Annotated in this window: 48 protein-coding genes (2 of these 48 only partly in view); 10 read left to right on the forward strand and 38 right to left on the reverse strand. The window is 70.8% G+C overall.

The window, feature by feature from the left end:
* A protein-coding gene (locus tag IE274_RS06340; RefSeq protein ID WP_372447092.1) for an FtsX-like permease family protein crosses the window boundary here: on the forward strand, positions 1-1,074 show its 3' portion. Its footprint begins 1,356 nt before the window's first position; only the last 1,074 of its 2,430 coding nucleotides appear in the window; the start codon falls outside the window, past its left edge; its stop codon occupies positions 1,072-1,074.
* Between the two features lie 71 nt (positions 1,075-1,145).
* Here the strand turns inward: IE274_RS06340 and IE274_RS06345 are convergent, their stop codons facing one another.
* Positions 1,146-2,084 carry a LysR substrate-binding domain-containing protein gene (locus IE274_RS06345; RefSeq protein WP_190114565.1) on the reverse strand — a complete coding sequence of 313 codons (939 nt, stop codon included), beginning with the start codon at positions 2,082-2,084 and terminating at the stop codon, positions 1,146-1,148.
* 128 nt (positions 2,085-2,212) lie between these two features.
* Here IE274_RS06345 and IE274_RS06350 point away from each other — a divergent pair, with 128 nt between their 5' ends.
* The gene (locus IE274_RS06350) at positions 2,213-2,767 is read left to right on the forward strand and encodes a peroxiredoxin (RefSeq protein WP_164321132.1); all 555 of its coding nucleotides are present in this window, start codon (positions 2,213-2,215) and stop codon (positions 2,765-2,767) included.
* 16 nt (positions 2,768-2,783) lie between these two features.
* Positions 2,784-3,317: an alkyl hydroperoxide reductase gene (locus tag IE274_RS06355; protein ID WP_190114566.1), complete on the forward strand. Its 534-nt coding sequence runs from the start codon at positions 2,784-2,786 to the stop codon at positions 3,315-3,317.
* Between the two features lie 590 nt (positions 3,318-3,907).
* On the opposite strand, the gene IE274_RS06360 is transcribed toward IE274_RS06355, so the two are convergent.
* The 4 genes from IE274_RS06360 to IE274_RS06375 all read right to left on the reverse strand — a co-directional run bounded on the left by IE274_RS06360 (position 3,908) and on the right by IE274_RS06375 (position 9,191).
* On the reverse strand, positions 3,908-5,443 hold the full coding sequence (locus tag IE274_RS06360) for an AI-2E family transporter (RefSeq protein ID WP_190114567.1): 1,536 nt from the start codon (positions 5,441-5,443) through the stop codon (positions 3,908-3,910).
* Positions 5,444-5,620: 177 nt separating this feature from the next.
* Entirely contained in the window at positions 5,621-6,358 is a 738-nt protein-coding gene (locus IE274_RS06365) for an aggregation-promoting factor C-terminal-like domain-containing protein (RefSeq protein ID WP_482716767.1), read from the reverse strand.
* 451 nt (positions 6,359-6,809) lie between these two features.
* On the reverse strand, positions 6,810-8,132 hold the full coding sequence (phoH2, locus tag IE274_RS06370; RefSeq protein WP_190114569.1) for an RNA 5'-3' helicase PhoH2: 1,323 nt from the start codon (positions 8,130-8,132) through the stop codon (positions 6,810-6,812).
* Between the two features lie 297 nt (positions 8,133-8,429).
* Positions 8,430-9,191: an isoprenyl transferase gene (locus IE274_RS06375; protein ID WP_190114570.1), complete on the reverse strand. Its 762-nt coding sequence runs from the start codon at positions 9,189-9,191 to the stop codon at positions 8,430-8,432.
* A 210-nt stretch (positions 9,192-9,401) separates the two neighbouring features.
* Here IE274_RS06375 and mgrA point away from each other — a divergent pair, with 210 nt between their 5' ends.
* Positions 9,402-10,439 carry an L-glyceraldehyde 3-phosphate reductase gene (mgrA, locus tag IE274_RS06380; RefSeq protein WP_190114571.1) on the forward strand — a complete coding sequence of 346 codons (1,038 nt, stop codon included), beginning with the start codon at positions 9,402-9,404 and terminating at the stop codon, positions 10,437-10,439.
* Between the two features lie 709 nt (positions 10,440-11,148).
* Here the strand turns inward: mgrA and IE274_RS06385 are convergent.
* The 12 genes from IE274_RS06385 to IE274_RS06435 all read right to left on the reverse strand — a co-directional run bounded on the left by IE274_RS06385 (position 11,149) and on the right by IE274_RS06435 (position 25,072).
* Positions 11,149-11,613 carry a winged helix-turn-helix transcriptional regulator gene (locus tag IE274_RS06385; RefSeq protein WP_229909260.1) on the reverse strand — a complete coding sequence of 155 codons (465 nt, stop codon included), beginning with the start codon at positions 11,611-11,613 and terminating at the stop codon, positions 11,149-11,151.
* 143 nt (positions 11,614-11,756) lie between these two features.
* Positions 11,757-12,527, reverse strand: coding sequence for a class I SAM-dependent methyltransferase (locus IE274_RS06390; RefSeq protein WP_190114572.1), 771 nt, complete (start codon positions 12,525-12,527; stop codon positions 11,757-11,759).
* A 33-nt stretch (positions 12,528-12,560) separates the two neighbouring features.
* Positions 12,561-13,976 carry a DUF6177 family protein gene (locus IE274_RS06395; RefSeq protein ID WP_190114573.1) on the reverse strand — a complete coding sequence of 472 codons (1,416 nt, stop codon included), beginning with the start codon at positions 13,974-13,976 and terminating at the stop codon, positions 12,561-12,563.
* Positions 13,973-18,094 carry a type VII secretion protein EccCa gene (eccCa, locus tag IE274_RS06400; RefSeq protein ID WP_190114574.1) on the reverse strand — a complete coding sequence of 1,374 codons (4,122 nt, stop codon included), beginning with the start codon at positions 18,092-18,094 and terminating at the stop codon, positions 13,973-13,975. The genes IE274_RS06395 and eccCa overlap by 4 nt, the downstream gene beginning before the upstream one ends.
* A gap of 19 nt (positions 18,095-18,113) precedes the next feature.
* The gene (locus IE274_RS06405; RefSeq protein WP_190114575.1) at positions 18,114-19,340 is read right to left on the reverse strand and encodes a CpaE/TadZ family protein; all 1,227 of its coding nucleotides are present in this window, start codon (positions 19,338-19,340) and stop codon (positions 18,114-18,116) included.
* A gap of 14 nt (positions 19,341-19,354) precedes the next feature.
* Positions 19,355-20,704 carry a type VII secretion integral membrane protein EccD gene (gene eccD / locus IE274_RS06410; protein ID WP_190114576.1) on the reverse strand — a complete coding sequence of 450 codons (1,350 nt, stop codon included), beginning with the start codon at positions 20,702-20,704 and terminating at the stop codon, positions 19,355-19,357.
* 31 nt (positions 20,705-20,735) lie between these two features.
* The gene (locus IE274_RS39285; protein WP_229909261.1) at positions 20,736-21,032 is read right to left on the reverse strand and encodes a hypothetical protein; all 297 of its coding nucleotides are present in this window, start codon (positions 21,030-21,032) and stop codon (positions 20,736-20,738) included.
* A gap of 144 nt (positions 21,033-21,176) precedes the next feature.
* Positions 21,177-21,551, reverse strand: a complete 375-nt coding sequence (locus IE274_RS06415) for a toxin-antitoxin system YwqK family antitoxin (protein ID WP_229909263.1) — start codon at positions 21,549-21,551, stop codon at positions 21,177-21,179.
* The gene (locus IE274_RS06420; protein WP_190114577.1) at positions 21,548-23,884 is read right to left on the reverse strand and encodes a YwqJ-related putative deaminase; all 2,337 of its coding nucleotides are present in this window, start codon (positions 23,882-23,884) and stop codon (positions 21,548-21,550) included. Before IE274_RS06420 ends, IE274_RS06415 begins: the two co-directional genes overlap by 4 nt.
* Positions 23,881-24,279 (reverse strand): DUF6507 family protein, encoded by a 399-nt coding sequence (locus IE274_RS06425; RefSeq protein ID WP_233103167.1) that lies wholly within the window; start codon positions 24,277-24,279, stop codon positions 23,881-23,883. The genes IE274_RS06420 and IE274_RS06425 overlap by 4 nt, the downstream gene beginning before the upstream one ends.
* 77 nt (positions 24,280-24,356) lie before the next feature.
* Positions 24,357-24,668, reverse strand: coding sequence for a pore-forming ESAT-6 family protein (locus IE274_RS06430; protein WP_190114579.1), 312 nt, complete (start codon positions 24,666-24,668; stop codon positions 24,357-24,359).
* A 74-nt stretch (positions 24,669-24,742) separates the two neighbouring features.
* Positions 24,743-25,072, reverse strand: coding sequence for a hypothetical protein (locus IE274_RS06435; RefSeq protein ID WP_190114580.1), 330 nt, complete (start codon positions 25,070-25,072; stop codon positions 24,743-24,745).
* Positions 25,073-25,614: 542 nt separating this feature from the next.
* On the opposite strand from IE274_RS06435, the gene IE274_RS06440 reads away from it, so the two are divergent.
* Positions 25,615-26,409, forward strand: coding sequence for an SAM-dependent methyltransferase (locus IE274_RS06440; RefSeq protein WP_190114581.1), 795 nt, complete (start codon positions 25,615-25,617; stop codon positions 26,407-26,409).
* Positions 26,410-26,454: 45 nt separating this feature from the next.
* On the opposite strand, the gene IE274_RS06445 is transcribed toward IE274_RS06440, so the two are convergent.
* From IE274_RS06445 to IE274_RS06460, 4 genes are all read right to left on the reverse strand, one after another.
* Positions 26,455-27,105, reverse strand: coding sequence for an OmpA family protein (locus IE274_RS06445; protein ID WP_190114582.1), 651 nt, complete (start codon positions 27,103-27,105; stop codon positions 26,455-26,457).
* A 3-nt stretch (positions 27,106-27,108) separates the two neighbouring features.
* Positions 27,109-27,714 (reverse strand): hypothetical protein, encoded by a 606-nt coding sequence (locus IE274_RS06450; RefSeq protein WP_190114583.1) that lies wholly within the window; start codon positions 27,712-27,714, stop codon positions 27,109-27,111.
* 32 nt (positions 27,715-27,746) lie between these two features.
* Positions 27,747-28,301 carry a pilus assembly protein TadG-related protein gene (locus IE274_RS06455; RefSeq protein ID WP_229909265.1) on the reverse strand — a complete coding sequence of 185 codons (555 nt, stop codon included), beginning with the start codon at positions 28,299-28,301 and terminating at the stop codon, positions 27,747-27,749.
* A gap of 62 nt (positions 28,302-28,363) precedes the next feature.
* Positions 28,364-28,648, reverse strand: a complete 285-nt coding sequence (locus IE274_RS06460; RefSeq protein ID WP_190114781.1) for a hypothetical protein — start codon at positions 28,646-28,648, stop codon at positions 28,364-28,366.
* Between the two features lie 412 nt (positions 28,649-29,060).
* Here IE274_RS06460 and IE274_RS06465 point away from each other — a divergent pair, with 412 nt between their 5' ends.
* Positions 29,061-29,561, forward strand: a complete 501-nt coding sequence (locus tag IE274_RS06465) for a hypothetical protein (RefSeq protein WP_190114584.1) — start codon at positions 29,061-29,063, stop codon at positions 29,559-29,561.
* A gap of 6 nt (positions 29,562-29,567) precedes the next feature.
* Here the strand turns inward: IE274_RS06465 and IE274_RS06470 are convergent, their stop codons facing one another.
* The 7 genes from IE274_RS06470 to IE274_RS06500 form a co-directional block, all read right to left on the reverse strand.
* A complete protein-coding gene (locus IE274_RS06470; protein ID WP_190114585.1) occupies positions 29,568-30,458 on the reverse strand; it encodes a DUF5936 domain-containing protein in 891 nt (296 codons plus the stop codon).
* Positions 30,459-30,498: 40 nt separating this feature from the next.
* Positions 30,499-31,446 (reverse strand): type II secretion system F family protein, encoded by a 948-nt coding sequence (locus IE274_RS06475; protein WP_190114586.1) that lies wholly within the window; start codon positions 31,444-31,446, stop codon positions 30,499-30,501.
* A 73-nt stretch (positions 31,447-31,519) separates the two neighbouring features.
* Positions 31,520-32,860 carry a TadA family conjugal transfer-associated ATPase gene (locus IE274_RS06480; protein ID WP_190114587.1) on the reverse strand — a complete coding sequence of 447 codons (1,341 nt, stop codon included), beginning with the start codon at positions 32,858-32,860 and terminating at the stop codon, positions 31,520-31,522.
* On the reverse strand, positions 32,857-33,201 hold the full coding sequence (locus IE274_RS06485; protein ID WP_190114588.1) for a TadE/TadG family type IV pilus assembly protein: 345 nt from the start codon (positions 33,199-33,201) through the stop codon (positions 32,857-32,859). Before IE274_RS06485 ends, IE274_RS06480 begins: the two co-directional genes overlap by 4 nt.
* 206 nt (positions 33,202-33,407) lie before the next feature.
* Complete coding sequence (locus IE274_RS06490) at positions 33,408-35,084, reverse strand: CpaE/TadZ family protein (protein ID WP_190114589.1); 1,677 nt, start codon at positions 35,082-35,084, stop codon at positions 33,408-33,410.
* A gap of 66 nt (positions 35,085-35,150) precedes the next feature.
* Positions 35,151-35,861 carry a Flp pilus assembly protein CpaB gene (gene cpaB, locus IE274_RS06495; protein ID WP_190114590.1) on the reverse strand — a complete coding sequence of 237 codons (711 nt, stop codon included), beginning with the start codon at positions 35,859-35,861 and terminating at the stop codon, positions 35,151-35,153.
* Between the two features lie 106 nt (positions 35,862-35,967).
* Positions 35,968-36,861, reverse strand: a complete 894-nt coding sequence (locus IE274_RS06500) for a hypothetical protein (protein ID WP_190114591.1) — start codon at positions 36,859-36,861, stop codon at positions 35,968-35,970.
* A 372-nt stretch (positions 36,862-37,233) separates the two neighbouring features.
* Here IE274_RS06500 and IE274_RS06505 point away from each other — a divergent pair, with 372 nt between their 5' ends.
* The gene (locus tag IE274_RS06505) at positions 37,234-38,289 is read left to right on the forward strand and encodes a chitinase (RefSeq protein WP_190114592.1); all 1,056 of its coding nucleotides are present in this window, start codon (positions 37,234-37,236) and stop codon (positions 38,287-38,289) included.
* Between the two features lie 84 nt (positions 38,290-38,373).
* On the opposite strand, the gene IE274_RS06510 is transcribed toward IE274_RS06505, so the two are convergent.
* On the reverse strand, positions 38,374-39,702 hold the full coding sequence (locus tag IE274_RS06510; protein ID WP_190114593.1) for an Nramp family divalent metal transporter: 1,329 nt from the start codon (positions 39,700-39,702) through the stop codon (positions 38,374-38,376).
* 214 nt (positions 39,703-39,916) lie between these two features.
* Between IE274_RS06510 and IE274_RS06515 the strand changes: the two genes are divergently transcribed.
* On the forward strand, positions 39,917-41,263 hold the full coding sequence (locus tag IE274_RS06515; protein ID WP_190114594.1) for a M14 family metallopeptidase: 1,347 nt from the start codon (positions 39,917-39,919) through the stop codon (positions 41,261-41,263).
* 734 nt (positions 41,264-41,997) lie between these two features.
* On the opposite strand, the gene IE274_RS06520 is transcribed toward IE274_RS06515, so the two are convergent.
* From IE274_RS06520 to IE274_RS06540, 5 genes are all read right to left on the reverse strand, one after another.
* Complete coding sequence (locus tag IE274_RS06520; protein ID WP_190114595.1) at positions 41,998-44,124, reverse strand: hypothetical protein; 2,127 nt, start codon at positions 44,122-44,124, stop codon at positions 41,998-42,000.
* Between the two features lie 85 nt (positions 44,125-44,209).
* On the reverse strand, positions 44,210-44,635 hold the full coding sequence (locus IE274_RS06525; RefSeq protein WP_190114596.1) for a hypothetical protein: 426 nt from the start codon (positions 44,633-44,635) through the stop codon (positions 44,210-44,212).
* Position 44,636: 1 nt separating this feature from the next.
* Positions 44,637-45,878, reverse strand: a complete 1,242-nt coding sequence (mycP, locus tag IE274_RS06530; RefSeq protein WP_229909267.1) for a type VII secretion-associated serine protease mycosin — start codon at positions 45,876-45,878, stop codon at positions 44,637-44,639.
* Positions 45,879-47,543: 1,665 nt separating this feature from the next.
* Positions 47,544-48,041: a DUF2563 family protein gene (locus tag IE274_RS06535; protein ID WP_229909269.1), complete on the reverse strand. Its 498-nt coding sequence runs from the start codon at positions 48,039-48,041 to the stop codon at positions 47,544-47,546.
* 374 nt (positions 48,042-48,415) lie between these two features.
* A complete protein-coding gene (locus IE274_RS06540) occupies positions 48,416-49,159 on the reverse strand; it encodes a helix-turn-helix domain-containing protein (RefSeq protein WP_229909271.1) in 744 nt (247 codons plus the stop codon).
* Between the two features lie 43 nt (positions 49,160-49,202).
* On the opposite strand from IE274_RS06540, the gene IE274_RS06545 reads away from it, so the two are divergent.
* Both IE274_RS06545 and IE274_RS39290 read left to right on the forward strand, forming a co-directional pair.
* Positions 49,203-49,538 carry a hypothetical protein gene (locus IE274_RS06545; protein ID WP_229909273.1) on the forward strand — a complete coding sequence of 112 codons (336 nt, stop codon included), beginning with the start codon at positions 49,203-49,205 and terminating at the stop codon, positions 49,536-49,538.
* Positions 49,539-49,720: 182 nt separating this feature from the next.
* Positions 49,721-51,961 (forward strand): caspase family protein, encoded by a 2,241-nt coding sequence (locus IE274_RS39290; RefSeq protein ID WP_229909275.1) that lies wholly within the window; start codon positions 49,721-49,723, stop codon positions 51,959-51,961.
* Here the strand turns inward: IE274_RS39290 and IE274_RS06555 are convergent.
* The 4 genes from IE274_RS06555 to IE274_RS06570 all read right to left on the reverse strand — a co-directional run.
* Complete coding sequence (locus tag IE274_RS06555) at positions 51,955-55,962, reverse strand: CHAT domain-containing protein (protein ID WP_190114599.1); 4,008 nt, start codon at positions 55,960-55,962, stop codon at positions 51,955-51,957. The genes IE274_RS39290 and IE274_RS06555 overlap by 7 nt on opposite strands.
* 64 nt (positions 55,963-56,026) lie before the next feature.
* Positions 56,027-56,680: an RES family NAD+ phosphorylase gene (locus tag IE274_RS06560; protein WP_190114600.1), complete on the reverse strand. Its 654-nt coding sequence runs from the start codon at positions 56,678-56,680 to the stop codon at positions 56,027-56,029.
* 2 nt (positions 56,681-56,682) lie between these two features.
* Complete coding sequence (locus IE274_RS06565; protein ID WP_190114601.1) at positions 56,683-57,357, reverse strand: hypothetical protein; 675 nt, start codon at positions 57,355-57,357, stop codon at positions 56,683-56,685.
* Between the two features lie 82 nt (positions 57,358-57,439).
* A protein-coding gene (locus IE274_RS06570) for a macro domain-containing protein (RefSeq protein ID WP_229909276.1) crosses the window boundary here: on the reverse strand, positions 57,440-57,671 show its 3' end. Its footprint extends 1,025 nt past the window's final position; only the last 232 of its 1,257 coding nucleotides appear in the window; its start codon lies beyond the right edge, outside the window; it ends in the stop codon at positions 57,440-57,442.

Raw genomic sequence — 57,671 nt, forward strand, 5'->3', positions numbered from 1 at the left:
GCGCTGCAGATGCTCTTCGCGTCCATGCACGACGACTTCAACACCACCACCGACCAGGACCCGCGGCGCGCCCAGCTCAACGTCAGCTCGCCGGAGGCCAGCGGTCCGCTGGCGCAGCGGATGATCGACGACTTCCGCACCGCGAAGGGCGTCAAGGGCGTCATCGGCCGGGTCTCGTCGTACGTGGTCAAGCCGGGCGAGCTGAAGAACGCCGACGACATGCGGCCCACCACCGAGCTGTCCGTCGGCACCTGCGCGACCCTGCGCGAACTGGCGCGGGTCGACTCCTGCAAGGACGGCGACACCTTCGTCGTGCACACCGGGGACCGGGACCTGGACCAGTGGGTGGACCAGACGGCACGGCCCGGCAAGAAGGTCGACCTCAACAGCGAGAGCTGGGGCGACTACGCGAGCAAGCCGCGCGGGAAGCACATCCCGTGGACGCTGCCGAAGTCGAGCCGCACGGTCACCTCGCGCCCCGACCCGGTGGGCGACCGCTACAACGGCATTTTCGTGACGCCCGGCGCGATCGACGTGGCGAAGCTGGAGGACGCGAACACCCAGGCCCTCGTGCAGATCGACCCGAAGGTCAAGGACGCCGAGGAGTACGTGCGCAACGCGGCCACGCAGATCGATCCGCTGATCCGCGTGTACACGATCCGCATGATCGAGCGCGACAAGCAGTACGCCTCGGTGCAGAAGGGGCTGCAGGCGGGCGCGATCGCCACGATGATGCTGATCGCCGCGTCCATGCTGGTCTCCACCCTTGAGCAACTGCGGGAGCGCAAGCGGCTCCTGGCCGCCCTGACCGCCTTCGGCACCCGGCGCTCGTCGATGGCCTGGTCGGTGCTGTGGCAGACGGCCGTCCCGGTGGTGCTCGGCCTCGGCCTCGCCATCGCCGGCGGCCTGGCCCTCGGGGCCGTGATGTGCCGGATGGTGGACAAGTCCGTCACCGACTGGCTGGTGTTCCTGCCGCTGTGTGCGGCGGGCGCGGCGCTGGTCGCGACGGTGACGCTGCTGAGCCTGCCTGCGCTGTGGCGGATGATGCGGCCGGACGGGCTCCGCACGGAGTAGCTCCCGCGGGGTGACGTCAGCGGGGGGGTGGGGGCACACAGCTCGGCTGTGTGCCCCCACCCCCCGTTTCCTCACAACACCCGCACCGGCAACGGCCGCAGCGCCTCCCGCAACGCCCCCGCCAACTCCTCGTACTCAGCCGCCCGCGCGGCCCCCGTACGCATCGCGAGTGCGACCCTCCGCGTCGGGGCCGGGTCGGCGAAGTACCCCGTCAGGAGCTGGCTGCTGCGGCTCGCCTCGACGCGGAGTGCCGTACGCGGCAGCAGGGTCACGCCGAGGCCGCCCGCGACGAGCTGGACGAGGGTGGAGAGGCCTGCGGCGGTCGTGGTGACGGGCGCGTCCGCGCGGCCCACCTCGCGGCAGATGTCGAGCGCCTGGTCGCGCAGGCAGTGCCCCTCGTCCAGGAGCAGCAGGTTGAGTTCCTTGAGCGCCTCGCGCGGAATGCCCTCGCGGCCGCCGAGCCAGTGGTCGAGGGGCGTGACGAGCACGAAGTCCTCGTCGAAGAGCGGGAGTTCGGTGACTCCGGGCACACCGAGGGGCACCGCGAGCAGCAGCAGGTCGAGCCGCCCCGCCGCGAGCCCTTCGAGGAGCGAGGAGGTCTGCTCCTCGTGCACCTGGAGGTCGAGGTCCGGGTACTTCTCGTGGACCAGGGTGATCAGCGTCGGCAGCAGGTACGGCGCCACCGTCGGGATCACCCCGAGCCGCAGCGCGCCGGTGAACGGCGCCTTCACCGCGTCCGCCTCCTCCATCAGCGCCTCGACCTCGTCGAGCACCGCCTTGGCGCGCACCGCGAGCCGCTCCCCCGCCGGGGAGAGCAGCACCTTGCGGGTGGTGCGCTCCAGGAGCTGGACACCCAGTGCCTCCTCCAGCGCGGACACCGCACCGGACAGCGCGGGCTGACTCATCCCGATTGCTGCCGCCGCGTCCCTGAAGTGCAGGTGCTCGGCCACGGCCGCGAAGGCGCGCAGCTGCGCCAGGCTGGGTTGCTTGCCCCTATTTATGGCTCGCACTGATAGCTACCTCCGATCAACACGACCGAGTGTAGCTATTTCCCTAATCAATGCACTCTGTGCCACGATCGACAGCAGTCCAACCCCCTGGAGCCCCTTACCGGGCTCCTACGCTGCAAGGAGAGCGCGTGCTCACTGTCGGTGACAAGTTCCCCGAGTTCGACCTGACTGCCTGTGTCTCGCTGGAGACGGGCAAGGAGTTCGAGCAGATCAACCACAAGACCTACGAGGGCAAGTGGAAGATCGTCTTCGCGTGGCCCAAGGACTTCACCTTCGTGTGCCCGACCGAGATCGCCGCCTTCGGCAAGCTGAACGACGAGTTCGCCGACCGTGACGCGCAGGTCCTCGGCTTCTCCGGCGACTCCGAGTTCGTGCACCACGCCTGGCGCAAGGACCACCCGGACCTGACCGACCTGCCCTTCCCGATGCTGGCCGACTCCAAGCACGAGCTCATGCGTGACCTCGGCATCGAGGGCGAGGACGGCTTCGCGCAGCGCGCCGTCTTCATCGTGGACCAGAACAACGAGATCCAGTTCACGATGGTGACCGCCGGTTCCGTCGGCCGTAACCCCAAGGAGGTCCTGCGGGTCCTCGACGCCCTCCAGACGGACGAGCTGTGCCCGTGCAACTGGAGCAAGGGTGACGAGACCCTGGACCCGGTCGCGCTGCTCTCCGGCGAGTGACGGAGCACTGATCCTCATGGCTCTCGACGAACTCAAGTCCGCCGTACCGGACTACGCCAAGGACCTGCGCCTGAACCTGGGCTCGGTCATCGGCAACAGCGACCTGCCGCAGCAGCAGCTGTGGGGCACCGTGCTCGCCTGCGCGATCGCCTCGCGCTCGCCGCGCGTGCTGCGTGAGCTGGAGCCCGAGGCGAAGGCGAACCTCTCCCCCGAGGCGTACACCGCCGCGAAGTCGGCTGCCGCCGTCATGGCGATGAACAACGTCTTCTACCGCACGCGGCACCTGCTCTCCGACCCGGAGTACGGGACGCTGCGCGCCGGTCTGCGGATGAACGTCATCGGCAACCCGGGCGTGGAGAAGGTCGACTTCGAGCTCTGGTCCCTCGCGGTCTCCGCGATCAACGGCTGCGGGCAGTGCCTCGACTCCCACGAGCAGGTGCTCCGCAAGGCCGGTGTCGACCGCGAAACCATCCAGGAAGCGGTCAAGATCGCCGCCGTCGTCCAGGCGGTCGGCGTCACGCTCGACTCCGAGGAGCACCTCGCGGGCTGACCCCCGACGACTCCTCCGGTACGTCCACGTAGGGCCCCGCTCACCTCGAGCGGGGCCCTACGCGCACCCCACCCCCGGTCGGCGCTCCGCACCTCGTCCTCAATCGCCGGACGGGCTCTTCCCCCACCCACCCGCCCCCCTTGCCCTCCGGGCGGGGCGATGAGTGACCGGGGGTGGGGTGCACCCTCCGGGCGGGCGAGGCGAGCCGGGCGGGCGCGCCCTGCGAGGGGACGGGTGGGGATTGCCCTCCGGACAGGGCGGGTGGAGTTCACCCTTCGGGTGGGGCAGACGGGCTTCGCTCTCCGAGCTGACTGAGACGACCGGGCGGGGAAATCCAGCCCGTCCGGCGCTTGAGGACGAGGCCGCAGGCCGATCGGGGGAGGACCGTCCGACCCGACGGGGACACCCAGCCGTCCCAGCCCGTCCGGCGCTTGAGGACGAGGCGCGGAGCGCCGATCGGCGGAGGACCGTCCCACCCGACGGGGACACCCAGCCATCCCAGCCCGTCCGGCGCTTGAGGACGAGGCGCGGAGCGCCGATCAGGGGGGAGAGAGACCAGCACGCCCGCACGGGGCAAGCCTCGGCGCAGGTCAGGCCTCGGGGCCCGTGGAGGTGGGGGCCAGTTCGGAGGCGGTGGCTCCGCGGGGTTGGGGAGCCTGCTTCAGCGCCGCCTCGCGGGCGTACGCGCGGAGATAGCCGACCACCGTGTTCGTCACCGCGACCAACGGCACCGCCACCACCGCCCCGCCGATCCCGGCGACCATCCCCCCGGCGGCCACCGAGAGCACCACGGCCAGCGGATGCACGGCCACTGCCCGCCCGAGGATGAAGGGCTGCAGGATGTGGCCCTCGATCTGCTGCACCGCGAGCACCACGATCAGCGCCATCACCGCCGTGAACACGCCCTGCGTGACCAGCGCGACGACCACGGCGAGCGCCCCGGAGATGACGGCGCCGACGAGCGGGATGAACGCGAAGAGGAAGATGAAGACGGCGAGCGGCACGGCCATGGGCACGCCGAGGAAGTAGATGCCGACGCCGATGAACACGGCGTCGATGAGAGCCACTATCACCGTGCCCCGCACATACGCGGTGAGCGTCCGCCACGCCCGCGGACCCGCGCCCGCGACGCCCGGCCGGGCCGCGGCGGGCACCAGCTTCAGGAACCATTTCCAGATGCGCGGCCCGTCGTACAGCAGGAACAGCGTGGAGAACATCGCGAGGAGGATGCCGGTCATCGCCTCGACGATGACGGTGACGCCTTCGAGCCCGGCGGAGGTGATCTCCTCGGAGTTGGCGCCGACGGCCTCGCGCAGCGATTTGGCGATGTCGTTGATCTGGTCCTCGGTGACGTGGAAGGGGCTGTTGAGCAGCCACTTCCGCAAGTCCTCGATGCCGTCCTGGACTTGGCTGGAGAGGTTGTCGACGTTCTCCATGACCTGCCAGACCACGAACCAGCCCACGAGCCCGATGATCACGAAGCCGAGCACGGCGGTGCAGACGGTGGCGAGCCCCTGCGGCAGCCCGAGCCGCTTGAGGCGGGCGACGGTGGGCTGGAGCAGCGCGGTGATGAGGAGCGCGGCGACGAAGGCGAAGACGACGAGCTGGACGGCGCTGATGACCTTCATCAGGACCCAGACGGTCCCGGCGAGGACGAGCAGCCGCCACCCGGCCTCGGCGGCGACCCGCACCCCCCAGGGCACGGCGGCGACGGGGTCGGGCCGTGCTCCTATGTCGGGCGCGTAGGCCGGCGGGGCGGGAACGGCGGGGACCTGGTCGGCGGCGCCGGAGCCGGACGCGCCGGAGTCCGACGGCAGGTCGTCCGACAGGTCGTCCAGAGCGTCCTCGGCGGCCGCGGCGGCCCGCACCCGGTCCGCGTACCGCTTGCGCAGCGACAGCTTCCCGTGGCCGGCGGCACCCTCGGCCGTGGCACCGTCGGCGGTGGCGGCGTGGGCCGCGGACCCGTTGGCCGCAGCACGGTCGGAGACACTCACGTCGGGCGCGCTCGCGTCCGCGTCGGCACCCGTGCCCGCGGCCCACTCCTTGGAGCCGTCCGCGCCCAGGCGTTCTCCCATCCTGGTCAGCGCGCCGCCCACGCGGCCGCGCCACCCTGGAACTCGCGCCATGATCCGTCCTCTACCCCCGTCTTGCCCCACCACGTACCAAGTCCCCCGGTTCTGCTCGGGGGACTGTCGGACCGACCGTACACGGGCGGGACCCCTCACCGTAGGACGGTGAGGGGTCCCTGAAGGTTGAGAGCGAGCGCGGCGCTGTTCATCGCTGGTCAGCGCCCGCCGCACACCTCAGTACCAGTTGTTGTTCTGCCAGAAGTCCCAGGCACCGCACGGGCTGCCGTAGCGGTCGTTCATGTAGTTCAGGCCCCACTTGATCTGGGTGGCCGGGTTGGTGCGCCAGTCCGCGCCCGCGGAGGACATCTTGGAACCGGGCAGCGCCTGAACGAGGCCGTACGCGCCGGAGGAGGCGTTGGTGGCCTTGTAGTTCCAGGTCGACTCGTGGTTCACGATGTTGCTGAAGCACTGGAACTGACCGGCCGGGACCATCTGCCGGGCCATCGCCTGGACCTGCGAGACGGAGTAGGAGCTCTGCGGCGCGAAGTCGGAGGCGTCGCGTCCGGAGGAGCGGCTGGCCTTGGTCTCGGCGGCCTTCTCACGCTCCTTCTTCTCCGCGGCCTTCTTCGCGGCGGCTTCCTTCTCGGCCTTCTCCGCCTTCTCGGCCGCCTGCTGCTTGGCTACGGCGTCCTTGGCGGCCTGCTTGCGCGCGGCCTCGGCCGCGGACTTCTTCGCCGCCGTGTCGGCGGCCATCGCCTGGGCGTCGGCCTGCTGCGCCACGGACGTGGTCTGCACCTGGGCGTGCTGACCCGCGGGTATGTCTGCGAGGAGAGTCGCGTCGCTTGCCGTCGTCTCGAGGTCGTTGGACTTCGAGGACTGGGTGTCGCCCGAGGCAACACCCACGACAGCGCCGACGGTGGTGACCGCAGTGGCCGAAGCCACCGCGAATCCCCGGACCGAGATCCGGCTCACACGGTTTCCTTCCAGCATCGCCCGCATAGGTGACCCCGCGGACGCAATCGTGCCCCTGGCGCTGGCCTCCGCTGGGTACTTCGGTCACGGGAGGCGCGGGCCCGGTGGACAACTCCTTGGACAGGAGCGCCGCTTGGTGCTCGGGCGGCATACGGCTACCACTATGAAGTTCTGTTGTTCTGTACCGCTGGGGGTACAGGAGTGCCGTATGCGGGGCCTGACAGGACCCAGACTCTGCCGTAGCGAGACGCCGCGAGGCAATTCTGCGTTGCGTGGGAAAGCTCACACCCCGTTTGCCCCAGGAGTTTTGCGGAAACACCCGCACACCAAGACGCCGCCCGGCTAGGCTCACTCGCTTCGCCGGGCGGCGCCAACTACCCCGTAGGGGAACCGAACTTGGACAGATGCCCCAGATCCAACGGACCTCTCGGCCTGCTCGTATCAGGCGGTGTCAGATCTGGACGTCCTCCAGCATTTCGGTCACAAGCGCCGCGATCTGCGACCTCTCGGACCGGGTGAGGGTGACATGCGCGAAGAGCGGATGCCCCTTCAGTTTCTCGATGACGGCCACGACTCCGTCGTACCGGCCGACCCGGAGGTTGTCGCGCTGGGCGACGTCATGGGTCAGTACGACACGTGAATTCGCCCCGATCCTGGACAGAACGGTCAAGAGGACGTTCCGCTCCAGGGATTGGGCCTCGTCCACGATGACGAAGGCGTCGTGCAGCGAGCGGCCCCGGATGTGGGTGAGCGGCAGCACCTCCAGCATGCCGCGCGCCGAGACCTCCTCGATGACCTCCTTGCCCGCGACGGACCCGAGGGTGTCGAAGACGGCCTGTGCCCAGGGCCCCATCTTCTCGGCCTCGGTGCCCGGCAGATAGCCGAGCTCCTGCCCGCCCACCGCGTACAGCGGCCGGAACACCATCACCTTCTGGTGCTGGCGGCGTTCCAGGACGGCCTCCAGGCCCGCGCAGAGGGCTAGCGCCGACTTGCCGGTGCCCGCGCGGCCACCCATCGACATGATGCCGACGTCCGGATCGAGCAGGAGGTCGAGCGCGATGCGCTGTTCCGCGCTGCGCCCCTTGATGCCGAAGGCCTCGCGATCGCCGCGTACGAGACGGACGTTGCCCTCGGGCGAGATCCGGCCGAGCGCCTTGCCGCGCTCGGACTGGATGGTCAGGCCCGTGTGCACGGGCAGGTCGGCGACCTCGGGGACGTACAGGCTGTCCGTCTCGAAGAGAAGGTCGACCTGCTCCCCCGAGAGGGTCAGTTCGGACATTCCGGTCCAGCCGGAGGCGTCCGTGATGGCGAGCTCCGCGCGGTACTCCTCGGCGAGGAGACCGACGGACGATGCCTTGATTCTGAGCGGCAGGTCCTTGGAGACGACCGTGACCTCGTACCCCTCCGCCTGGAGGTTGCGTGCCACCGCGAGGATCCGTGAGTCGTTGTCGCCCAGGCGGTAGCCCGCCGGGAGCACGCCGGGGTCGGAGTGGTTGAGCTCGACGCGCAGCGTGCCGCCCAGGTCGCCGATCGGGATCGGCGCGTCCAGGCGCCCGAAGCGGATCCGGCAGTCGTCGAGCAGACGCAGCGCCTGCCGGGCGAAGTAGCCGAGCTCGGGATGGTGCCGCTTGGCCTCGAGCTCCGTCACGACGACGATCGGCAGCACTACTTCGTGCTCGTCGAAGCGGGACAGGGCGTTCGGGTCGGCGAGCAGAACGCTGGTGTCAAGAACATAGGTGCGCCGGCCTTGCTGGCGCTTTGTGCTGGTCACCACGGAAGGACGTACCCCCTCGGATGAGGTCGGGGAGCGACGGAGGGAACTGGGCCGGTGACTGGCCACCCTGCGCGGGCCGAACACCGGCCCTCCCTGTCGTCCGCGCTCGGCGCGCGGTCGTCCTGGTGCAAAGGGCCTCCCGGGCGGACGGCCCCGTGCCGTCCGCTGAGATCCGGCGTCCGTGAATCGGACGCCGACCTGCAAGTGGTATTCCCTCGAACAAGCGCAGCCATGCCATGGCATATGACGGCGCGTTGGTTAACTCCTGGTTACCGAGACCTCATCGGGGCTGCTGCGTCATCCGCCGTAACGGCGGTGGCGCGCGGCGTAATCACGCAGCGCACGCAGGAAGTCGACCTTGCGGAAGGCCGGCCAGAAGACTTCGCAGAAGTAGTACTCGGAGTGAGCGGACTGCCAGAGCATGAAGCCCGAGAGCCGCTGTTCACCACTCGTCCGGATCACCAGATCGGGGTCGGGCTGGCCACTCGTATAGAGGTGCTTGGAGATCTGCTCGACGTCGACGCTCTCGGCGACGTCCTCGATGGCGGTGCCGCGCTCGGCGTGGTCGAGCAGCAGGGAGCGGACGGCGTCGGCGATCTCCTGGCGGCCGCCGTAGCCCACGGCGACGTTCACGAGTATGCCGGTGCGGGTGTGCGTGGCCTGCTCGGCCTCCTTCAGCACGCCCTGGGTGCGGGACGGCAGCAGGTCGAGGGCGCCGACGTGGTGCACGCGCCAGCGGCCGTCGTCGACGAGGCTGCGGACGGTGTCCTCGATGATGCCGAGGAGCGGGATCAGCTCCTCCTCGGGGCGGTCGAAGTTGTCCGTGGAGAGCATCCACAGCGTGACGACCTCGACGTCGGTCTCGGCACACCAGCCGAGGAATTCCTCGATCTTGTACGCGCCCGCCTGGTGACCCTGGGCGGTGGTGCCGCCGGAGGCCTTCGCCCAGCGGCGGTTGCCGTCGAGGATGACGCCGATGTGCTTGGGCACCTGGTCGTGGTCGAGGCGGCCTTCCACCCGGCGTGCGTAGAGTCCGTACACCAGGTCGCGCAGCTTCACGTGTGTCAGCCCCTCCAACAGACGGCAGTCCCCGAAGGCGAAAGCGTACCGCTGCCGGAGGGGGCCTCGTTCCGCGTGGGCGGGGCGGGCTCCGGCCTTCGCCCGCGAGGCCGCCCGGCGCCGGGCCGGTCGGCGCGGTGCGGCCGTACGCGGATCCGTCGCACACGGCACTGCGGCCGTACCCGCGTCCCCTCAAGTAGCTTCGTCCTCATGAACGACACCTCCGAGTACCGCGCAGCAGCGGACCGTTACGAGTCCATGGAGTACCGGCGCAGCGGCCGCAGCGGCCTGAAGCTGCCCGCCGTCTCCCTCGGCCTGTGGCACAACTTCGGCGACGACCGCGCCCTCGACGCGCAGCGCGCGATCCTGCGCCGCGCCTTCGACCTGGGCGTCACCCACTTCGACCTGGCGAACAACTACGGCCCGCCGCCCGGCAGCGCGGAGCTGAACTTCGGCAAGCTCTTCGCCCAGGACTTCGCCCCCCACCGGGACGAGCTGGTCATCTCGACCAAGGCGGGCTACCTCATGTACGACGGTCCGTACGGCGAGTGGGGTTCCCGGAAGTACCTGCTGTCCTCGCTCGACGCGTCCCTGGACCGCATGGGCCTGGACTACGTGGACATCTTCTACTCGCACCGCTTCGACCCGGACACCCCGCTCGAGGAGACGATGGGCGCCCTCGCCTCGGCGGTCCAGCAGGGCAAGGCGCTGTACGTCGGCGTCTCCTCGTACAACAGCGAGCAGACCGCGGAGGCGGCGCGGCTGCTGCGCGAGATGGGCGTACGCCCCCTCATCCACCAGCCGTCCTACTCGATGATCAACCGCTGGACCGAGGACGACGGCCTGCTCGACACCCTGGAGGCGGAGGGCATGGGCTGCATCTCCTTCGTCCCGCTCGCCCAGGGCCTGCTGACGAACAAGTACCTGAAGGGCATCCCCGAGGGCTCCCGCGCCACCCAGGGCAAGTCCCTCGACCCGCAGCTCCTCAGCGACGAGGTCGTACGCCGCCTCAATGGCCTGAACGACATCGCAGCGCGGCGCGGGCAGTCGCTCGCGCAACTGGCCCTGAACTGGGTCCTGCGCGACGAGCGCATGACGTCCGCCCTCATCGGCGCCTCCAGCGTGCGGCAGCTGGAGGAGAACGTGGCGGCGCTGTCCGGGCCGAAGCTCACGGACGCGGAGCTCTCCGAGATCGACGCGTTCGCCGTTTCCACGGCGGGGACGAACATCTGGGCCGGCCGGGGCTAGGTCCGGCGGGGGCGCCCTGGGGGTGGGGTGCCCTTGGGCCGGGGGCACCGCCGATCGGCCTCCGGCCTCGTCCTCAAACGCCGGACGGGCTGAATCGGTGCTGGTCAGGCTGCTGGTCGGGCGGGGGCCGGAGGGGGCTCGGGGGCGAGGCCGTCCGGCCTGCTCCTCGGCCGCTCCGCAGGGGCCCGAAAGTGGGCACAAAAAACGGGCCGGTCCGTGGGGGGGGGAGACGGACCGGCCCGAGGGGGGGTTTCCACCATAACCCTTCGTAAGTGGTTCGGGGTGCATCGGCGTGCCACAACTACGCTCCGAAGTTGCCCGACAACTGGCTGAGCCTGTTCTCCCACCGGATTTCGGCCCTCCCGGCGCGATCCGGTCGCCGACGGCGGGTACTCCCGACGGGTGACGCGGGCGCGGGGCGCGGGCTTGACGGCGGCGGGGTGAGGGTGGGGCGCGGCGAACGGAGGCGGGGCCTCGACGGGGCGGCGGCCGGGCGGGGCGTCGGGCTTCGATGGACGCACGAGGCCGCGCAGCCCCCTCCACTGCGCGGCACCGCCCGCGCAGCTTTGCTCACGCGAATTAGCGTTGGTCTGAACTTACGGGAGGCGCGGGGCGGAATCGAGCCAGTTCGGATAACGATGCGGAATCGACTGGCGGGGCGTTGGCGAATTGCCCCGATTCGTACGCCCGAGGGGACTGATTCGCACACTCAGGCGGACTGGACGGCCGCGCTTGCGGCACCCGACCGGCCACCGCCGCCACCGGCCTCGGCACCTCCGCCACCGGTCTTCGCCCCCTCGGCGTCGGTCTTCGCACCCCCGCCGCCGGTCTTCTCGGCGTGCCGCTCCACCAGCCGCTCCATGTGCTGGTCGCCCCAGATGCCGAGGGGGACGAGGGCCATGTTCAGGGTCTGGCCGAGCTCGGTGAGGGAGTACTCGACCTTGGGCGGCACCTCGCGGTAGACCTCGCGGTGGACGATGCCGTCGGCTTCCATCTCGCGGAGCTGCTGGATCAGCATCTTCTCGCTGACGCCGGGCACATGCCGCCGCAGCTCACCGAAACGGAGCGTACGACCGGCGTACAGCGCCCACAGGATCAGGGGCTTCCACTTGCCGCCGACGACATCCACGGCCGCGTCCAGGCCGCAGAGGTACGGTCCCTTGCGATGCGCCATGCCAACTCCTCGTCCACGTACCGGCTCCGCCGACTCACTTACCGAACCGACAGTACCGCCGAACGGATGACTACCGCTGGGCTGGCGACTACCGCAGCACTGGCGGCTACCGCCGGACTGGCCGACTACCGCAGCACCGCTGGCTACCGCTTCACCGCTTCGAACAGGTGGCGGGTGCTGTGGGCGACGAACGGCCCCTCGTCGCGGATCAGCTCGTGCAGTTCGCGCAGGCGCGGCCGGTAGGCGTCTACCGTGAACCCCGGCACCATCCACACGACCTTCCGCAGGAAGTGGACGACGGCCCCGATGTCGTAGAACTCCATCCGCAACCGCTCGGCACGCAACGAGACGACATCGAGCCCGGCGGCCTCGGCCCGCACCCGCTCCCCCTCCGGATCCCGCGCGCCCCTGACCTCCGCGGGCTGCTCCCCCAAGAAGTACTCGACCAGCTCGAACACACTGCTTGGCCCCACGTGCTGGGCGAAGTACGTCCCACCGGGCCGCAGCACACGAGCGATCTCCTCGAAGTGCGGCGTCACCGGATGACGGCTGGTGACCAGGTCGAACCCCCCGTCCGCGAACGGCAACGGCGCGTCCTCCGGCGAGGCCACGACGACCACACCGCGCGGATGCAGGAGGGCGGCGGCCTTGGCGACATTGGGCGCCCACCCCTCGGTGGCGACGGCGAGCGGCGGCAGCACGGGCGCGGAGGCCAGCACCTCACCCCCACCGGTCTGCAGATCGAGCGCCGCCTCGGCCCGCCCGAGCCGCTCGCCCATGGCCCGCGCGTACCCCCACGAGGGCCGCGCCTCGGTGGCCCGGCCCTCGAACCAGGAGAAGTCCCAGCCCGCTGTGGGGGCGGCTTCGGCTTCGGCCACGAGCTGGTCGAACGTGGGGGAGGTGGGGGTGGTCATGGGGTGATCGTAAGCATCTGGTCGGCGGGTGGGCTACGCGTTTCTCAGGTGTCGGCTGAGCGCCTCGAGGTCGGTCCAGGCATCCGGGCTCGTGCCGTCACTCAGGCGGTAGTGCAGAGCGGGGGCGGCGGTGAGACCGAGTGAGGTGGGCGGCTGCGGCAGGGGTGGGCGGCGGGCGTGGTCGAGGCCCACGGCTTGTACGTCTGCGGCGCCCAGCGTGAAGGAGACGGGGATGGGCGGGCCTTCGAGGTGGGCCGGAACTGTGAGGTCGTGGCGGGACCGGCGCAGGGTGATGAGCAGGGTGCTCAGACCGTGCTCGGACGCGAGGGCTCCGGCCAGCGTCTCCAGGGTGTCCAGGGGCGGGGACTCGTCGGCCGTGTATCCGAGAGTGAGCGAGGCCTCCTCCGCGACTCCGGACTTCGTTCGACTCACGCGCAGGCTCGCGATCGCGGGGCGGCCGGGGTGACCGACGGCCAGGAGGTGGCTCGGGGCCGGGGCGCGGTCGCGGGCCAGTGCGGTCAACTGGCGGCGCGACCAGGGCAGGTTGACGGGTTCGGCGGTACCCCAGCCCGCCGGGGCCGCGCCGGTGAGATGGTGCCAGGCGGTTTCGAGGGAACGGCCCAGGACGAGGTCGGAGTCGGGGGTGTGGTGAGTGCGTACGGAGAGGGTGAGCTGCTGTTCGGACGGGGGTGCGGGCGGTGTGAAGCCCTTGGCCGCCACGGTCTCGCCGTCGTCGTCGAGGGCGGGGGTGAAGGTGCCGTCCCGCCAGTGCAGTACGGCGCCGGACAGGCCGTCGTAGTAGCCGCCCTGGGGAGCCTGCACCACCCAGCGGTTCGGCGGGCCGGTCAGGGCGGTGCGCAGAGACAGGCTCAGGCGGGAGCGGGACGGGGTGACGATGTGCAGTGCTCTGCCCGCGTCCGCCGTGGCACGCAGGACTTCGGAGAGCCAGGCCGTCAGGGCGACGACCGGGCGGTCGGCCAGGACGACGGCGGTGGAGTCGGTGAGGATGTCGACGGCGGGCAGGGCGCCTTCGGGCTCGGGACCGGCCTCCTCGCCGGTCGGCCCTTCGGCTGTGTGGACGACACCGACGGTCGCGGCCTCCGGCGGCCACGTGGTGCCGCCGAGCAGCAGGGTGAGGCGGCCGCAGAACGATCCGGCGAGGTCCGCCGCCTCGGCGACAGCGGTGGACGCACGGACCTCCGTCCACCAGAACGGCACGTCGGGCGCCTCGACTTGGGAATCGAGCAGGCGCTGGGCCTCTCCCGGCGTCTGGACGAGCACGGGTGCCTCGACGGAGACCAGGGGGCGGCCGTCCGGCGTGCGCAGCTGGACGACGGCCCCTTCGGCCAGGGAGTGGACGCTGAGCTCGGGCCCGCCCGCGTGCAGACCGGCCAGCAGGGCCATGGCGTCGGGCATCTCGGGCGTGAGGGCGATGACGTCCTTGGTCACAGGTGCTTCGTCGCTTCCGGTTCGTCGTCGGAGGATTTCGTGTCGGCGGCTTCGGGGGCTTCGGCCTCGTGGGCCAGGGCCGTCTGGATCAGCCGGTGGGGGCGGCCGCGGCGGACGAGGGTGCCTCTGCCCGGGGGCTGAGGGGAGGCGTACAAGCCCGGGAAGAGCTGGCCTTCGCTGCGGTCGCCGGTCATCAGGAGGGTGGTGGTGCCGGTCTCTCGGAGGGTGGTGAGGAACGGCTCGTACAGGGCGCGGGCGGATCCCGCGGTGCGGCGGGCGACGACGAAGTGCAGGCCTATGTCCTGGGCGGAGGAGATGTAGGGGAGGAAGGGGGTCAGGGGCTGCTGGCCCGCAGTGGTGAGGATGTCGTAGTCGTCGATGAGGATGACGATGCGCGGTCCGGTGAAGGCGGGCTCGGTGCCGGTCGCGTCGGGGTCGGCGGTCTCCGGGAGGCGCTTGTCGAGTTCACCCGCGATGCCGGTGGCGAGAGCCGCCGCGAGCTTGGCGTTGTGGGCGTAGCCGCCTCGGTACGGCTCGGGGACGACGCCGCGCAGGCCGCGGCGCGGGTCGAAGACGCCGAAGACGAGTTCGTCGTCGCCGTGGCGGGCGGCGAGCTGGTCGACGATCAGTGTCAGCAGGTTGGTCTTGCCGCACTCGTTGTCGCCGAGGATCAGGAGGTGCTGGTCCTGGCCGAACAGGTCGAGGTATTCCGGACAGAGGCTGTCCTGGTCGACGCCGAACGGAACCCGGTGCGGTTCAGCGTGGGCCGAGGGCAGACCGGTGGCGGGCAGGCGGGTGGGCAGGACGCGTACGGGCGGGGCGAGTTCGCCGTGCCAGGTGGCGGCGAGGGTGCGCGCCGTGCTGTCGAGGGCGGCGCCCAGGTCCTCGGGGCTCGGCAGCCCGTCGGTGCGCGGCAGTGCGGTCTGCGCGAACAGCTTGCCGTCGGTCAGGACACGTCCCGGGGTGTCCGCGGTGAACGTCTCGGCGAGCTTGCGGTCGACCGTGGAGTCGGACGGATCGTTCAGGCGCAGCTCCACCCGCGTGCCGAACATCGACTGGGTGGCGATGCGCACGTCGTTCCAGCGCAGCATTCCGGCGACGACGTGGATGCCGTAACCGCCGCCGCGCTTGAGGAGTTCGGCGATCCGCTCGTCCAGCTCGTCGAACTCCTCGCGCAGCGAGCCGAAGCCGTCGACGAGCAACACGATGTCGGTGGCGCCGAGCTCGGGGAGGCCGCCTGCGGCCCGCAACTGCCGCAGTTGGTCCAGGGAGTCGATGCCGTGCTCGCGGCACAGTTCCTCGCGCAGGGCGAGCTGGGCGGTCACCTCGGCGACCGTGCGGGCGAGCCGCTCGTGGTCGGCCCGCGACGCGACCCCGCCCACATGCGGCAGCCCGGCCAGCGCCGACAGGCCGCCGCCGACGAGGTCGAGGCCGTACACGGCGACCTCGTCGGGGGTGTGGGTGAGCGCCAGGGACAGGGTGAGCGTGCGCAGCAGCGTCGTCTTGCCGGACTGGGGGCCGCCGATGACGGCCACGTGCCCGCCGGCCACGTTCAGGTCGAGCGTCCACAGCCCCTGCCACTGCTGGGCCGGGTCGTCCAGGACGCCAAGGGGCACGTTCAGGCGCCCGGGGGCGCGGGTGAAGTGCAGGCCGCGTTCGGAGACCCGCAGGGGGCCCGCCGCGGCGTCGAGGGTGACGGCGTCCGGGAGCGGCGGCAGCCAGATGCGGCGTACCGGCGGGGCGGCGGTGGCGAGCTGGGCGACCACGGTGGACATCACGGTCGGCCCGGTCTCGCGCTCGCGCGCCGGTGCGGAGTCCTGCGGGCGGTCGGCGGCGCTGGGGTTCGGGTCCGGGTTGTACGCCGGGTACGTCCAGGCGAGCGGCCCGCTCTCGTCGGACCGGTCGGCCGTCGGCCCCCGGTGGGCCCCGGAGACGTACCCCGCCTTGAAGCGCGTGTACGTGGACGTGTCCACCTTCAGATAGCCGAAGCCGGGCAGCGGCGGCAGCTGGAAGGCGTCGACCGTGTCGAGGACGGTCCGTGACTCGTCGGCGGAGAACGTGCGCAGGCCGAGCCGGTAGGACAGATACGTCTCCAGGCCCTTCAGCTTGCCGGACTCGACGCGCTGGCTGGACAGCAGCAGGTGCACGCCGATGGAGCGGCCGATCCGGCCGATCGACAGGAACAGGTCGATGAAGTCCGGCTTGGCGGTGATGAGTTCACCGAACTCGTCGATGACGACGAACAGGTGCGGCAGCGGTTCGAGGCCGAGGTCGGGCCGCCGTTCCCGCAGGGCGGCGTAGTGCCCGACGTCGGCGACGTTGCCCGCGTCCTTGAGGACCTGCTGGCGACGCTTGATCTCGCCCGCGAGGCTGGTGTGGACGCGCTCGACGAGGTCGGCCTGGTTCTCCAGGTTGGTGATGACACCGGCGACGTGCGGCAGTTCCGTGAAGGGCGCGAAGGTCGCGCCGCCCTTGTAGTCGACGAGGACCATCGCGAGGTCCTCGGGCGAGTGCGTGGCGGTGAGCGCCAGGACGAGGGTCCGAAGGAGTTCGCTCTTGCCGGAGCCGGTCGCGCCCACGCACAGCCCGTGCGGGCCCATGCCCAGCTCGGCCGACTCCTTCAGGTCGAGCAGCACCGGCTCGTGCCGGTCGTCGAGCCCGATCGGCACCCGCAGGAAGTCCCGCTCGGTGCGCGGCGCCCACAGTCGGTCCAGGTCCACCGCGGCCGGGTCGTCGATGCCGAGCAGCGCCGGGAAGTCGACGGGGCCGGACACCGGGGTGCCTTCGGCGGCGGACTCGGCGGAGAGGCGGAGGGACGCCAGCATGCGGGCGAGGCCTTCGGCGCCGGGGATGCTCACGTCGTCGGCGAGGCCGTGCACGACGGCGGCCTGCCCGGCGGTCGGCTGCGCACCGCCCGGGTGCGCGCCCTCCGACGAGGCGCCGCCCGCCCTCGACGCACGCAGGTCCTCGACGACGACCTGATCGCCCTCGACGGTGATCCGCACACTCACCTCGTCCGGCTCGTGGATCTGCCGTTCCAGCAGGTGCAGCACGGTCACGCCCATGTCGGCGAGCCCGACCGCGGTGTCCGGGCGCGGCAGTTCCTCGGCGTTCTCGCCATGCGTGTCACTGACCACGAGCAGCCGGTCGGTGAGCTGCAGCGCGTTCTTGTCGGACAGGCCGCGCCGCACCTCGGCCGCGTACGAGGAGCGGCGGCGCAGGTCGGCGCCGCACAGCCGGGCGAGCTGCGCCACGTCCGGTGCGATGCGCCGGGCCGCGACCGGCCCTTCGTACGCCTCCGGGTCGGCCGTCGGGTCCTGCGCGTGCGGCAGCCACTTCGCCCACTCCCACTCCGGCAGCCGCTCCCCCGGCACGCCGAGCGCGATCCCCAGATCGTCCGGCGCGTGCGTCACGGCGGCCTGGACCAGCAAGGCGCGGGCCACGCGCAGCGTGCCCTCGCGATCCCCGATGACGCTCACGTTCCCCGCCCGGTCGAGGGGCACGGCCAGCGGGAAGTCGGGCGCCACGGCGAACCGCGCCTGCAGGGCACGCGCCTCGTTGAGCATGAACGGGTCGGGCGGCGTGAGCACGCCGCTCCCGCTGTGCTGCCCGATCACCACTTCCTGTACGGGTACGTCGCCACAGCCCACCCGCACGGCGAGGAAGTCCGCGTCGGCGCGGCGGCGCTCCCAGAGCCGGGCCGGATCCCGTACGAGGTCGTACAGCGCCTGCGGCGGCGGATTCAGCAACCGCGCCCGCCGCCGCAACTCCCGCTCGGTCTCGCCGAGTTCGACGCGCTGCTCCTCCACGTACTCCAGATACCGCTCCCGCTGCGTACGCCGGGTGCGCTGCGCCTTGCCGCGCTGCGACCAGAACAGGGCGACGCCGCCGAGCAGCGCGAAGACCAGCACGATGGCGCCGAGGGCGGCGAACTGGCTGTTGCGGATGACGGTCATCATCACGACCGAGCCCATGACGCCGACCATCGGGAGCAGCGCGGTGGCGGCGTTGCCCATCTTGCCCTCGGGGAGGTTCGGGGGCGGTTCGATGGTGCGCCGGGCGGTGACGGCCGGGGGGCGGGTGGAGCGGGCGGGGCGATGTACGAGGCGGTGGGTCATCGGGTCCTCACTGCGTGACTCACCGCACCCGCACCGCGCGCCGCATCGCCTCGGCGGCGAGGTGGACGGCGGCGTCGCGGGCGGCCTGGCCGAGGTGAGTGCCGCGGACGGGGCCGCCCTGGGCGAGATGGCGGTCGTACGCGACGGGCACCACGGCCACGCCGGTCTCCCGCAGGTGTGCGGCGGCGGTCTTCAAGTCGAGTGTCATGTCGGGTGAGTTGGCGGTGAGGGCGACGACGGTGGTGGCGAGCGCGGAGTGCGGCAGCTGGGCCAGCCAGTCCAGGACGAGGCGGGTGCCGTTGACGCCCTCCACGGTCATGGGGGCGACGACGACTCGGGCGTGGGCGGTGTCCATCGCGGTGCGGGCCACCTCGCCGGGCAGCGTCTCGCAGTCGACGACGGTCACCGCGAAGTAGCGGCGCAGGGCGAGGGTCACGGTGCGGTACGTGGGTACGTCCAGGGGGGCGCCGACGCGGCCCTGGCTGGCGGGCAGGAGCCAGCCTCCGTCCGGCACCGGCACCAAGTAGCCCGTGATGTCCGTCAATTGCATCGTCGGCGTCAGGATCCGCGCGAGGTCCGCGCAGGACCAGCGCACCGAATCGGCGCCGAGGCGCACCGGCAGCGTGCCGAGCGCGGCGTCGGCCTCTAGAGCGAGGACCGGGTCGTGCCGGTAGTGGTGGAACGTACGGCTCAGGAGTGCGGCGACGGTGGTCTTGCCGACTCCGCCCCGGATCGACGTCACTGCGATGACCCGGCCGGTGGTGACGGGCTGCTGCACCTCACGTGCGATGCGGCTCTCCTCCGCCACGTCCTGCGACGCGGAGGAGACGAGCTTGCGCAGGGAGCGGGTGGTGCGGCGGGGAAGGGGGTCGCCGTGCTGGGGGCGGCCCAGGGCGAGGGCCAGGCGGGGGTCGGCTGTGGGGGTGGATTCGGGGGTGGGGGGCGCTCCGCGGAGGGAGGTGGGTGGGGTGGCCCTGGGTGTGGCGGGGGTGGGTCCGGGTGTGGACTGGGGAGTGGGCTCGGCTGCGGGCATGCCGCTCACGGGCGGGGCAGCGGCGGGGGCGGCGGGCCGGGCAGGGGCGGGCGCGGAGGCAGGGGCAGGCGTCGGGGCGACGGTCGGGGCGGCGGCTGATGGCGAGACGAAGGCCCCGCCCGCAGTCGTAGTCGTAGTCGCCCCCGCCCCCGCACCCGCACCCGCACCCAACTCCCGCAGCAAGTCCCGCTGCCAGTCCCTCGCCTCAGTCATGTCGTCCCGCACCCTTACGCGAAGGTGTCGAGGAGTCGCCCGTACACCCCGAACACCCCGAGCGCCAACGGAATCAGGGCGATGGCGCCCAGCGACTCCAGCGTGTCCCCGACCCTGCGCAGCCGCACCCGCACGTGTTCGGCGGGCCGCATGGCGAGTACGAGGAGCGGGACGAGGGCGAGTACGACGAGCAGCGTCAACGGCCCGCCCGCGGTCCCGGACTCGCCGAGCCACACCCACACGAGCCGCCCCACGACGGCCGCCGCGGCCGCGAGCAGGGCGACCACCTCGACGATGAGCGGAAACGCCCGCGCGCGCAGGGCCATGACCAGAGCTGCCGCCCCCGTGAGAAGCACCGACCACACGGACACGGCACGCAGGGCGAGCACTCCGGCGGCCCCCGCGGACACGGCGAACGCCACCGTGGTGAGCACGAGCCCACGGTGGGTGGCCGCGAGGGCGCTCCCCACGTCGTACCGACTGACCGACGCCCCACCCGACCGCCGGTCGTCGAGCCCGGAAAGCCCCGAAGCCATCAGAGCGAGCCGCGGCAGCACACCGAGAGCGACGACCGACACAACAACAAGCACGGCGCCCACACGGTCGACGTGCCCGCCGCCCTGAATCCCGAGAACGGCCTCCCACACGACAGCGCACCCGGCGAGGGCACCACCACCAACGACCCCGCCCCGCCCCAACGGCGTGAACCACCCGAGCAGCAACAACGCAGCAACAAGAACGCAGACGACACTCGCAAGCCGCGCGCCCCCGGACCACCCGTGCGCGCCCCCGAGCGTCCAGGCCCCGAAGACCCCGAGCACCGCCGCGGCCCCGATGAGCGTGGCGGCGAGACCGTGCCGCCGAGCCCGCCCGAAAACCGCACCGCCGACCGCGGCCACGGCACTGACGCCCAACAGCCCCGCCCCCACCCGAGAGGCATCGAACTCCTCCCGAGCAAGCACCGCAGCGACGAGAGCCCAAGCCCCCACAGCAACCCCACACACCACACGCCGGGCCCCGGCCCCCCACCGCCAGGCCCGCACGTCCAGATCCCCGGCGGCCTCATCGGTGACGTCGTGCACGACGGGCGCGGAAGGCGCATCTTCAGCCCGCACGAGCCGCAACACAGCCCCATCAGCGACACCGGCCGACTCCAGCGTGCTGTCCTGCGCCAGCGCGGACCCGTCAGCCGCCACGAGATACCGCAGTTCGGGCCGCGCCCCCACCTGATCGTCGAGCAGCCGCATCACCTCGGGCAACAACAGCCCGACCGGCTCCTGAGAAGGCAGTACGAGATCCACTCGCCGCCGCTCCCCCACCAAGGTCACCCGGCTCAACGCCACTCGTCCCTGGCTACGGCTCATTGCCCCCGCAGATATCACAAGTTCGAACCTATCACCGAGAAGAAGCGGACACGGAGGGCGATTCAGACACGTCAGGCGGCGAAGAAGTACGTGTGACGGAACTCGCCCCGCCCGGCTTCTCCTTCATGACCCGATGAGAAATGAACGACCACCCCACGCACCCCGCACACAACACAGCAGCGATCACAATCCCACCGACAAACTTCCCCAACCGCTCATCCCACCCACGCCGCTGCCGCGCCCCACCGAACACCACGGCATCCCGAAGCCGCCGCCGCCGAACGGCCACCGACTCCAAGAGCTGGCTGTCGTAATCCTGCGCTGCCACTCGCTACCTTCCTCGCGCTGTCCATGGTTTCACAGAGACGCCTCCACGTGGAGGGCAAGCCACCGACAGCAACGGCAAGTTGGCACGCCAACGCCCTCCATCATGACCAGATTTGATGCGAGCCGTCGTGCAACGCCGTCTTCACTATGCGTCCCCGAGATGCCAATTCCGGGTCGGTCGGCCATGTTCATCCCACTGGGACTCCTCACGCAGAGTCAGGCCGTCTTCATCAAAGACCTTCCTTGACGCCAGCACGCCATTGGCGTGCCACTCCTTGAATTCTCCGCAAGGAAAACCCCTCCGCACAGCCCCCTCAGAGCGGAGAGTCCCGTCCTCGTACCACTCGCGCGACAAGCCATCCTGCAGCCCGTCGACATAAACATCCAGACTAATGACCTTCTCACCGAAGTACTCCGCCACTTCCCCAGTAAACGGGACTCCACGGTAGAGCAGGCGCTGAGCCGCATCCATGTCTACGTCCGGGTCATCAATGTCAATTCGCTTGGCAAGGTTGTTCATTGGATCCAATTTTCATCACTCGGGGGGAAACCGGTGAACCGCCCATGACTGCTTGGTACCCCTTGAAGCATGTGGTTACAGTTTGCGCAGAACGGAGCCGGCCGCCCAGGGTTTCCTGTTGTCTTATTTGACAAGAACGGGAACTCCACCGAGGCTCGCATCTCCGCGAGGGCAGACTCCCCATCGGGCAATCCCTGTTTTGTCCGTTCCCAGAGTAGTTCGTTGGCCGCCTTGACTTCGGCATGCCCCAAAGGATGATCGTTGTGGGGTGGTGGATCCCCGATGGAGGTATAGCGCGACGCCAAGGTTGGATGGAGCCTTTCGGGCGGAATGATGACGTCGGCCTTTCCGTTGATACCCTCGATGACCTTGCCTGTTCGCAGGTCGATCACAGCGCCCACACACGCGCCTGTCTGCTTCCGCGGGAAGGTCCTGGCATCCTTCGCCGCGCGGTACGCGGCACCACGATCGCCAGCAAGGTCATCCAGATAGTCGGCGACCGGCCGTCCGTCGACGTGTGTGATGATCCCGTCCGCACGCCTTACCCGTGCGTCGCCGAGGTGCTCAAGCACCTTCTCGCCTGGACCAACAGGTGGCATGGCAGGCTCAGCCTGGCCATGTGAACTAGGCAGGTCACCGTCATCGCCAGCCCTGTGCCCTTCTGGGCTGCGATCGCTACCCGAACCCGCACCATTCGGAGAGGAATGGTCGTGGCCACCCTGATGCCCCTCTCCAGGATCCCGATCAACATGATGGGGCCCATCGCCGACATGTGAGTGTCTGGAGGAAGGCCTGCCGCCCGCTTCGGAGACGCCACCTCCAGACAGGTGTCGGCCAGCATCCCCGGGGAGACCGTGAGTCGAGCCACCTCCCGGTGGGTCGTCGCCAACGCGGCCCGCCACCCCTTCACCTCCACGCGCACCAACCAGGGCGGGCCGACCCTCCGGAGTGTGCGGGGAGGGCAGCACTTCACGGTGAGTCCCGGCACCCCGCTCGTTCGCCGAGCCCTCCCCCGGGGCGTCCTCCGCCTTCTGCAGCACCTTGCCGTGGTCGTCGAGCAAGTCGCCCTTGCTCGTCAGGTACACGGTGTTGCCCTTGTTGTCGGCGTACCGCACCGCGTCGTCCGGCACAGCCGCAGGCCGCGCGGGCACGCCCGCACCCTCGTCCACCAGACGGTAGGGGCCGCCCGCCCCCGCGTACGTACCCGCCCGGCCGCCGTTCCGCAGTGGCCCCACCAGGTCCCCGACCTTGACCGCCGCGAACTTGACCCCCTTCCCCACGTACGTGAACGGATCGACCGCCCGGCCCACCCTGCCGGTCACCGAGACCACCTTCGCCACAGCCCCGCCCCTGACGGCGGCCCCCGCACCCCGCGTGGCCACGACGGTGAGGGCGTTGAAGCCGACCAGACCGGCCGCCCGCGCCGGATTCTTGCCCCACTGGTCGTAGGCGATCAGCCCCTTGCCGGTGTCGACCACCGCCTTGCGGGAATCCCTCAGCCAGCCCGGGAGCTGCTCGTCCTTGGCCATCCAGAAGGCCCCGCCGAGCGGCGTCATGGTGAGGGTCAGACCAGTGCCCAGCTTGGCCAGGTTGGTCCACGCCTCCCCGGCCGCACCCCAGCCGTCCTTGCCTCCCAGCGCGCCGAGCGCCTTGACCGTGCCGACGATGCCGTCCACGACGAAGCCCTTGCCGAAGTCCACGGCCTTGTGGGCAAGCCATTCGATGCCGTCGTAGTCCCGCTCGGCCGCGGCTCCCCAGGGGAGTTCCTCGGCCTGGTCGAGGACTTCTTCGGTGTAGCCATACGTCCCGCAACTGGTCTCGCCGTCACTGCTCGGCTTCAGCTGGATCCCGTCGACCAACCCGGTGATCTTGTTGTGGCATTCGATCTCGGCCGCCTGGAAGGCCAGGGTGGCGGCCTGGACGTCGTCCACCAGCCGGTTGTTGTGGTCGACCTTGTCCTGGTCCTTGCGCCATTCGTCATCGGTCGAGACGTCATCGATGACGAAGGCACTGGCCTCGATCTGGAGCTGCTTGAGCTTCTTCGCCAGCGGCCGCACCTCGGTCGCGTAGTCACTCAAGGCCTGCGCGACCTTCTCCAGCTGGTCGGCGAACGCGTCCGACCGCGTGGCCACCGGCTTGGTCGTCGCGAACAGTTCCTCCGCCTCAGGCGCCTCGTAGAACGCCGAGAGCCCTTGGAAGATGGAGTGCACCTGGCCGCCGCTGAGGCGGAACAGCGATGCCTCCATGGTGAGATCCGTGGCGTCCCGCTCAAGCTGCTCCAGGTTGCCCGTGAACTGCGGTATGCCGTTGGGGTCGATGAGCTCGCTGCTCACTTGTCACCGCCCCGCGCGCCACCGCCGGCACCAGGCATGTCGGGCATCGGCATCGCCGCGAGCGCATTGCCCTGCTTCTTGGCCGCCATGTCCAGGTCGCCCTTGATGTACTCCAGGGTGGCCCGGTTCGCGCCGTTCAGCGAACTACCGGTCCGCTTCGCGATGTACGTGAGGTTCTTCGACCACTGGTTGAAGAACACGCCCAGGGCGGACCCCACCGGTCCCGGAGTTCCCTGCCCCTCGTGCCCGCCCTCAACGACGGTCCCCGCGTGCTTCGCCGCCTGCGGCAGCGTCTTCTGCATCTGCTTGCCGGCGCTCGCCATGGTCTCGGCCGCCGTACCGGCCCTCTGGAGCACGCCCCGAACGCCTCCGGGTTGAATGTCCCACGCCGTCATCACATGCCCCCTCGAACTCCGTGCGCCGGACCGCCCGCCTGCGATCCGATTTCTCAACGCGCCTGCGCTACCCGCGCTCAGCCGATGTTGTTGACCGCGGCCCGCGCGCGCGACAGCGTGGTCTGCGCCGTCCCGTCGTTCTCCTCCAGCGTCGACCGCACCAGCCGGATGATCTCGCGGACCTCGTTCGCCGCGTTGTTCCAGCGCACTTCCTTGCCGTGGTACTCGTCCGACACCCCGTCGGCCTGGTAGTCGGCCATCGCCGCCTTCACCGCACGGTCGCGGTCGCCGAGCACCCGCTCCAGTTGCCCGATGATGATGTGCAGACTGCCCTGCACGTCGGCGGAGGCGCCGGTGTCGTACGAACGCCGGTCCTGGTTCCCAGCCATGACGAAACTCCCCGTGTAGCGGTGTTGTTGAGTGGAAGGGGCGAGCTCCCCCAGCTGCCCCGCGGCCCTAGCCCTCAGCCGGAGAAGCGCGCCGCCTGGAAGTTGGCCGCGCCCATGTTCTTGTGAGCGTTGTCCGACTGCTCCTGCACACCCGTCCCGAACGCCTCGTCCATCCCCGCCTGGCCGCCCAGAATCGACGCCAGCGAGCCGTTCAACGCAGCCGTGATCTCATCCGCCCGCAGCTTGAACGAGTCGAACGTCGCCTTGCCCGCCCCGTTGAACTTCCCCTCCAACGGCTCCGCCGACTGCACCAACGCCCGGATCAACGTCCCCAGATCATCACTCGACCCCGACGTGTTCTTTCCCAACACGGCAAGCGTCGTCTCACCCATGTCGAACTTCACAAGCCACCCCCGCAGAAACCCCCGCCGACCAACCGGTAGTTGATCGGCGCAACGACATCACTCCATGCCCACCGGGCACTCACGCCACGTAGCGCATCGAACATACTCTCCCACATCGCGTTGCAGGCGCAACGCACTTGGGTGCGCAAACGGCGTGATCCCGCCACCTCCATACCCGGCTCGCCAAAGCCGTGCCGACGCCCGACGAACGCCCCTCTCTCCTTGGCGCCCCAGCAGTAAGAAGGCCGCATGCTCCGGCGAGGGAGACAACTGCTCCCGCATACGCGCTGGAGCCGAGGGCGCATATGTCGACCGACAGCCACAGGTGCTCCGTACCCACATTCGCGACCTGGGGCAGGCAAAGCCAACCACCTGCCGTGGGGTCCCGCGAAGGCGCCGTCCACTCCCAACTGCCGGGCACAGAAAGCGCAATCACTGGGATCTTGCCCGTCCCGAACGTAGTCTCAATGACTACACATCTGTGCCTGCGCAGGAACGGGGTCCGGGTCCCGCTCTTGCCAATGATCTTGAGGAGTCCCTCCATGGGCGAGCCCACAGTCGGCCACGCCGGACTGCCGACTGCCACCGACGGCGAAGTGAGCAGTGCGCGGTTCTGGAACGCGGCCCAGGGCGGCAAGGACAACTACGAGCGTGACCGGCAGGCCGTGGAGGCGGTGGAGAAGTTCGCGCCCGGCATCACCGCCGACGCGCGCTCGGCCCGCCAGTTCCTGCGCCGGACCGTCCGCTGGGCCGCGGCGGAGGCCGGAGTCACCCAGTACCTGGACCTCGGCGCGGGCCTGCCGCTGGCGCCCGACATCCACCACATCGTCAGCAAGCACCAGCCGGACGCGCGCGTGCTGTACGTCGACAGCGACCCTGTTGTCCTGGCCCACCAGAGCGCGTACCAGGACCCGCCCCTGAGCAGCTACATCGACGCCGACATGCGCGACACCGGCACCGTCCTGGAGCACGCCGCCGCGCACTTCGACCTCACCAAGCCCGTGATGCTGACCTTCAGCAGCGTCCTGGGGCACTTCTCCGACGACGAAGCGCACGCGATCATCGGACGCCTCCTCGATCCGCTCGCCGCCGGCAGTTGCCTCATGCTCAGCCACGACATCCCCACACCCACGATCATCGCCGCCTGCGAGGTCTACTCCGCCGCGCCCGGAGCGCTGCCCTACCAGCCGCGCACCATCGAGCAGTTGCTGGCGTTCTTCGAGGGAATGGATCTCGTCGAGCCCGGTCTCGTGCCGCTCTTCGAGTGGCAGCCGGACGACGCCACGGAGATCACCGAGGTGATGGGGTACGGCGGCGTGGGACGCACCCGGGGCTGAGCGGTCCGGAGGCGGGGCGCGGCGCGCGGCGGGGCGCGGCGCGCCTCAGCTGCCGCCCTCCACCGAAGGCGCGCCCGAGGCGCCCCTCGGGAACGACACCTCCACCCGCCGGTTCTTCTTCCGGCCCTCCTCCGACCCGTTGTCCGCGATCGGGTAGTCCTCGCTGTAGCCGCGCACGGCGTACGTGACCTCCGGACCCAGGTGGGTCGCCAGTTCGTCGTGGACGGCCTCGGCGCGGTCCTTGGAGAGCTTCTTGCCGTGGCCGTACGAGCCGAGGTTGTCCGTGAAGCCGAAGACGCGGACGTCCGTGGCCTTCTGGGCCTTGGCCTCCTCGGCGATCGCCTTGATGCGGGCCGCCGCCTCCGGGTTCAGCTTGGGGCTGTCCTTCGGGAAGAGGACCTCCGCCTGGAGCGCGAACTTCACGTCCGTGTTGGTGTCCTCGCGGCGTTCCTCGCCGCCCATGTCCTCCACGACGGACTTGATGTCGAGGACCTTGACAGGGGCGAGCGTCGCGCCGTCCGCCAGCTTCAGGCCGGGGCTGTTGGAGTCGACCTCGGGGGGTGGGGAGGTGGTGGTGCTGCCGGGGGGCGCACTGGGGTCGTCGTCGTCCGCCCAGGCCGCCGGGGTGGGGGCGAGGAGGAGGAAGGCGGTGAGGGTGGTGGCTGTGGCGGTGGCCAGGGATCGGGAGCGAGTCATGGCTTACTCGCCCTCGGAGATCTCGATGGGGGTGGGGGGCATGGTCGGTACCTGAAACTGCACCTTGTCGGTGCCTTCCGGCGGTGCCGGGAACTGCGCGAACCAGTCGACGGACCCGTTCTTGTCGACGCCGCCCTCGAACTTGGTGCACAAGCACCTGCCTGTGGTGTCGCGGAGCACGAGATACCTCTTCTTGCCCTCCGCGTCCACCAGTGCCGCACCGGCCAACGAGCCGCCGTTCTGCTTCAGCTCGCTCTCGTCGCTCTGCCACTCGCGGGCGACCCAGATACCCGACGTCCCATTGGTCACGCGCCCACTGACAGTCAGGAAGCCGCCTTCGTCGCGGGACGCGGAGTTGACCGTCAGGGTGATCCCGTTGCTCCTCACCTCCGCCAACGCCTCTTGCTGCGGAGAGTCACTGGATCCGTTCTCGTCGCCGGCGTCATCACCCTTGGGGGACGACGAAGATGAGGAGCCCTTGCCGGACTTGTCGCCGCCTTCGTCGCCGTCATCCCCGCCTCCACAGCCGACCACGGCGAGGGCCAGCCCAGTCGCTATCGCCACGGCGGTCATTGCCCTGCGGGTCTTCATGGTGCGCCGAAGTTTCATCTCAACGGCTTCCTTTTCTCATTGATCGCTCGTCAGTCGGCCAGGTGGACGGAGAAGAGAGCGGACGCGTCCGGGAGGTCGCCCTGATCGAAGTCGTCCGGATCGATCTCGATCGGCTCATCGTCACCGTCGCACATGAACTCCACAACCTTCTCCGGGTCGGCAGCCTCAGCCAGGCTGCAACGGGGCTTGATGACAGCGGTAGCCTCAGCCTTGGCGTGCTTCGCCTCCGTGCCCGGGATGATCGAGTCACCCACTGTGTAGTCGGTGGTGACCTCCGCCCAGTAGCCCGGGTAGCCGTTCACTTCATCCGGCTCGAATCCAGACACATGGGAGTCGTTCTCGGCAGCCAATGCGTCTGCCGCCGCCTCGGCCTCACCATCCGGAGTGGCCACGGCACCGTCGAGCCAGTCCAGCCAATCGTCGCCTTCGCCGGTCGTGATCGCCTGCCCCAGACCATCAACCAACTCGTCACGAGTGGCCTGAGCAGCAGCCAGCGCGGCAGCGTCCGCAGCCGATTGGGCGCCATTTCGTGCGGACGCGGCCTGGGCGAATGCGAAGAACGCCAGCGAGATGAAGAGCAGCATGCCCGTCAACCAGATGTAGAGGGGGAGTGTCGACCCTCGGTCACCTCGCAGGCGGCTCCATGTCAGCCGATGACGCGCTCGACGGCGTTGCCGATCGCCGTTGAGATCTTGCCGTCCAGCCCCAGCTGGTCGATGAACGTGTAGATCCCCGCAATCAGAATCATCAGCCCCGCGTACTCCACGAACCCGGCCCCCCGGTCGCCCGCCCTCCCGCGGGCCTGGCTCATCCGGGAGGACACTGTCAGCGTCCACTTCACCCACGCCCCTAGTACGCGATCCTTCAGCACGACGGACGACCTTTCTCTCCCACCCGGTACCGCGACCTTCACCGACGCCGCTGTTGTCATGGGCAACGTACGCGACAACACGTATCTCGGCAGCAACTCTGCGCGACCGATGCGGCTCCAGGCACGCCCGATGCGCAAGTTGGCGAGTTCCCTTCCCTCTCGGGGTGATCACCATGCACCCCGAAGGGCGGATGTACGCAGCTCCACGACGCGCCCCTCCGGTGAACTCGGCTGCTCCAGGAGCCGTTTGGCTCGCCCTGCCGACTCTGGCACATCCCCTCGCAGCCACTGCGGGCTTTCGCTCACTTTGTACGGGAGCCGTCGCCTTGTCGTGGCTCGGTGCCCTCCAGGCCACCTCCACGTCACCCACCGGCATCGGCGGGTGCACAGACCGCGGTTAACTAGAGCGTTCGTTACAGTGGGCACCACTCACAGCGGCTGCGGGAGGGGCGCGGTGTTCTGGTGGCAGTCGGTGGCTGAAAAGAACCATCCGAGGCCTGCGGCCGACCTGGACGGCGGCATGGAAGACGGCTACGACGCCGAAGAACACCACTGCCCTGGCCGCCGGTGGCAGGCCCTCGTCTTCTGGATCGCTCTCCTGCTGGCGTTGCTGTGGTGGGGATGCGCAGCCGCGGGCACTGACGGGTACGACGGTGAGCCCTGCGGCGAGGCCGGGGCCTTCGCCGACCGCTGTGCCGCGGCGCTTGCATACGGGGAGGTGTGGGGAGGGCGCTACCTGCTCTTCGCCGCCGCGCTCGGCGTCGTACACCTCGTGCTCCCGCCGGGCGGCGGATACGCCGCGGCCGTACGTGGGCCGGTGTTCGCCGTCGCGATGGCATGCCTGCTCGCCAGCGTGGTGACGAATGCCAACTCCATGCGCTACCACGGCAAGGGCAACGAGATGAACAATCCCGCCCTGCGGGCGCCCCACTCCGCCCCGCTTGGCCCCGATGGGCCCCGCAGGTCCTCCTAAGCCTCCCTAGTCCCCCAGAATCGACCCGAAGTCCGACCCCGACCCCAGAAACATCCCGGACGCGATCAGGATCATCGTCGCCGGAAGCATGAAGACGAGCGTCACCATCGTCGCCTTCGGGATCGTCTTCGCGGCCCGGCGGCGGGAGTTCTGGGCGTCGGTGCGGCGCATGTCGGTGGCGAGTTGGATGAGGGTCTCGGCGATGGGGGAACCCAGTTCCTCGCCCTGCTGGAGGGCGGAGACGAACTGGGCGACCTGCTCGGAGGAGTTGCGTTTGCGGAGTTCGTCGAAGGCCTGGCGGCGGCTGACGCCCATGTCCATCTGGCGGAGGGTGATGCGGAGTTCGTCGGCCCACGGGCCCTCGTACTTCTCGGCGACGCGGTCCAGGGCCTGGCGGAAACCCAGGCCCGCGGAGACGACCACGGCGAGGACTTCGAGGAAGTCGGGGAGGGTGCGGTCGATGACCTCGCGGCGTTCGCGGATGGCCTGCCAGATCAGGGCGTCAGCCGCCACCGCGCCGAACACGAAGGTCATGGCGGCGAAGAGGGGCTGGGCGTTGGTGAGGAAGACCAGGCCGAGGACGGCGCCGAAGATTCCGTACACCGCGCGGCGGGCCGCGTAGCGGTCGATGGTGAGGCCGCCGGGGTTGCCCGCCATGTCGATGCGGCGGCGCTTGGCCGTGACGCGCTTGGGGCCCATGAGGCGCAGGACGAGGGGGGCGAACCGCATGCCCAGGCGGTCCACCGCGCCGCCCGCGACCGAGACGCGGCTCGCGCCGACCTCCAGGGCCACGGCCAGGTCGGCCGGGAGCTTCGCCTCGGCGCGGTACATGCGGATGCCCTGCGCGGCACCGGCCACGGCCAGACCCATCAGGGCGGCAAGCAGCAGAGCGGTCATCGGGACGTCAGCTCCCCTCGGGCACGTGCGGCGTCCACCCTCACACCTCGATCTTTCCGAGGCGCCTGATCACGAAGAAGCCGACGGCGTAGAGGCCGAGCGAGATCAGGATCAGGGTCTGGCCGAGGGGAGAGCCGGTCACCCGCTCCAGCGCGCCCTCGTTCGAGGAGTTGATGAGGAGGAGGGAGCCGAGGCCGAGGAGCGGGACGGTGAAGGCCGTCGCGTGGACCTCCGAGAGCATCGTGCGGACCTCGCGCCGGGTCTCCTTGCGGTCCTCCAGGGTCTGGGTGAGGTTGCGGAGGGAGTTGACGACCGATCCGCCCGCCTTGTTGGAGAGGACCAGTGTCGTGACGAGGACTATCAGTTCGCGGGAGGGGAGGCGTCGCGCCAGTTCCTCCAGGGTGTCGTCGATGGAGCGGCCGAGGGTGAGCTGGCGGGCCACGTGGGAGAGCTCCTCGCCCGCGGGGGCCTCCAGCTCCTCCGCCGCCATCGCCAGGGAGGTGCGCAGCGCCAGGCCCGCCGCCGTCGCGTTGGCGAGGATGCGGGCGACGTCGGGGAGCTGGTTGATGAAGGCCTCGATGCGCTTCTGGCGTTGCCAGTTGAGGAAGATGACCGCGCTCCAGACGGCCACGACTCCGGCGATGGGGCCGAAGAAGGGGGCCAGGGACGCGGCCGCTATCAGCCAGAGGGCGGCGACGACCGCCATGACGTACGTGAAGAACTCGCCGGGGGTCAGGTCGAGGCCTGTGGCGGAGAGGCGCAGGTGGAGTTCGCGGCCCAGGCGGGTGCGGCGCAGGCGGCGGTCGACGGCCGTGAAGCGGCGGACGCGGCCGCCGCCCTCCAGGGCGGGCCGGGTGCCCTCGCCCGCCAGGCGGTCCTCCAGGGCCTGGCGCTGGGCGCGCCCGGACGCGTACGTCTGGAGTCCGGCGACGGCCAGCGTGCCGGTGAGGAGCGTGGCGCCGAGGGCCAGCAGCGTGGGGTTGTTCATCAGCCGGTCGCTTTCGTCGTGTTCGTGGCCGTCGGCTTCCTCGTGTTCATGGCCATCAGCCGATTCGTAGGCATCAGCCGATCGCTTCCCTGGTGTCCAGGACGTCGATGGCCTCGGCCACTCCGTAGGCGGGCGGCACCGGCTCCCCCGCCACGTACAGCTTCTCCGCGACGGGGCGCGGCAGCGGCAGGTGCTCGAAGTAGCCGTGGACGATGCGGTCGGGGCCGGCCGGGCGCGGCACGAAACGGGTCACGGGCGCGATGCGGAACTGCTGGCGGCCGTGGCTGACCAGGAGCACGATCTCGGCGACCTTGCGGGAGCCGTCGGCGTGCCGGGCGAGCTGGACGACGACGTCCACGGCCGAGTTGATCTGGTCGCGCAGGGCCTCGAAGGGGACCTGGACCTCGGACATGGAGCCGAGGGTCTGGAGGCGGGTGAGGGCGTCCTCGGCCGTGTTCGCGTGGACCGTCGCCAGGGAGCCGTCGTGGCCCGTGGACATGGCCTGGAGCATGTCGAGGGTCTCGCCGCCGCGGACCTCGCCGACGATGATGCGGTCGGGGCGCATGCGCAGGGAGTTGCGGACCAGGTCGCGGATGGTTATCTGGCCCTTGCCCTCGACGTTGGGGGGCCTGGATTCGAGGCGGATCACGTGGTCCTGCTGGAGCTGGAGTTCCGCGGAGTCCTCGATGGTGATGATGCGTTCGTGGGCGGGGAGCAGGCCGGAGAGGGCGTTGAGGAGGGTCGTCTTGCCGGAGCCGGTGCCTCCGCTGACGATGATGTTGAAGCGGGCCCGTACGAACGCGGCGAGCAGCATCAGCATGTGCTCGTCGAGCGAGCCGAGGCCGATGAGTTCGGGGAGCGTGTAGGCGCGCGGGAAGCGGCGGATGGTGAGGGTCGCGCCGGTCAGGGCGAGCGGCGGGATGATGACGTTGACGCGTTCGCCGGTGGGCAGGCGGGCGTCGACCATGGGGTTGGACTCGTCGACGCGGCGGTTCACGGTCGAGACGATGCGTTCGATCGTCTGCATCAGCTGGTCCTCGGAGGCGAAGCGGAGGGGCAGCTGTTCCACGCGGCCGGCGCGCTCCACGAAGATCGAGTCGGGGCCGTTGACCATGATCTCCGTGATGGAGGCGTCCGCGAGGAGCGGTTCGAGTACGCCGAGACCCAGGGCCTCGTCGACGACGCGGCGGACCAGGTGGGCGCGCTCGGAGGAGGAGAGGACCGGGCCCTCGCGGCTGATGATGTGGTTGAGGACGCGCTCCAGGCGCAGCCGCCGGTCGGCCGCCGCGAGGGACGACATCTCGGCCAGGTCGATCTCTTCGAGGAGCTTCGCGCGGTACGTCGCCACGAGGCCCTCGTCGCGGTCGGGCGTGACCGCGTCGGCGGGCGAGGCGATACGGGCTCTCAGGCTCATCCGGGTCGGCCTCCGGCCTCGGGGTCGTCGTTGGGCATCGTCGCGGACTTCTCCACGGTCCAGTCGGTGTCGACGAAGGGCAGGAGGGTGGGGACCTGGACGACCACCGTCGCGGTGGTCGTCTCGCCGCTGCCGTCGCCGACGTCGACGGCGGCGTCGATCCCGCTGTCCATGGCGGCGTGCCCGGCCGCCTCCCCGCCGCCCTCGCCCTGCGAGGCCACGCGGGCCGCCGCGCGGGCGCCGGAACCGGCCTGGTTCGCGGCGTAGCCGACGAGGCCGAGCTGGATCGCGGCGAGGCCGATGAGGAGGAGGATGGGGAGGTAGCCGGCGAACTCGAGCATGGAGACGCCCGCGTCGTCGTAGGGGCGGGGGCGGCTCAGTCGCCGGGGGTGGTTCCGTCGCCGGGGGTGTCGCTGTCGCCAGGGGTGGTTCCGTTGCCGGGGATGCCATGACGTCGGCTTCCGGGCGCCCCACGACCGCGGCGCGACGCGCCCGGCCCCCGCCCGGTGCCCGGCCGGCGCGCCCGACGACCACCGCGCCCACCGCCTCACCGCGAGTCCTCCCCCTCGCGAGCCGCCCCCGCCTCCCCCTTCACGGTCCACCCGGCGTCGACCCCCGGGAAGAACAGCGGAACCTCCACGTCCACACGGGCCTTCCACACGTCGCCCTCCTGCGCGCAGGTGATCGAGGCGTCCTGCCAGGCCCCGGGCAGATGCTCCTTGCCCGCGGCCGCGCAGGCCCCCTGGAAGTCCCCGTGCACCGCGGCCGCGGCCGTCGCCGCCCGCGCCGCCTCATCGGCCGCGTTCCCCGCCAGCGAGTACGAGTACCCGTACAGCGCGCACTGCCACAGCAGCCCGACCACGGTGAGCACCAGCGGGAACATCCCGGCGAATTCAAGGGTCACCGCACCCCGGTCGGACCGCAGCCCGTCCTTCACAGTGCCCGCGGAGGCCCCGTCCCCCCGCCCCCGCTCCGACTTCCCCAAACGCCGCGTCCCCCGCCCACCCTTCCGCCCGTGCCCCGCGGACTCCGGCTCCACAAGGCCGAGTTCGCCCGCGAGCCCCCACAGCGCCTGCTTGACCGTGGACTTGCTGTCGAGGTCCTGGAGGCGGCCCGCGTCGACGGGGGCCTGGAGTTCCTTGGGGGCGTCGGGGACGGTGGCGCGGGCGGCTCGGGTGCCGGTGACGCGGGAGACGAGGGACGGCTGGATCTCGGCGCCGCGGGCGGCGCGGTTGACGACCGTCACCGTCTCCTCGGCCTTGCGGATCTGGAGCCGGTCCCAGAGCCGCACCATGCGTTTGGCGGCGCGCACGGCCACCACGTCGGGGGTCACCAGGAGCACGGCCTGGTCGGCCATCTCGATGGCGGTGGCGGTGGCCGACGTGACGTACGTACCGCAGTCGACGACCACGACGTCGTACCGCCCGCGCAGCGCGTTGACCGTCTGCCGGGCGACCCGGTCGGTGATCTCCTCGCCGCGCTCGCCGTCGGCCGGGGCGAGCAGCAGCCCGACGCCGGACTCGTGGGCGTACACCGCGTCCTGGACCACGCGCGGCGAGATGTCGCTGATGGCGGCGAGGTCGGCGACGGAGCGGCGGAACTGCACGTCCAGGTACGAGGCGACGTCGCCCGACTGCAGGTCGAGGTCGAGCAGCGCGGTGCTGCGGCCCGAGGCCTGCGCGGCGAGGGCGAGCTGGACGGCGGCCAGCGTGGTGCCGACGCCGCCCTTCGCGCCGGTGACGGCCACGACCTGGCCGCCGCCGGGCACGGCCGCGCCCGGGCCGCCGCCGTACAACTCCACGGCCGTGCTGCCCAGATGCCGCCGCATCCCGCTCGACCAGGCCGCCGCGGCCTGCACCCGCTCGGCGAGGGCGTCGTAGGCGAGCGGGAAGGTGACGATGCCGCGGGCGCCGCTGTCCATCGCGGCGGTGAGCAGCGCCGGGCTGGTGTCGGCGGTGACGAGCACGACGCCCACCGCGGGGAACCGCAGGACCAGGTCGCGGATCAGGTCGAGCGCGGGCACGGGCGCGATGCGTTCGTGGACGAGGACGACCTCGGGCAGCTCGTCGAGGGAGGCGGCGGCGAGCCGGGCCAGGGTGTCGAGGAGGGCCGTGGAGTCCGTGACGGGCGGGGCGGGTTCGGCGTCGGGGAGCTGCGCGGCGAGGCCGGTGAGGGCGCGGGCGGCGTCCACGTCGCCGACGGCGGGCAGGATGCGGGTGATCACGCTCGGCCTCCCCGGGGCCGGACCCACCGCGCGCGATGAGAGGGAACGTACATAGGCCTGCTCCCCTTACTTGTCCTCGTCCAGGGTGTACGTACGGTCCCCGCGCGGCACGTCGGCCTCGCCCCCCTGCCCGACCAGGGCGAGCCGCACATGGGAGGCGAACGACTCGGCGTACGCGACGCGTTGGGCGTCGCGTGTGTCGAGGGCGAACGTGATGGGCACGGCCTCGTCCTCGCGGCGGCGGCTGCGGTCGTCGCGGTCGCCGTCGAGAGCGGTCAGCTTCCCGACGTCGATGACCTTGGCGCCTTCGACGATGACCTTCGACTGGTCCTTGCCGCGGTCGGTCTCAGCCTTGAAGGTGGCGTAGATGTTGACGGTGGAACCGGGCGTGATCTTCCCCGCCACCCCTGTCGCCGCGTCGATCATGATCGCGATCTCCTGCTGCCCCGGGTCGAGTTGGGGCCGCTTCACGATCATGTCGGTCTGCAGCAGCGACCCCTTCCGCAACTGGGTGACGGCGATCTTCCCGCGGATCTCCCGCAGGTTGGTCACGGCGTTGTCGGACAGCCACCGCTCGGGCATCTCGACCTTCTTGAACTGGTCCGGCTCCAGTTCCTTGTACGGCGCGATGTCCCGCTTCAGCTCGTACGCCTCGACCTCCGGCCCGACCTTGGAGTTCACGTCCCGGATCACCGAGAGCACCCCGGCGAAGGCGCCGAGCGCGCACAGGACCGACAGGACCAGCAGGATGACACCTCGGCGCTGGCGTGAGTTCATGGGCCGGACTACCTACCTCGTTCGTGCGGCGAGTGCGTGTGGCTACGGACAGTGAGCGGGGTGGTGCGTGGGTGTCGGACGCGTGGGTACGCGAACGGGTGCGGCGTTAGGTCCCGCCGCGGGGCAGGGCGTGCACGGCCGGTTCGGGTGCGGCCGGTGGCATCGGCGCGGCGCAGAACGCGCAGCGGTCACCGATGAGTTCGAGACCGCACCAGTGGCAGTCCTCCCTCCGCACGGACGACACCAGTTGGTAGAGCACGGAGATGTCCGGGATGGCCGCGGCGAACTCGACGACCTTGCCGGTGGCCCACCAGCGGGGCGAGTCCGCGGGCAGTTCGACGTCGGCGCAGCCCTGCGCGTTCCAGGCGGGCGCGAGCGTGTCGACGACCCAGTCCGGGGCGAGCTGCCCGGCCGCGTAAAGGAGCTTCGTGCTGAACCCGGGCCCGGCGGGCAGCGCCTCGCCGCCCAGCTTCACCAGCTCGGGCCGCGGCGCCGCGAGCACCGCGAACTGCGCCCCCGGGACCCATGACTTGGTGTGCGACCGCAAGCTCACCGGCACCCGGTCGAGCTTGGCGACGGACCCGAGGAGCGCGCCCGCGTAGATGTAGTGACTGAGCAGCCGGGCGGCGCAGGCGAGCACGCCCGGGCTGAAGTCGCAGATCGACAACTGCCGTAGCTGGAGGGCGAGGACGGAGAGCCCGAGGGGCGGCAGATCGCTGCGCACGATCGCGATGCGGTCGCTCTCCAGGACGGAACGGATGGCGTGCAGCCGGTGCGGGACGGCGGGCGGCGCGGAGGCGGGGCACAGCACGATCACGTGGCCGTGGTGCTCGATCAGCGTGTGCATCTCGGTGAGCGCGTCGTCCAGCGAGGACGCCGTGCGCGCCGCGGACGTCTTCGGCGACTGGGCGACGCCCTGCAGGACTGCGGCGGTCGGGGTGTGGCGGTCGGGCGAGGGCAGCACCAGCTCGGGGCTGGTAACGGCTATCGCGGTCGGCATCCGCACACCCCCGGCTCCGGTCCTCACGCCCACCCTGTCCTCATACGCCTTCTGCCTGAGCACCATATCCAGGCAGGGGCCACCTCAACACCCAACTTCCCACTGTTCACCTCTGGGTTCGCGCGGCGAACACTCCGCGCGAACCCGTCGCGGGAACCTGAACCGGACACACGGGAGGAATGCCCCGCCTCGCCGCACACGTCAGACCATCGCCGGGAGAGCCCCGCGCGGCAGCCCCGCCTGACGCACCATCATGCTCACCGGTCACGCAAGAAGTCTTGACAACCCCAATGGTCTGGACCAGCTTGTACGACCAGCGGTGGCCACCGTTTTCGCACCTCCTCCCCCCGACTCCCCCCACGGAGGCAGAAGATGGACCGCGCACGCAGGAAAAGGAGTGCCCTCGTCGGCGGGCTTGCCGCGCTCGGGCTCGCGATAGCCGGGCTCGCGACCGGTGGCGCCGGGACGGCGGACGCGTCGCAGGGCGCGCAGGACACCGGGACCAAGGCCGCCGTCGGAACCAAGGCCGCCGGGGCCCGGGCCGTGCCCAAGCACGCCGTCACCGGCTACTGGCAGAACTTCAACAACGGCGCCACCGTGCAGAAGCTGAGCCAGGTGCAGGACCAGTACGACATCATCGCCGTGGCCTTCGCCGATGCCACCGGGACGCCCGGGCAGGTGACCTTCAACCTGGACTCGGCCGGGCTCGGCGGGTACACCGTCGACCAGTTCAAGGCCGACATCAAGGCGAAGAAGGCGGCGGGCAAGTCCGTCATCGTCTCGGTCGGCGGTGAGCGCGGGGCGGTCGCGGTGAACAGCCCCACCGCCGCCACGAACTTCGCGAACTCCGTCTACTCCCTCATGCAGGAGTACGGCTTCGACGGCGTCGACATCGACCTGGAGAACGGGCTCGACTCCACCTATATGACGCAGGCCCTGAAGTCGCTGGGGCAGAAGGCCGGGCCCGGGTTCGTCCTGACGATGGCTCCGCAGACCATCGACATGCAGAACACGAACAACGAGTACTTCAAGACGGCCCTGAACGTGAAGGACATCCTCACGGTCGTCAACATGCAGTACTACAACAGCGGTTCGATGCTCGGCTGCGACGGCAAGGTGTACAGCCAGGGTTCCGTGGACTTCCTGACCGCACTCGCCTGCATCCAGCTGGAGGGCGGGCTCGCGCCGTCCCAGGTCGGCATCGGCACACCCGCCTCGACGCGCGGCGCCGGGTCCGGCTACGTCGCCCCGTCCGTCGTCAACAACGCCCTCAACTGCCTGGCCAAGGGCACCGACTGCGGTTCCTTCAAGCCGTCCAAGACCTACCCGGGCATCCGGGGCGCGATGACCTGGTCCACCAACTGGGACGCGGCGGGCGGCAACGCGTGGTCCAACGCCGTGGGCCCGCACGTGCACGGGCTTCCGTAGCCGTACCGTCCGGGGTCACCCTCTGTCCGCAGCGCCGCCGCTCCCCCGGCGGCGCTGCTGTGTGCGTGGGCGTACGGCGGCGCGTCAGAAGAAGCTGCCCCAGTCCTGGTCCGTGATCTGCTTGACGCACAGGATCAGGAACAGCAGTCCCGCGATGGCCAGCATGCCGTTGCTCAGCCAGCCGTTGCGCCACTCGGCGGGCGTGCGCGAGGAGTTGAGCAGCCAGATCAGGGTCAGGGCGAGGAACGGCATGAAGGCCGCGCCGAGCACTCCGTAGAGGATGATCAGGCGGAACGGCTGGCCCTCGAAGAGCAGGATCATCGGCGGGAACGTGAGCCACAGCAGGTACGCGCGGAACGGCACCGACTTCTCGCGGGCGCCGGACGCCACCTCCGCGCCGGTCAGGGCCGTGCTGCCGGCACCCGAGCTCGACTTCCGGTAGCGCTCGACGAAGTCCGCGAACATCAGGCTCACGCCGTGCCAGACGCCGATGAGGGAGGTGAAGGACGTGGCGAGGAAGCCGATCAGGAACAGTTTGGCGGTGGCGTTCCCGTACTCCTTCTCCAGGATGTCGGAGAGCTGGACGAGCCCCTTGTCGCCGCCGGCGATCGCGACGTTCGCGGAGTGCAGCATCTCGGCGCCGACGAAGAGCATCGCGACGACGAAGATCCCGGTGGTGATGTACGCGACGCGGTTGTCGAGGCGCATCACCTTCATCCAGCCCGTGTTCGTCCAGCCCTTGGCGTTGACCCAGTAGCCGTACGCGGCGAGCGTGATGGTGCCGCCGACGCCGCCGATCAGGCCGAGGGTGTTGAGGATCGAGTCCTTCTCGTCCGGCAGGACGGGCAGCAGGCCCGCGAAGGCGTCGCCGAGGTTGGGGGTGACGCGGATCGCCAGGTAGACGGTGACCACGAACATGACGCCGACGAGGACCGTCATGACCTTCTCGAAGACCGCGTACTTGTTGAACCAGACGAAGACCAGGCCGACGACGCCGGTCAGGATCGACCACCACTTCAGGTCCATGACGTCCGGGAACAGCGCCTGCAGCGGCAGCCCCGACGACGACATCGCCGCCGCGCCGTACACGAAACCCCAGATCACGACGTAGACCACGAAGAACCACGTCGTCCAGCGGCCGAGGCTCGACCAGCCGTCGAAGAGGGTGCGGCCGGTGGAGAGGTGCCAGCGGCCGGCCGCCTCGGCCAGGGAGATCTTCACGACGCAGCCGATGACGGCGGCCCACAGCAGTGTGTAGCCGAAGTTGCTGCCCGCGATGAGCGTGGCGACGAGGTCGCCCGCCCCGACGCCGGTCGCGGCCACGACGATGCCGGGGCCGATGTACTTCCAACTGGACTTGCGGGGCACCGCGACGTCCCCTGCTGCGCTGGGTCCACCCTTGGTTTCGGCCATGCGATCAAGAAAGCGCAAAGACTCCTGGTGCACAAGGGGTGCGCAGGGACGGCTCAAAGGAGCCATTGACCGGAGCATGCCATGCCGCGACCATGGGCCCGCACGGCCGTACCACCGGGCGTACGCGCCGCACTCGGCGTACGCCGCACACCCCCGCTCCTCCTTGTAAGCCGCACGCCGCACGGCACCACCCCCCACCCCCACAGGAGCATTCATGCGACTTCGCATACGCGGAAAGAGATCAGCGGCCCTCGCGGCCATGCTGGCCCTCGCGGTCGCGGCGCCCCTCAGCGCCAACGCCTCCGACTCCTCGTCCCCTTCGGCCAAGAAGGCGGCCGCCGCCACCGCGGCCGACGAGGACGTCCGCCAGTACTCCATCCCGGGTCCCTCGACCCCCGCCGCGCGCACGGCGGTCGCCGCCACCGGCGTGTCCATCGACGAGGCCGACGACCACGCGGTCGTCGTCACCGCGGACGCCGCCCAGGCCAAGAAGCTGCGCGCCCTCGGGTACAAGCTCAAGGTGCTGCCCGCGCCGCCCGCCCGCACCGACGGCAAGCGCGCCGAGGTACGGGACTTCCCGCCCGCCGACTCCCGCTACCACAACTACGCCGAGATGAACGCGGAGATCGACCAGCGGCTCCAGCAGTACCCGAACCTGATGAGCAAGCGCGTCATCGGCAAGACGCACCAGGGCCGCGACATCGTCGCCATCAAGATCAGCGACAACGTCGGCACGGACGAGGCCGAGCCCGAGGTCCTCTTCACCCACCACCAGCACGCCCGTGAGCACCTGACGGTGGAGATGGCCCTCTACCTGATGCGCGAACTGGGCGCGGGCTACTCCACCGACGCCCGCGTCAAGAAGGTCGTCGACTCCCGCGAGATCTGGATCGTGCCGGACCTCAACCCCGACGGCGGCGAGTACGACATCGCCAGCGGCTCCTACCGCAGCTGGCGCAAGAACCGCCAGCCCAACGCCGGTTCGTCGAACGTCGGCACCGACATGAACCGCAACTGGAACTTCAAGTGGGGCTGCTGCGGCGGTTCCTCCGGCTCCACCGGCTCCGAGACCTACCGCGGCCCGCGCGCCGAGTCGGCCCCCGAGGTCAAGGTCGTCGCGGACTTCGTACGCAGCCGGGTCGTCGGCGGCAAGCAGCAGATCAAGGCCGGCATCGACTTCCACACGTACAGCGAACTGATCCTGTGGCCCTACGGCTACACCACCGCCGACACGGCCCCCGGCCTCACCCAGGACGACCGCGACGCCCACGCCGCCGTCGGCCGCAAGATGGCCGCGAGCAACGGCTACACCCCCGAACAGGCCAGCGACCTCTACATCACCGACGGCTCCATCGACGACTGGCTGTGGGGCAACCAGAAGATCTTCAGCTACACCTTCGAGATGTACCCGCGCTCCGGCGGTGGCGGCTTCTATCCGCCCGACGAGGTCATCGAACGGGAGACGTCCCGGAACCGGGACGCGGTGCTGCAGCTTCTGGAGAACTCGGACTGCATGTATCGGTCTATTGGGAAGGAGCAGCAGTACTGCTCCGGTAGTTGACGCTGGTTTCGGGGCGCGGAGTGGGGTTGGCCTGGTTCGACCAACCCCACTCCGCGCCCCTTGCCGTCAGTCCCCTTTTGGCGCACCAAGCGTGGGCGGGCCGCTGGGGAGGGTTGCGCCCTCGTCGCACTGATACACCTTCTTGCGAGCTAGGCGCATCACGTCAGCAGCCAGTTCGGCAAATGCCTTGGCGTCCGATTCATTCGACGCAAAATCACCCTCGTCTCTGACAGTCACCTCGATAACTCCAGCCATATCGCGATCTCGGCAGTTCAATAGGAGTACCGCGTCATGCTCCCTTGCGTACCCATAGGACTGCCCAAGCGATACTGGCACGCTACCTTGGATACTAGACCCCTTCTCAACTTTCCGCCTCGCTTCATCTGCAGACCAGACGCCGAGGGATTTCGCATTGAAGACACGGTTGTACTCAACCGACACCCACCGACCTCCACCACTGAAATTGCAGCTCGGAGATGGCTCCTCAGGACGATGAGGGGCACCAAACCCGGCATCCCCATTAATGTACTCGTAATATCTCTTGCCATTCTTCGGCAAGAGCTGGGAAACCGAGTCCGCGGGCAACGATTTCGTGCACACTCGAGCAGGCACCGACACGGCAGGTGCATCCGATGGCCACAGTTGCCATACGGCTACACCGGCAGAGATGGCGACTACCGCAGACACGGCCCCCCACAGTTTGGGCTTTCGATTCAAACCGATGAACATTTTCCTCAGCCACCCCCGCCTTCACCCTGAATCTCAACCTTATAGTGAAGCCGGGTGTCCTGTTCCGCGGCATCTGCCAGCAAAACAGCCTTACGATCTCGGTAGCCCTGCTCCAGGGCCGCGCGGTAAGTCGCCTGATAGACCGCCCGCCCAGTACCCTCCAACTGATCGTTCAGGAATTGTCTTCTTTCTTTACCTGCCACATCACTTGAATCTCGAGTATATTTCTCAACAACAGACTCGCGAGCGTCCTCGGCGATCCAACTGATAGCGTCACCGACAACCGGGAACTTGTTAGCCCCGAGATCAATGACGCGTCCAGCCCACTTGTCAGCGGTGCGAATGCCCTCGTTGAACTCCGCATCCTGTGCGATTCTGTCGTCGTAAACGGCTTGCGTGCGCGCTTCTGCCATGACTCCCGCAATCTGGCCTCCTGGAGACACCAGGTTCTTCACGTCCGTCGCGATCATGCCGTCGGACATTCCCGCGCGGTCCCGAAGGGTTTCGTTGACGAGGTCCGTGGTGACGGATTGCTGGGCGTTGAGGATGGCGCCGTAGGCGTCGGGGTCCTTCCCGACCGCCCCCAGGAAGTCCCGCAGCGTGGAGCCCCCCAGCGAGCCAAGGTTCGCGTTGCTTCCATTGGTCGCGATCTCCCGCTCCCCGTTCATCCCGTCCTGGAAGTCCCGCATGTACTCCGCCGTGATGTTCCCCATGCTGCCCCGCAGCTTCGAATCCTCGAGGATTTCTGGGTTGTTGCCGTAGTAGTCCACGAGGCGGTTGACGAAGGACGCGCTGGCGGCCGAGTGCGGCTTCGGTGGTGCGTCGGCGTCGTAGGGGGTCTGGATGGCGGCGGATTCCAGGGCGTGGCCGAGGCTGGTCTCGTACTGGTCGCGGGGGCCGTCGCCGATGCCCAGCGGTTTCATGGCGTCGTACAGACTGTTGCGGGAGCCGTCCCCGTGGCCGACGAGGTAGTCCCAGTTGTTCTTGGCGTCGGGGCCGCTGTGGAGGAACTGGAGGGACGCCTCCGGGTTGTGGCCGAGGGATTCCATGAAACCGGAGACGGCGTCGCTGGGGGCGTCGCCAGGGAGGTAGTTGAACTGGTTCCCGGAAGTCCGGGCCTCGAAGAGGGGGAGCCCCTTCTCGTGCTCCAGGAGTTTGCCGCCGTAGTCCTGAAGGAACTTGGTGTCGAACTTCCCCTTCTGCATCAGGCTCGACATGACGTCGAAGCCGTACGGCGGGGTGCCCCCACCCATTCCCGGGACGGCGGGCAGCCGCTGGCCCCCGGCCTCGATCATGTCCTTCTTCCACGCGTCCATCGCCGGGCTCTCGACCTTGGTGGCCCCGGCGAGCGTGAGGCTCAGGTTCTCCTGGACACCGCCGAGGATCTCGGCACGTTCGGGCCCCACCACGCCCATCGTCCCGGCGGGGACGGCGAGGTCGCGCCAGAAGCGGAGGGTGCCCTCGGCGCCGAGCTCGGTGGCGAAGCGTTCACCGAAGGCGGGGGTGTCCCGGTAGCGGGCGAGGTCGTCGTTGAAGCGTTTGAGCTTCTCGTCGCTCCACCCGGCGGCGTCGCCCTTGGCGACCTCCTTGGCCCAGCGGTCCGCGTCCGCCCGGCCCTGGAGGTCCTTCGCGTGGGCGAGGCCGTTCACATGGACGTCGGAGAAGTCGTGCTTGCCGCGTGCCAGCGCGCGTAGGGCCCGTTCGGCGATGCGGTCCGTCTCGTCCGCCTCGCGCAGGACGCGGGTCGCGTCCACCATGACCGCGACCAGATCCGCCTGCGTGGGCACGCCGTCCTCGGCGGCGTCCCGCGGGGAGCGAGCCTCCGCCCCGCCCGCGGGGGTGATGCGGATGTTGCGCTTCGCGGCGCCGTCCGCCACCCGCTCCATCTCGTCCTTGTGCTGGGCGAACGCCTTGAGCGCACCCTGAAGGACCGCGAGGACGCTCCGCGCCGAGGTGACGGCGTCGTCGAACTCGGACGCCGTCTTGACCACGAAGCCCTTGCCCACCGTGGCGTTGACGCCCTTCCAACTGGCCAGTTCCGCCTTGCGCTTGAGCAGGGCCGCGCTGTCGGCGCCGCCCCCGCCGGTGGCCAGCTCGCTCAGACGCCGCGCCATCACCTCCCAGTCGTCCACGGCGGACCCCAGTCTGCCCAGCCTGAGCCCAAGGAGGTCCTGAACGGTCAGCATGCTCGCGCCCTCGTCTCCGTCCCCGGCTCCGTCACTTCATGTACTTGTCGATGGCCGACGCGGAAACGGACGTGGCGACCTTGTCGTCGTCCTTCTTGTGCTGTGCGCGGGTGAAGTCGAGGTGGTTGGAGATGTGGCCGCACGCGTCCACGAGGGTCCTCGACTTGGAGTTCCAGGCGTCGTGCAGCTCGGTGAGGGCGGCGCCGATGTCGAGCCCCTCGTTGGACAGTTCGACGGCTGCGCCGAAGGTCGCCTCGCGGGCGTGGTCGGAGTCCTTGCGGAGGCGGTCGCGGAGCCGGTAGGCGATGCCGCCGAGCTGGCCCAGCTCGGCGTCGTGGACGACGAGGTCTCCGTCTGCGCCCGGGCCGGTGGAGGGGTCCACCTGGTTCAGGCGGGTACGCGCGGCCGCCTTCTGGGCGGCTTCGGCCTTCAGCTGCTCCCACTCTTCCCACGCCATGTCATGGCCTCCCCGTGACGTGCACGTCTGCCGCGGCCCGCCGCTTGCGGGCCGCCAGGGCGGCGACCGCCCCACCGATCAACGCCGCCGCCCCGACTCCCGTCACGATCCAGGTTGTTGCGCCCGCGCCGCCGCCCCCGCCCTCGGTGGCCTCCGGGGCTGCCGCCGGGGTCTCTTCAGCGTCCGGCGCCGCTGCCTTGGAGCGCGAAGGAGCGGGCGTGGACTGCTTCAGGTCCGGCAGCGGGTACTCGTCCGCCGGACCTGGATCGCCGGGGTTCCGCAGGGCGACCCGGGGGCGGACGATGCCGTAGCCGATGGAGTCGTTGCGCTTGGCGCCGTCCGTGGGGGCGCCGATGGTGTTGAGCATGACGCGGAGGACCTGGTTGTTGGTCCAGTCGGGGTGCTTGGACCAGATCAACGCGGCGCTGGCGGAGGCGAGGGCGGTAGCGCTGCTGGTGCCGTGGCTGTTGCAGACGCCCTTGCCCGACGCACAGGTTGTGTAGATCTCATCGCCGGGTGCGGCCATGTCCACCTGCCTGCCGTATTGGGACTCCTTCGTCTTACGGAGGTTCTTGCCGACTGCTCCCACTCCGACCACGCCTGGTGTGCCCGCCGGATAGCGAAGCTCCGAGATCCCCTCGTTGCCGACTCCCGCAAAAACGAGCGAGCCCTTGTCCAGGGCGTACCGCACAGCCGCTGTGAGCTGTGGGGATCCCTTGGTCATCCCCATCGAGATGCTGATGACCTTCGCCCCGTGATCGGCCGCGTAGCGGATGCCCTGGCTGAAAGCCCTGTTGCCCTCGCCGAGGTGCTGATTGGAATCCAGCCCGTACTCCGGGATCCGGATAGGCAGAAGCTTGGCTCCCGGCGCGAGGCCGAAGGTGCCGGTTCCACCGCCTCCCTTGCCTGTTCCCGCGATCAGGAGTGCCATGTTGGTTCCGTGACCTTGTGGGTCGGTGTGTTCGTCACCCGCCCTCGTGAGCGCCAGGTCCTTGCCCGGTAGCACTCGGCCCCGCAGATCCGACAGGTCGGGGTTGACGCCCGTGTCGATGACAGCGACGGTGACGCCCTTGCCCGTACTGCTCCGCCAGACCTTCTCGGCCTGCATGGCGCTGAGGTGCCACTGCTTCTCACGCACGGACTCCGCGTGAGCGGGCGCGGCCGCGACACCCGCCAGCAGGATGCCCACAGCACCCGAGACGACGCTCCGCCACCGTCCGTTGTGCAGCGTACTGGCAGCCATCTGCTCTCTCATGACCTCATGGTTTCTGGGTGGGGGATCAGTGGGTGGGGGACTGGCCGAAGGGTCACTGGAGTTCAGTCAATGACAGGCGGGACTACCCGGCGACCGTCGGGACGCCAGGTCTCCGGGTCCTCCGTGAGGTAGTCCGGCCTTCCGTCCCGCTCCTCGTCTCGTCGTGAACGTGCGGGCTGAGCGGTGCTCGGCGGCATGGCGCCACGCGTCGGCCCTTGGCGTCGGGGCTGCCCTCCTACGACGCCGTTGGTAGCACCTATGGGCCGCTGCCCCGCTGCCGTCCCTCGCCCAGCGCCCGACCCGCCCGGGCCCGTCCCGACAGGAGTCCCACCGGCGACCGCCCCTCGGGGCAACCCTCCGGTCGGCCCGCTAGGGGCTGACGGCGTGGGACGGCCGCCGATGATGCCGGAGCCTCCCGGCACACGTCCAGCAGGTGGGCTCGCGGGTGGAACCCTGGGGGTGCCTCCGACCACTGGCTGTGCCGGGCTCGTCGGGCGCGGGGGCGGCAGGGCCGGTCCCCCGCTGGGCGTTCGCCCAGGAGCCGGTCCCACCGGTCCACCTCCGGTCGGGCGTCCAAGGGACGGCCCTACCGGTCCGACACCCGTTGGACGTCCGGGAGGAGGCCCCACCGGCCCGTCACGGGGCGGCAGGAGTGAACGACCACCGGGCCCCACGGGACCTGGGCCCGGTCGCTTCACGGCATTCATGGGCGGACTCAGCCGCCGTCCCGAAGGTGGCGGAAACAGGCCTATGGGTTGTGTCATTCCATCGGGTCTGACCGGGGTCGACGGAACCCCTGGAGGGGAAGACGAAGGTGCAGACGGGACGTCAGGGAGCGTTTGCGTACTGTCGACTTGGACGCCCACCGCATCCGGGACAGGGGGCACGGGGCGGGGGCCCATGCCCGTTGGAGTGTCAGGGCTGCCTCCTGCCCCGCCGGGCCCGGAGGCAGCGACTGGTGGCCGTACCGATTCACCGAGGGGAGCCGAACCCGCTGGCACTCCCCCAAGCCCTCCAGCAGTTGGCACGGTCCCGCCATCGTCACCAGGGGACACCGCATTGATGCGCCATGACGGCCCCGGTCTCATATCCACCGGTACCCGAGGAAACCGCGGCCTCTCCAACCCCTCCAACTGCTCCGCAGACAACTGATACGCCTGCCCCAGCTTCCGCATCTCCGCCGCCGCCTCCTGGCGGACCTTCTCCTTGCCCGCCGCGATCCGCTCCAGCTCGTCCGCCGACTTCGAGCCGACCGCCCGCGCGTCCGGGTCGTTGGGGTTGGCCTGGGCGGCCTTCAAGTTGGCCTGGGCGTCGCCCTTGTCGCGCGGGATCGACGCCTGGGCCGTGGCGATCGCCTCGGACGCCCGGGCGAGCCACTTCGCGGACTCCTCGCTGAAGTCGCCCAGACGGAGCGTGGAGTTGGCCAGGTCGCCGCTCCACGTACGGAACGCCGTCGCACCCTCGCCCTTCCACCGCACCCACTGCGGCCGCACCTTCAGCTCATCCGCGATCTTCCGGATCTCCGTGGCCGCGGCGACGAGCCGGTCGGCGGCCGCCTGGACGTGGCCGCTGTTCGCCTGGTCCAGCCAGGCCAGCATCTGCTCGTGGCTCATGGACTCGAACGAGGTGCCGCCCATCAGATCGTGCCGCCCATCAGATCGTCCCTCCCGCGTCGCCCGACCCGCCGGTCGACCCCCGGTCCGCCCGCCCCGGATTCTCCCTGCCGCCGGCGCCCCCTGCGCCGCCCGCGCCACCCGCACCGTCGGCCTCGTACCGCTCCGCGATCCCCGCACTGATCTCCGCCATGCGATCGCGAATGTCGTCGTCGACGTTCCGATAGCCCTTGTGCGCGGCGAGGACGGCGATGCCCATGCCCTCTATGGAGTCGGAGAGGAGCTTGGACAGCTTCTCCAGTTCGGTGATCACCGTTTCGTACGCGCCGAAGACGCCGGACGCCTCGGCCCACGCCCCGTCCCCGCCCCCGAACTGAGCGCGCGCAAGGGGCTCTTGTCCCACCTTGGCCGGGCCTGCCGGGGATCCTTTGAGGTCGTGGATCAGCTCGTCGACGCGCTGTCTGAACCTGACGAAGGACGAGAACTCCGTGGCCACATCGGCGGCGGCGTCCCGTACGCCGCCGAGCACGTCCGGCATCCCCGACGCATCGCCCGACCGCCCTGACGGCGTCGCACCACCCGAGCCTGACAGCACCAGTCCACCCCCACGAACGACCACAGCCAGATCACATAGCTATCGCGAACTGCTGAGCAACTCTAGCCACGGGGTACGACAGTCCGTATTCAGATGATCACCCGCGGCACCAGTTCCAGCCATCACGAGGTCCACCAGGCCGACCCATCGCTCCGTCGCACGGCGCCTTGCCCTGTCCAGGGCTGCTCGCGGAGGGCCATGCGCCAACGACCGCGCCGTACCAGCCAAAGCATGTGCGTTGCCGCGAACGGCGCGTCTCGGCAGCAGCAACGGGTGCCCACCCAACGGCTCACAGCCCGGCCCCTGGGGCACGTGGCTCAGGAGGCGGGAGGCGCCCCGGGGTTGGGCACCGCCCGGCCCCAAAGTTCTTCTGCGTGCTCAGTGAACCGCGCGAACATTCCCGAGTCGCCCTGTCGACGCAGATGCAGCAGCGGTGAATCGTGACCGACCAGCCGGGCCAAGTGAGGCGTCACCAAAGCGTCGTCGTCGAAGCGGAATACCGACAGAGATACATGATTCACCGCGTCTTCCGCGCTGATGCGACGTGCCTCCAGGCCGGGGAGGGACCCCAGCCGCTCAAGGTGCTCAAGCGTGATCCGGATGCGAGTGGACACGCTCAGGGCCACGTCTTCAATGACCTCACGTTGCCGCGTCACCTCCCCCTCCGGATCGCCGACGAGGAAGCGCACCTTCACGCCTGCTTCGGCCTTCCGGCGCACGGTGTCGGCGAACTGCGGGATCTGCGTCCAGAAGAAGTAGTTCGTGTAGCCGGCCAGGAAGATTTCGGACTCGGCGCCTTCTACGAGATCTGACCACACCGTCGAAGGGCAGGCCGAGCGATACGGGTAGCTGTGGACGATCTCACGGTCGATGCCGGTCTTGATGCGGTTCTTGACAGCCTGCGGCCACAGCATCTCTTCATCCACTCCCAACGCTCGCGCGGCGTCCTCACGATTCCTTGCGTGCGGGGTCAACTCGGCGTCCCCGAGCCACCGTTCCACTTGCTTCCGCGACACTCCCACCCGGTGCGCCAACTGTCGCGGCGTCAGGCCCGCCTCCATTAAGGCCACCTGCAGAGCGTTGTTCAATGTCAACCCCCGCGACATGGACGTTTGGGCCTTCTTCGACCTTAGCCGCGAACTGCCCAACTGTCCCCGAAAGCACGTCGATACGTTCGCAAAGCACAGCCACGATCTCGTCATGACCGAGCCGACGCGATACCCCGGACAACCCATCGAGCTTCCGCTGGACCCGTGGCTGTACGACTGCCTACCGATGCACGGCTGCGAGGTCTGCGAGGCATTGGCCCGACAGCGGAACGCCGCCCTCAAGAGCGGCGACACTTGGACTGCCTATCGGGCAGCCTCGGAAATCCGCGACCACCGCAACCACTCGGTCGCGGCGGTCCACGAAGTGACGTGCAGCCCGGACCAGCCATAGCGTCGCCCTGCCGCCCGCAGCGGCCCGCGACTTCGTCCGCTCCATCAAGGCGGGCAAGGCGGACCACCTCCCTCCAGAGGAGATCTCCTGATCGTCGAGGGACCCGACGTGAACCCAAATGCAGCCAGTTGACGCCCAGTTGAAGCATTTCCCCGGCGCCGCCCGGCTGCCACACTCCCGGCATGGGATCGATCTTCGCGTTTCTCGCCGGCGTCAACGCCTACGATCCGCGGCTCGCCAGGCCCCTGCGCGGCTGCGTCAACGACGTCACCGCTGCCCGCGAGCTGCTGACCCGGCGCACGAGCGGCGCGGCGCGGACCGCCGTGGTGTGCGACGGCGAGGTGACCGTGGACGTGGTCGAGGACGGCATCCGGCGCTTCCTGGGCGCGGCGGGTCCGGGTGACACGGCGCTGTTCTGGTTCTCGGGGCACGGCACGCACACCTGGGCTGCGGGCGCCGACCTGCTGATCGAGGCGACCGGCCGCAACCAGGCCCTGCTGTGCGCCGACGGCCCGTTGTCCGACAAGCGCCTCGGCGCGCTCCTCGGCGCGGTGGCCGCGCGTGGCGCGCACGTCGCCGCCGTCCTCGACTGCTGTTTCTCGGGCGGTGCGACACGGGAGCCGGAGGGCCTCGTCGCACGGTTCGCGCCCACGCCCGCCCCGGCGGCGGCGCCCGGCACGGATCCGTCGCACCCGCGTGCGCCGTGGGCGGCCGAGGGCCGGGACGTGCCGGTACGCGAGGACGCCGGGCAGCACGTGCTGCTCGCCGCGAGCCGGCTCGACCAGCTGTCGTACGAGGGGCAGTTCGGTGGCCGACCGCACGGCGCGTTCACGTACACGCTGCTCGGTGCGGTCCGGGACGCGGGGCCCGACGTGACGTACCGGAACCTCCTCGCGGCGGCGGACGCGCGGGTGCAGCGCGGCGGCGTCGGCCAGCAGCCGGTGCTGTTCCCGGCGGCTCCGGGGGGCGTCGCGGACCTGCCGTTCCTGGGCGGGGCCGTGGCCCGGGTGCCGGGTCCGTATCTGCTGCGGCTCGGCGCGCGGGGGTGGGAGGTCGACTGCGGGACGGGGCACGGGCTACGGGACGGGGCGGGGGCGTCGGGGACGGAGTTCCGGGTCGTGGGGGATGAAGGGGTCGGGGACGAGGGTGTCGGGGGTGAAGGGGTCGGGGACGAGCCTCTCGGGGATGAGCGTGTCGGGGACGGAGGGGAGATCGGGGGCGCGGCTGAGGGTTCCGCGCGGGGCCGGGAACCCCAGGCACAGGAACCCCAGGCACAGGAACCCCAGGCACAGGAACCACGGGCACAGGAACCCCAGGCACAGGAACCCCAGGCACAGGAACCACGGGCACAGGAACCCCAGGCCCGGGTGCTGCGGGCGCGCGAGGTGCACGCCGACCGTTCGCTCGTGGACCCGCTGGGGTGGGAGCCCGACGCCGGGCGGGTGTACCCGGTGGCGCTGTCGGCGCTGGCGCTCGCGCCCGCGACGGTGACCTTCGACGCGGCCTCGGGCGGGACGCGTGCGGCCGAACCCGACGGCAGCCGACTCGCCGCCCTGGAAGCCGACTTCAGGCACGCCCTCGCGACCTCCGGCCCGGGCGACGGCCCCTCCCCCCTGCTCCGCCCGACCCCCGCCCCCACCGGCACAGCCGCCCCCGCCGACGCCGCCGACCTCCACTTCCGCGTCGCGCCCCGAGACGGCCTCGCCCACGTCCTGCGGCGCGACGGCACCCCCTTCACCGCGCCGCTGCCCCTCGCCGGGCCCGGCGACGTACCGCGGCTCGTGAGCTGCCTGGCGCACCTCACCCGCTGGCATCAGATCCGCGATCTGGCGGCGCGCCCCTCGGTGCTCGACAACCTGGTCCAGGTGGAGATCGCTCCGTGGGGCGCCCCGCCGGGGCAGGTCCTGGTGCCGGACGGCAGTGGTGAGATCGTCTGCGCGTACGCGCCGGAAGGGGCGGAGCCGCGTGAGCCCTGGGTGTCCATCCGGCTGCACAACCGGTCCCCCGGGCGCACCCTGTGGTGCCTGCTGCTCGACCTCACCGACAGCTATGGAAGCCATTCCGCGCTGTTCCCCGGCCACTTCATCGGTCCGGGCCGCACCGGGCACGCGCTGGACGGCGAGCCGGTGCAGTTGTCGCTGCCCGCGTCGCGGCCCGCCGTGCCGGGGGCGTCGGCGCGCGACTGGCTGAAGCTCGTCGTCGCCGAGGGCGAGCTGAACACGGTGCCGTTCCACCTGCCCTCGTGGGACGCGGACCGCTCGGGGGCGCGGGACGCCGTCGTCGACTTCGGCGCGGGGGCGCTGCGGCTCGACCCGCCCGAAGCCGCTCACGGCCGCGACCTGGGCGGCGTCACCTCGGGCTCCCCCGGCCGCTGGACCGCCCGCACGATCAGCGTGCGCACCGTCGTGCCGGGCGGCTACTGACCGAGGTGGGTGAACCCCGCCCACGCGCTCAGGTCGTCCGGGTCGATGTGCCGGGCCCGGAACGCGAGGGACGGGGGCAGCGTGGGCGGCAGGACCCGGTCCGGGTCGACCATCCACAGCTGGGCGCGGCGCAGGGCCCGGGCGGGCGGCTCGCCCTCGGCCCTGAGGTAGTGGTGGGCCATGAACATCAGGACCGACGTGGCGTCGTCGGGCACCGGCCAGAGGGAGCCCACGACGGACCGCGCGCCCGCCACCAGGAACGCGGTCGCGAGACTGTACGCCTCGTTGTGGCCGTGCCCGGAGACATGGCTGCGGCAGGCCGCGAGCAGGACCAGGCCGAGCCGCCCCCGGCGGCCCGCGCCCACCGCCTCGGTGAGTTCCTCGGCCGACAACTCGCCGCCGTACAGGCTCAGGTGGGAGCTGCGCCGGGCGCTGGGCGTGACGGCGGCGTGGCAGGCGAGGTGCAGGACGGCGCTGTCGTCACCGCCGTCGCGGGTCAGCCAGGACACCACCTCGTGCGGCGTCCCGGGACCGGCGCCGCCCCCGCCCGCGCGGCGCCCGAGGAACTGGCCGCGCGGGTAGAAGACACGCTGTACGGCGTCCGCCTCCTCGCCCGCGTACCGCAGGTCGCCGGTGGGGTCGCCGACGACCAGGGCGGCACCCGTGTGCGGGACGGCGGGGCGTGCGGCCACCTCGCAGAGCAGCCGCGCCGACGCGGCGTACGAGATCTCCGCCTCGGCGAGGGCGTACCGGCGGCGGCCGTCGGGGCCGTCGGTCCAGGCCGCGTGCCAGGGCACCTGGCCGAGGGTGCCCATCGGGACGAGCACCAGGCGCGGGCCGAGCCCGCCGGGGGTGGCGAAGGTGTCCAGGAGCGGCCCGACACCGGCGTGCCAGGCCCAGCCGCAGAGCCGGTCGAGCTGGGTCCGCAGCGGCTCCGGGCGGTGGGCCGGGGCCGCGCCGGGCACGGGGCCGAGGTCGCGGGCGGCGACGGCGCCGGGCCGGTAGTCGCGCAGCGGCGCCGCGTCCTGGGTGAGCCGGGGCAGCGGCACGGTGTGCACGTCGGCGCGGCAGGTGACGACGACGGCGGTGCCGCCGATGTCGTCGGACGCGGGCACGAGGTAGACCAGGGCGTCCTTGCCGTGGATGCGCAGCGCCGCCGCGATCTCGGCCGTCGTGGGCGGGGTGAGGAGCCGGTCCTGGGCGCCGTCGGAGCCGGTGAGGGCGGCGAGCACGCGGCGGCGCAGCGCACTGGGCACGGTCGGCGCGGCGGCGGCCGGGTCGCGCGCGGCCTCCGCCCCGGACTCCCGCCACTGCCGGGCCAGGTCCTCGTGTCCGGTGGCGGCGAGTCGTTCGGGCACGGTGCTCGACGTGGTGGCCGCGTGCAGGACCAGGCCGCGGCAGGCGTCGAGCGCCCGCACCGCCTCGGCCGGGGTGTTGTCGCGCAGACACCAGGCGGCGACTTCGAGTGCGGCGTCGGTGGCCTGCGCGGCGGCCTGTGCGGCGTGGTCGGTGCCGGACTGCAGGAGCGCCGCCCAGGTGTGGCCGCGCAGGGCGTCGAGGCCGGTGCGGCGGGCGGTGTCGTGGTCGCCGCGCAGGCGCTGGGCGTGGGCGAGCGCGCGGCCCGCTTCGGCGTAGAGGCGGTGCTCGGGGCCGCCGCAGCCGTGCAGCGCCGTCTCCAGGAGGCCGACGCCGCTCGCGAGGGAGCGGGCGCGGGCGGCGGGGTCGGGCTCCGCCTCGGCGAGGGCGCAGTGGCCGCCGCCGAGACCCATGGCGTACCGCAGGCTGTCGTCGCTGCCCTGCTCGGCCAGGTCGTACGCCTCTTGGAGCAGGTCCATGGCGTCCTGGACCGCGGCCGGATCCCAGGGGGCGGCGGCGCGGGCCATGCGCGCGGCGCCGCTGTCGCCGAGGACCCGGGCCCGGCGGTCGCGCGGCAGGCGGCGGGCCTCGGCGCGCAGCCGGTCCGCGCCGAGCCGACCGGCCAGGGGCGGTGCGTCGGGGACTCCGAGGGTGCGGGCGAGCAGGTCGCGGGCGAGGAGCAGGTCCTCCAGGACGGTGCCGAGTTCGGCGCGTGCCGGGTGGTCGTCCGCGAGGCCGTCGCGGGCCTCGACGGCGACGCGGATGCTCCGGTCGGCCGCGGCCACGTCGCCGCGCGCCACGGCGTCCTGGGCGTCGACGGCGGCGTACTTGGCGTCCATGAGGCGGCGGTTGTGCTCGGTGATCTGCGGGCTGTGGCGCAGTTGCGCCCACTTCGACCGGGCGGCGTCCCGGTCGTCGCGGGTCGCGGCGTGCTCCCCGCGCGCGCCGAGGGCCTCGATGTGGCCGATCTCCGCGGCGTGCCGGTGGTGCCGTTCCGCGTCCGAGCCGGTGTCGCCCTCGTCTCCGGCGGCGCCCGGCGCTCCGGTGGCCGGGCGGGCTCCGGCCCGTGTGAAGTGGTCGATGATGTCGTCGAACCGGTTGTCGAGTCCTGCCATGGAGTCCCGCAGCCGTACGTTGCCGACCGCGGCGTGGGCCTGCCGCTGCCAGTCTGGGTCGTCCGGGCGGAACGCGAGGACGCAGGCGATCAGCGCGTCCTTCTCCTTCGCCCGGTCGAAGAACATCGGCATGTGCGGCATGTACCGCAGCATTTCGAGGGCCGCCTCGGCGCGCTTCTCCTCGGACTCCGTCCTGCTCCAGGCGGCGAACGCCCGGTCGAGGCGGGGGACGAGCTCGTCCGTCGGCGTGGCGCCGGACGACCAGCCCGGCATGCCCTCGACACCACCGCTGTGGTCGAAATAGAGGAACCCCTCCTCCACCGCGCCCATCACCCCTTGGATGGCGGCGGACATGGCGTCGCCGGAGTCCGGGACGAGGCCGCGTTCGTGGAGGACGAACCGGGCCCAGCCGGCCATCATCTGCCCGCCCGCGTGCACGGCGCGGGACACCCGGTCCTCGGCCCGGCCTTCGGCGAGGATCACGTCCGCGAGTCCGGCGACTTCGTGGAGGCGGCGTACGTCCCCGTCGTCGTAGTAGCGCGCCTGGAGGAACTGGGCCAGACACAGCGCCGTCCTGGCGACGCTGCCGTCCCGCTCGGGCCGCCAGGCGGCGATCGCGCGCCGCAGCAGGGCGATGGCCCGGTCACGGCCCTCGGCGTCACCGCGGTGCGTCGCCCGCTCGTAGAGGATCTTCCCGAAGCCGTCGAAGTGGCCCGGGCCGAGCAGCGCCTCGTACTCCGGGTCGTCGAGCACGTGGAGCACCTGCCCCTCAAGGGCCTCGGCCTGCTGCGGATCGGGCCAGGTGCTCCAGACCGCGCCGCGGACGTAGACGGAGCGGAGCACCGCGTCCCGCACCCAGGGCGGCTCGTCCCCGGGGCGCTGCCGCACCTCGCTGAGCGCGCGGTCCAACTCCGCGGCGGCCTCTTCCAGCCGGGCCCGCTCGACCGTCCTGTCCACGAGGCTCCCGGACGCGAACGCCAGCTCCGCCAGCGCGACCCCGAGGCCGTACCGCACCTGCTGCAGGTCGCTGGACGGATGGCCCGCGTCGAGGACCGCCGCGTAGTGCGCGGCGGACGCCTCGGCGTCGGCGGCGGTGCCGCCGTGCCGCAGCTTGCGCTGGAGGTACAAGTGGCCCTGGTTGGCGCGCATGCCGAGGACGACGGCGTCGTCGAGGCCCTCGCAGCGGGCCGCTTCCTCGTACCGGCGCAGTGCCTCGTCGAGAAGTCCGGGCCGCGGGTCGGCCTCGTAGCGGAACGCGGCGACGTGGGCGTACGAGGCCCGCCACAGGCTCCAGTCGGCCGAGTCGCCGGGCGCCAGGAAGGCCGCGTCGAACGCCTCGGCCGCCCGGCCCAGGTCGTCCGGGCGCCAGTCCTCCATGAACGCGAGGAGGCCCAGGAACCCGGCGCGGCCGTACAGTTCGGGCGCGTCCGCGTCGTCGGGGGCCAGGCCGGAGAGCACGTCGAGGAGCTCGTCGCGCTCGGCGCGGAGGTCGTCGGCACGGGTGGGGTCCGCGGCGTCTGCAGTGGTCACTCGTGGCCTTCGCAGGAGGAGAAGGGCGGGCCGGGGGCCCGCGCCGGACGGGAGGGGGCGGGGTTCACGGCGCGATGCGGACGAAGTACGGCTCCAGCAGGGAGTCGAGCCACTCCTGGCCGTCCCGCGTGCCGAAGTCCACGACGCCGTCCTCGACGACCTCGACGGTCCCCGGCGGGCACCGGTCCCCGAAGAGGACCACCGCCCGGTCGCCCGGCTCCCGCTTGGAGGCCCAGACGAGGCCCTGTGCCCAGGGCTCGGTGTGGCCGCGGATCCAGTGCGCCCAGTCACGGGTGTACGCGTACTCGCCGGCCTCGGTGTGCACCAGCCAGCTGTCCTGGTGCACGGCGGCGAGGTCCCGCGCGGTGGCCAGGGAGACGACGTCGACGTCGGCGGCGAGCCGCAGGGTGCTCAGGCGCCGCTGTTCGACGCCCACCCGGGGCAGCAGCCGCGGCCCGCCGTCCGGGTCGAAGGGCAGCGAGCGCAGCAGGCTCTCGCAGACGGCGGCGGCCGTGCCGGTGCCCGCGTAGAGGTAGGCGTACGGATCGCAGGAGGTGCCGTCGAACCGGCCGCCCCCGTACAGGCAGTGGGAGGGGTGCGGGTTGAAGGCGGTGGCGTCGCGGTGGCGGGAGTGCACGCGGTACAAGGTGGTGCCGCGCGGGAGGGTCGCCTTCGTGGGCGTGCCCTGCGGCCGTGCCGGGGGGCGGTAGTTCGGCACGTCTACCCCTCCTCCATCAACAGCCGCGCGGTGTCGGCGAGTCGGCGGTCCCGGCCGGTGTCGAGGAGCCGGGCGGGGCGGGCGCCGAGCCAGGCGTTGTCCGACAGCCACCAGTCGGCGGCACCCCACGGGTCCCGGTCGGCGGCGAGGTGGGTGTTGACCTCGATGACGACGGGCCGGGCGGCCCCGGCGCCGGTGAACTGGAACCGGGGCAGGCGCGGCCGTCCGCCCGCGCCGGGGAGCCGGATGAGGCCGGGCAGGCCGGGGTCGCCGCCGAGCCGTGTCAGCGCTTCGGCGTCCCACGCGGGGGCGGCGAGCAGCCGTTCCCGTACGGGTCCGAGCACCGGCCCGACCATGCGGTGCCCGTCGGTCAGCAGGACGGCGAGGTCCTCGGCCGAGAAGCCCTGGTAGGCGGGGTGCGGTTCGGTGTCGGGGGCGACGTCGACGAGACCTCCGGCGAGCCGCCCGTCCGGCCCGGCGTCGAACTCCTCCGGCAGCTGTCGCAGCAGCAGGGCGGCGGCTTCCTCGGCCGCGGCCCGCCGTTCGGTCTCCGGCACGCCCCGTCGGCGTACGACGGCGAGCAGGGCGGTGAGGGTGTCGCGCGGTGAGCCGGTGAGCCGGTCGGCCAGGCGGTGCCAGGCGGCGGCGGTGGCGGCCAGGACGACGTAGGGATTCACGGTTCTCCCACCCCTCTTGGGCTGCTCTCCTTGGCGTGCCTGGGCCGGTCCGCTGTTCCTGGGGGCGGGGGTGCCCCGGGGGTCACGGGGTGCCCCCGCCGCCGGGTCCGCCCCGGTCGCCGCCCGGTCCGCCCCGGCCGCCGCCGAGTCCGGCGAGGAGTCGCTCGACGAGGTCGGCGCGGGCGTGCCTGTTCACCACGAAGTGCACGTCGAGCGCGGCGCCGCGGACGAGTTCCGCCTCCACGGCCGCCCACAGCGCCGAGAAGCTCTCCAGCGGCGACAGGCCGCCGCGGCCCGCGCCGAGCAGGGGCAGG

The sequence above is a fragment of the Streptomyces flavofungini genome, assembly GCF_014650815.1.
Lineage (GTDB): Bacteria > Actinomycetota > Actinomycetes > Streptomycetales > Streptomycetaceae > Streptomyces > Streptomyces flavofungini.

What these genes read in the sequence shown, in the direction of transcription:
- IE274_RS06355 (WP_190114566.1), top strand. Translation starts at nt 2,784, where the DNA reads ATGGCTCTCGACGAACTCAAGTCCGCCGTACCGGACTACGCCAAGGAC.
- IE274_RS06360 (WP_190114567.1), bottom strand. Translation starts at nt 5,443, where the DNA reads ATGGCGCGAGTTCCAGGGTGGCGCGGCCGCGTGGGCGGCGCGCTGACC.
- mgrA (WP_190114571.1), top strand. Translation starts at nt 9,402, where the DNA reads ATGAACGACACCTCCGAGTACCGCGCAGCAGCGGACCGTTACGAGTCC.
- IE274_RS06385 (WP_229909260.1), bottom strand. Translation starts at nt 11,613, where the DNA reads ATGGCGCATCGCAAGGGACCGTACCTCTGCGGCCTGGACGCGGCCGTG.
- IE274_RS06390 (WP_190114572.1), bottom strand. Translation starts at nt 12,527, where the DNA reads ATGACCACCCCCACCTCCCCCACGTTCGACCAGCTCGTGGCCGAAGCC.
- eccCa (WP_190114574.1), bottom strand. Translation starts at nt 18,094, where the DNA reads ATGACCCACCGCCTCGTACATCGCCCCGCCCGCTCCACCCGCCCCCCG.
- IE274_RS06405 (WP_190114575.1), bottom strand. Translation starts at nt 19,340, where the DNA reads ATGACTGAGGCGAGGGACTGGCAGCGGGACTTGCTGCGGGAGTTGGGT.
- eccD (WP_190114576.1), bottom strand. Translation starts at nt 20,704, where the DNA reads ATGAGCCGTAGCCAGGGACGAGTGGCGTTGAGCCGGGTGACCTTGGTG.
- IE274_RS06415 (WP_229909263.1), bottom strand. Translation starts at nt 21,551, where the DNA reads ATGAACAACCTTGCCAAGCGAATTGACATTGATGACCCGGACGTAGAC.
- IE274_RS06425 (WP_233103167.1), bottom strand. Translation starts at nt 24,279, where the DNA reads ATGACGGCGTGGGACATTCAACCCGGAGGCGTTCGGGGCGTGCTCCAG.
- IE274_RS06430 (WP_190114579.1), bottom strand. Translation starts at nt 24,668, where the DNA reads ATGGCTGGGAACCAGGACCGGCGTTCGTACGACACCGGCGCCTCCGCC.
- IE274_RS06440 (WP_190114581.1), top strand. Translation starts at nt 25,615, where the DNA reads ATGGGCGAGCCCACAGTCGGCCACGCCGGACTGCCGACTGCCACCGAC.
- IE274_RS06445 (WP_190114582.1), bottom strand. Translation starts at nt 27,105, where the DNA reads ATGACTCGCTCCCGATCCCTGGCCACCGCCACAGCCACCACCCTCACC.
- IE274_RS06450 (WP_190114583.1), bottom strand. Translation starts at nt 27,714, where the DNA reads ATGAAACTTCGGCGCACCATGAAGACCCGCAGGGCAATGACCGCCGTG.
- IE274_RS06455 (WP_229909265.1), bottom strand. Translation starts at nt 28,301, where the DNA reads ATGCTGCTCTTCATCTCGCTGGCGTTCTTCGCATTCGCCCAGGCCGCG.
- IE274_RS06460 (WP_190114781.1), bottom strand. Translation starts at nt 28,648, where the DNA reads ATGACAACAGCGGCGTCGGTGAAGGTCGCGGTACCGGGTGGGAGAGAA.
- IE274_RS06470 (WP_190114585.1), bottom strand. Translation starts at nt 30,458, where the DNA reads ATGACCGCTCTGCTGCTTGCCGCCCTGATGGGTCTGGCCGTGGCCGGT.
- IE274_RS06475 (WP_190114586.1), bottom strand. Translation starts at nt 31,446, where the DNA reads ATGAACAACCCCACGCTGCTGGCCCTCGGCGCCACGCTCCTCACCGGC.
- IE274_RS06480 (WP_190114587.1), bottom strand. Translation starts at nt 32,860, where the DNA reads ATGAGCCTGAGAGCCCGTATCGCCTCGCCCGCCGACGCGGTCACGCCC.
- IE274_RS06485 (WP_190114588.1), bottom strand. Translation starts at nt 33,201, where the DNA reads ATGCTCGAGTTCGCCGGCTACCTCCCCATCCTCCTCCTCATCGGCCTC.
- cpaB (WP_190114590.1), bottom strand. Translation starts at nt 35,861, where the DNA reads ATGAACTCACGCCAGCGCCGAGGTGTCATCCTGCTGGTCCTGTCGGTC.
- IE274_RS06500 (WP_190114591.1), bottom strand. Translation starts at nt 36,861, where the DNA reads ATGCCGACCGCGATAGCCGTTACCAGCCCCGAGCTGGTGCTGCCCTCG.
- IE274_RS06505 (WP_190114592.1), top strand. Translation starts at nt 37,234, where the DNA reads ATGGACCGCGCACGCAGGAAAAGGAGTGCCCTCGTCGGCGGGCTTGCC.
- IE274_RS06510 (WP_190114593.1), bottom strand. Translation starts at nt 39,702, where the DNA reads ATGGCCGAAACCAAGGGTGGACCCAGCGCAGCAGGGGACGTCGCGGTG.
- IE274_RS06515 (WP_190114594.1), top strand. Translation starts at nt 39,917, where the DNA reads ATGCGACTTCGCATACGCGGAAAGAGATCAGCGGCCCTCGCGGCCATG.
- IE274_RS06525 (WP_190114596.1), bottom strand. Translation starts at nt 44,635, where the DNA reads ATGGCGTGGGAAGAGTGGGAGCAGCTGAAGGCCGAAGCCGCCCAGAAG.
- mycP (WP_229909267.1), bottom strand. Translation starts at nt 45,878, where the DNA reads ATGGCTGCCAGTACGCTGCACAACGGACGGTGGCGGAGCGTCGTCTCG.
- IE274_RS06535 (WP_229909269.1), bottom strand. Translation starts at nt 48,041, where the DNA reads ATGCCGGACGTGCTCGGCGGCGTACGGGACGCCGCCGCCGATGTGGCC.
- IE274_RS06540 (WP_229909271.1), bottom strand. Translation starts at nt 49,159, where the DNA reads ATGGAGGCGGGCCTGACGCCGCGACAGTTGGCGCACCGGGTGGGAGTG.
- IE274_RS06545 (WP_229909273.1), top strand. Translation starts at nt 49,203, where the DNA reads ATGGACGTTTGGGCCTTCTTCGACCTTAGCCGCGAACTGCCCAACTGT.
- IE274_RS39290 (WP_229909275.1), top strand. Translation starts at nt 49,721, where the DNA reads ATGGGATCGATCTTCGCGTTTCTCGCCGGCGTCAACGCCTACGATCCG.